The sequence below is a fragment of the Massilia pinisoli genome (genome assembly GCF_024753285.1).
Classification (GTDB): Bacteria; Pseudomonadota; Gammaproteobacteria; order Burkholderiales; family Burkholderiaceae_D; genus Telluria; species Telluria pinisoli.
This window is the reverse complement of sequence record NZ_JANUGW010000026.1, coordinates 1-57,671: the sequence shown is the minus strand read 5'-3', so window position 1 is coordinate 57,671 and position 57,671 is coordinate 1. Positions and strand designations below refer to the sequence as shown.

Below are 57,671 nucleotides of genomic sequence, written 5' to 3'. Positions count from 1 at the left end.
GCTCGGCGCCATTGATCCGCAACGTGAGCGGTTGCGGCGGCGCATAGGACGGCGGCGCGTCCTGCGCACGCTGTTCCAATAGGCTCTGATCGTCGTCTGGCATTGCTGTCTCGCTTCCGAAGTGGCAGGCAACCGTCAGACCGGTCCCGGTTCGCACGGGTTCCTGCGCAGGCTGATAAGGGATGACGTCGCGGTTCGATCCTTGATCCAGGCCAGCGGTGCGCGCGGCGCAACGCAACCGCCGCGATCGTGGGCGAATGCGGATGCATCATCTCCGAAATCAAAAAATCAGGGAGCGCGCCAGAATAAATTTCTAAAAGAAATCAGTTACTTAGGAAACTTTCTCGGCGACAAGGCCGGCACGCGCGTTGCGGCCGGCGTTTGAAGGGCTCTATACTCGGCAGTGATGCATGAAAGCATCGCCAAACCGGAAACGACCATGCGCTCCACCTTGCTCCTGTTGACGCCGCTATTGCTGCTGGCCGGCTGCGTCAACGAATCGGCCAGCTATACGATCGACGGCAACGACCACGCCCTGACGGTGGTCGTCACGCAGGACTATTTCTGGAGCAAGCAAGTGGGCTTGAGGGTGATCGCGTCGCGTCTGCCGGACTGCCAGCGCCAGTTCAACCTCGGCAAGACGCCGCTGGCCGACCTCAACGTGGAGCTGTTCTCGACAGGTGACGAAACGTTCCTGCTGCGCTCTGGCGACGAGATGTGGCAAGTGGAGACGCGCGATTGCAGGCAGTTGCCGGAGCCGTCGGACAATGTCCAGGCCCAGCCGATCGGCGTGTTCCACATGGACGCGAAAAAGAGACTCGTGTTCGAGCCGGCCGAAGGGTCGGTCGCGAACGGCCGCTGATCCGTCCCGCCACGCCTCGGTTCAGCCCTGCCCCGTCAGCTGGCGCAGACGCGCGATTTCGGCCGTGCGCCCGAGCCGCTCGAGCGCCTGCTCGAGCAGCGTGCGGTCGCCCTCGCGCAGCATCGTCCATTGCGTGAAGTATTCGTGCACGGTACGCCAGGGCGGGAATTCCGGCGGCATGCTGCGCCAGGCGCTGCCTGTATGGAGGAAGTAGAGGACGGCGCAAAAGACATCGTACAGATCGTGCTTGCGGGGCCGGGTCTTGCGGCGCGCCGCCTCCAGCATTTCACGCACGGTCTCGAATTCTTCACGCGGTACATCGCTTGGAAAGGTAGGCCTGGCCATGTCGATCGCCTCAAATTTGCTTGGAGACACGTGATCCGGAACAGGTTCCCGATCATCGACGGGCGTAGCGCATTGTCGCGACAGAATCGAACACGAGCGCCCAGTAAATACAGTCTAGCAGCGTGTTCGGAATCCTGGCACTTTTTTTTGAAGCGGGATGCGCGCCGCATCGCGCCACTTGCACAGCGTGGTGGAGAAGAAACATGGGGCGGTGCGCCGCCCCGGGGTCAGTCGCGCGCCAGCGACAGGAATTCGGTACGCAGCGCCAGGTTGGGCTGCAGTTCGCCCAGCAACGTCGACGTGATCGTTTCCTCGCCGGGCGTGCGGATGCCGCGGCTTTCCATGCACATGTGGCGGCACTTGATGACGACACCGACCGCTTTCGGTTCCAGCACTTCCATCAAGGTATTGGCGATCTGCACCGTCAGGCGTTCCTGCACCTGCAGGCGCTTGGAAAACACGTCGACGAGACGGGTCAGCTTCGACAGTCCGACGATCTTCCCGTTCGGCAGATAGCCCACCGTCGCCTTGCCGAAGAACGGCGCCAGATGGTGCTCGCAATGGCTGTAGACGGGGATGCCGCGCACCACGATCAATTCGTTGTATTCCTCGGCACCGTCCTCGAACGCCTTGAGGATCTCGACCGGATCCTGGTCGTAGCCGGAAGTCCAGTGTTTCCAGGCCTTGGCGACACGCGCGGGCGTCTCGTGCAAGCCGGAGCGGTTGGGATCTTCGCCAAGGCTGGACAACAGGCGCCGCCAGTCGTTCTCGGTGAAGACTTCTTTGTCAGACATGGTTAACCCTAAAATTTTCGATTGCCGAGAGTATATAGAAAATGGAGCGGATCCACAGACGGCAACGGCGTTTGCGCAAATCGGACTGGACGCGTTCACGGATGCGCTAGCGTAGTCGACGTCCTTGTCACTGCGCGGGAGAACACCATGCTCGGAAGCACTGTCCTGGAAGTCGCGATCGGCCTGACATTTTGTTACGGCACGGTCGCCCTGATCGTCAGCACCCTGCAGGAAGCGCTGGCCGCGGCATTCCGGCTGCGCGCCAACACGCTGCTCGCGGGCGTCAAGAGCATGCTCAACGACCCCTCGTTCGACGGCCTGGCGCGTGCCGTCTACCTGCATCCGCTCGTCAATCCGCACGCGGACGGCACCGGACCGCACGAACGGGCCATGCGTACCAGGCCATCGTACATCGATCCGGCGCATTTTGCGATTGCGCTGGTCGACAGCCTGTCGCGCGTACCGGGCGACTTCGTCCAGCTGGCCGGCGCCATCGAGACGATCCCCGATCCACAAGTCAAACAGGTCATGTGTGGGCTGTACGGGCGCGCGCGCGACCTGCAGCATTTCCAGGACATGCTGGCCAGCTGGTTCGATAACGCGATGGCGCGCATGTCGGGCGCCTACAAGCGGCGGCAGTTGCTCGTCTCGCTGTTGCTGGCGCTGCTGCTGGCAATCCTGTTCAACATCGACAGCATTCACCTGTTCCGCACGCTGTGGCAACAACCCACCCTGGCCGCGCACTTGCAAGACATGCCGGACGTTGCGACACAAGGAACCCCGATGCCGGGCGCTTTGAACCCCGCCCTGTTCGACGCCATGATGGCGCTGCCGATCGGCTGGACCCGCTTTCCGCCGGTGGCCGGGGCCGACTTCGCGCTGCAGGTCGCGGGATGGCTCGTCACGGCGTCGACCGCGCTGTTCGGCGCCCCGTTCTGGTTCGACCTGATGCAGCGCGTCGTGCGCATGCGCAGCACGGGCGTGCGGCCGGGAGACCTGCCGCCGGCACTGCGCGTGGAAAGCAAGGTCGCGGCCGCGCCGCTGCCGTGAAAGGCCCGTCGCCGCCGTGCCGCCTTAGTGCCCGGGCGGACGGTGGCTATCGACCAGCATGCTCGAGATCGACACGTGCGGCACGCGCTCCGGCCACGTGTCGCCCGGTCCGAACCAGCGTGCCTCCGCGATCTCGTTCGGGTCGGTACGGATGTCGCCATCGAGGTAATCGGCCGTGAACGCGATCATCAGCGAATGGGGAAACGGCCACGACTGGCTGCCGAAATAACGCAGGTTGTGCACGCGCAGGCCGACTTCCTCGAACACTTCGCGGTGCACCGCTTCCTCGACCGATTCGCCCGCTTCCAGGAAACCGGCCAGCGGTACGAAGCGCTTCACGGCGGATTGCGTGTGCAGTGCCAGCAGCACCTTGTCGCCGTTGCGGATCAGGACCATCATCGCCGGAGAAATGCGCGGATACGCCATGTGACCGCAGTTCGCGCATTTGAAGCAGCGTTCGCCCGTCGCCAGCACGGTGCCGCTGCCGCACGCGCCGCAGAACCGGTGCGTGCGCGCCCATTCGGCGATCTGGCAGGCGCGCGCCGCCACGCCGAGCCGGGCGTCGTCGAACTCGCCGAACAGCGAACGCAGTCCACGCAGGGCATAGCCGGGCGGGACAAGCGCTTCGTCGTCGACCCACGCGGCCTGGCAGTACTGACCATCCAGCACGCCGACGGCCTGCAGGCGCTGCGGGTCGAGCGCGAGACTGCGCACCGCGGCCTCGTCGGGCAGGCCGAGATCGGCTTCGCGAACGAGCAGCCGCGTACCGTGGAAGACGAAGGACAGCGGTGCGGCATCCTGCTGCGGAGCCATCAGGGGCGTGAACGAAGCGGGCGTCTGGAGCATGGGGTATCCGGTCATCGATGGGACTGTCTTCGATGATACCGTCTTTCGCCGCACCGTTCAGGACACCACCCGCCGCGACAGGCAACAGGCGACACGCATATGGATGGCTGAACTAATCCGGCGCAATGCGCTCCAAGGTTGTGGTGGCCCGTTGCGGCGCAACCCGACGTCGCCCCGGACGATGACCGCGGGTCCCGCCATGCCCGACCCGGGCCGCACCGCGCCGCGCCGCGCCGACGAATCCTGCCGTACGACGGTCCTCGCTACAACGTTGCGTGCGGATGCCGGCACGTCCCCATCGGGGATGCGCCAAAGGAGGAAACGTGTACCGCCGACCATTGCTGCAGCGCCTCGACCTGCCTTCGGTCGCCGTGTTCCGCGCGCGCCAACTGGGCGACATGCTATGCGCCGTCCCTGCGCTACGCGCCCTGCGCGCCGCCATGCCCCGCGCGCGCATCGCACTGGTGGGCCTGCCCTGGGCGCGGCAATTCGCGGACCGGTTCCATGCGTACGTGGATGAATTCATCGCCTTCCCCGGCCATCCTTTGCTGTCCGAACAGCCGGCGCCACAGGACGCGCTCACGCATTTCTACACGAGCGTCTGCCTCCGCCAGTTCGCGTTGGCGTTGCAGCTGCACGGAAGCGGTGATGTGAGCAACGACATCGTCGGCGGCTTCGGCGCGCAAGCGATGGCCGGGTTCTGTCGCGGCGCACCGGTCGTCCGCAACGGGACCGTCCTGTTTCCCTATCCGGACGTCGGCGCAGAGCCGGAACGCCTGCTCTCCCTGATGGCACAGCTGGGCGCGCCATCGACAGGGGCGCACCTGGAATTCCCGCTGTCGCGAGACGACGAAGACGAGTGGCGTGACACCGGCCTTGGCGAATCGCTCGTGCCGGGTGAATACCTCTGCATTCATCCGGGCGCGCGCAAGCGGGACACGTGCTGGCCGGCGCATCTGTTTGCGCAAGTCGGCGATTGCCTCGCGAGCGAATTCGGGCTCCAGGTTGTCTTGACAGGCGACGCCGACGATGCGGGCCTGACTGCCGACGTGGCGAACCGCATGCGGCACACGCCGCTCGACGCGAGCGCCGCGCTCTCCACCGGCGCGCTGGCCGTGCTGTTGCGCGATGCCAGGCTCCTGGTCTGCAACGACACCGAGGTGTCCCATATCGCGGCCGGCCTCGGGCTCAAGAGCATCGTCGTATTCGGCACGGCGGACATCGCCCGCTGGGCGCCGCTCGACCGCCACACGCATCGCTGCATCTGGGATCCGGCTGCGGAGCGTGTCCACGTCGTGCTGCAACACGCGCGTGCCTTATTGTCCGGTACAGCGCCGAGCCGCCAGCGCAGTGTCGGCATGTGGCCCTACTGGTAGCGGCGGCGCGCATCATCCGGGCAGCGTGCGCGCGTCGGATGGCCGGCGCATCGATGGTCGCGCTCACGGCACTGCCCTCCCCCTCTCTCTTACCTGGCCGTCGAGACAAGTGTCGGGCGCGGGATCGCTTTCCATCCTGGCTTGGCGACCGGGCGTGAAATACGCAAGTCCGGCGCGCGCCTCCGCGAGCAGGCGGTCGAGGCAGGACATCAGGTCGTGGCGCTGCGCGAGAAGACGTTCGAGCTTGGCAGCGCAGGCCCCGACGTGCGCCTCGTCCGCGCCGGCGTCCGCGCCCGCGCGTAGCGCTTGTGCGCGCATGTGGTGGATGTGCAGCGCCAGGCCCGACAGGCGGTCGATCATGACGCCCGCGGTGTCGCTCGACAGCCGCGCACCGGGCCGGCGGACGACGTGGTGCGGGCCGGCCAACAATACCTTGTCGATGGACTCGACCGCGTCGTTGCGCTTTCGGTCGTAGCGGTCGATCAGGCGTTGACCGGCCGCGATCTCGGCAGGCGGCACGTCGAGCCGCCGCGCCCGATCGGCCTCGCGCCACAGCAGGCCGTTGTAACGGTGGTTGGCATCGATCGCCTCCCACGCGCCGGACGCGCCGCCGCCGCGGGACATCACCGGCCAGTCGCGCTCACGCAACTGGCGGTCGTGGAACCAGACGACGGACACGGCATCGATTTCGGTTTGCATGGAGACTCCGATCCTGGGCAGCCGACAGATGTTGCTTGGAGCACGCGGACGGACTGGAGTTCTGTGCAATGGATGAGGGTTTGGCTCAGCGCAAACGACAACAAGACGGCGCGAACCCTTCGTCCCCGCCGCACACTAAGGATCAGGAAGCCCGGCGGCGGGTGGACGAAAAAAAGGGCGGCGCCATCGGCAACCGCCCCAACAAGGAAGAACAATGCAACCGAAAACCGGATTACTTCAGCAGGCGCGAACGGCTGGCCACGAATGCGATCAGGGACGCGAGGCCACCGACGTAGGCGATGGCCACCTGAATGCCCATGCCTTGCGCGATGGCGCCGATGACCGGCGGGCCAATCAGGCTGCCGCTATAAGCCATGCTGGCGACGCCGGCCAATGCCGCCGGACCTTGTGCGCCCGCGGCGCTGAACACGAACGGGAACACGAGCGCCATGCCCATGCCCGCGATGGCAAAGCCGAACAGAGCGAGATAGGCGTTCGGCGACAGCACGGCGAAGAACAGGCCGGCCGCACCCACCATCGAACCGCTGCTGACAAGGGGGCGGGCGCCGTAACGGGCCTTGAGCTTGTCGCCGACGAGGCGGGCCAGCAGCATCATCACGGAGAACGCCGACAGGGCCAACGGCGCCAGGGCGTCCGAGGCACCGAAATGCTCCTTCAGGAACACGCCGCTCCAGTCGGCGATGCTGCCTTCCGCCATCGAGCCCAGGAAACCGAGCGCGCCCAGGAACAGCAGCGGGCCGCGCGGCAGCGAGAACGATTTTTTCTCGACGGCTTCGCCTGCGCGGTCCGCGTCCAGCAGCGAACAGCCGAAGTAGAGTGCCATGGCCAGCGGGCTGGCCAGCATCACGAAATGGGTGACAGGCGCAATGTGCAGGCCAGCCATCACGCTGCCCAAGGTCGCGCCCGCCAGGCCGCCGGCGCAACCGAGGCCGTGCAGCTTCGACAGTTCCGACTTGCCCGTTTGCTTTTCACGGCGGGTGGCGGCCGAGTTGACGGCAACGTCGAACGTGCTGGCCGTGATACCGAGGCTCAGCACAGCCATCATCAGCGACGGCACGGTCGGTGCGGCCCCGATTGCCACCAACACGACCAGCAGCGCCATGCCCGACATGAGCATGGTCGTGCGCGCGCCGAACGAACGCATCATGTGCGACGAAACAGGATACGACAGAACGGCCCCGAGGCCGCCGCAAAGCAGGACCATCGACAACGCCGCATGCGATGCGTGGATGCGTTCGGCCATGGCCGGGATCCGGCCTGCCCAGGAGCCCATAATCACGCCAAACACCGTGAACAGCAGGGGCAACGCAAACGACTGGGATTGCGCGAATGCCGGGTTACGGGAACGGGCGGTGCTGAGGGAGCGACTATTTTGCATTGAGTAGATGACTGTTTTTGAAAGCCTGCCCGACAGCGTCGACGCTTCGTACGCGATGTCGGATGCGTATGACTCACTGCTAACAGGGGTCTAAAAAAGCAAACGCCAACCCACGGGTTGGCGCATAGAAAGCTGACGAGGGGCAATTTTACGAGATTATGGCGCGCTTCTCTTTGCCATTCGGAAAAAATTTCGAAGACATGTGCAGGGTGATATTGAACCGTTGCGCGCCGTCGACACAGTGAAGCCGATATCCATCGAACTGCGGGCAACCGCCGCCGATCAGTCACGATTTGTAACTAAACGTGAAAACCGACCGTGGCGGTGGGCTGTTTATGGTCGAGCAACGAAACAGGACTTGCCACGACCGCGATGCCAACAACGTGCATGATCCAAGCCCTGCTTGCAAAAAAGGTATTAGAAATGAAACCGTTTTCAAACTAGAATGGCCGGGCTCCCACCGACCGGAACTCCCATGACGCCATCTCCCATGAATGCCGCGCCCATGACGACCACGTCCCGCCTCGATCTCGTCGACGCCCTGCGCGGCTTCGCGATCGTCTCGATCATGCTGCTGCATAACCTCGAGCATTTCGACCTGTACTACTCGCCGCCGGGCGACCCCGCCTGGTTGAAAACACTGGGCCAGGGCATCTGGGACACGATGTTCGCCCTGTTCGGTGGCAAGTCGTACGCCATCTTCGCGCTGCTGTTCGGTCTGACGTTCCACCTGCAATTCGATGCGCGCGCGCGGCGCGGCGACGATTTCCGGCCGCGCTTCGCCTGGCGCATGCTGCTGCTGCTCGGGTTCGGGCTGGTGAACGGCGCGTTCTACGAAGGTGACATCCTGGCGATATACGCCGTGCTCGGCCTGGTCCTGATCCCCGTCGCGCGCCTGCGCACGCGGACCGTCTTCCTGCTGGCCTGCTTCCTCAGCCTGCAGCCTGCGGCCTGGGTCCAGGCGCTGGCGGCGCTGGACAGTGCGCCCGGCAAGCTGCCCAACCCGGAATCGTGGGGGCTCTTCGGGCGCGCCAGTGCCTACCAGATGCACGGCTCGCTCGTCGACGTCTGGATCGGCAACCTCACGAACGGCAAGCACGCCGTGCTGCTGTGGAGCTGGGAAATGGGCCGCATCTTCCAGATTCCCGCGCTGTTCATGTTCGGCATGCTGGCCGGGCGCGTCGGGCTGTTTGCCGTCCACGACGCGAACCGCACGATCTGGCGCCGCATCTTCCTCGTGGCGGCGTTGCTGCTCGGACCGCTGCTGTTCGTCCACTTCCATCTGGAGACGTGGATCGAGGCAGAAGCGTTGCGCCGGCCGCTGGACGGCATCTGCGCGCCGCTGCTCAACCTGGACATCATGCTCCTGCTCGTGACCGGCTTCGCGCTGCTGTTCCGCCGCCCTGCCGGTGCGCGCGTGCTCGGCGCGTTCCGCTGGCTCGGTCGGATGAGCCTGACGAGCTATATGATGCAGTCGGTGGTCGGCACCACCTTGTACTATGGCTTCGGCTTCGGCCTGTACGCGGTGACAGGCCCCGTGGCGGCGCTGCTGATCGGCATCACACTGGCCGTGGCGCAAGGCCTCTTCAGCGCGTGGTGGCTCAAGCGCCACAAGCAGGGGACGCTGGAAGCGCTGTGGCATCGCCTGACGTGGATCGGCACGGCCCGTCTGCCGGCCGCGCATCAGGCCGGCTGAGGCTGGCCGGACAGGGCAAGCCGCTCAGCCCGCGACGCGCGTGAACATGTCCTCATAGCGCAGCACGAGGCCTTCGCCGTCGACCTCGAGCTCCGCGGAGAACGGGCGAGACAGGCTTTCGAACAGCACGTGGTCCGGCGCCGCGCCCGTGTAAGGCCGCGCCGTGTACGCCTGCGACACGGGCTGGACGTCGAGCTCGGGCAAGTCGACGTACGCGACGCGGATTTCCTGGCGCTGGCGCAGGCTGTCGCCCAGGCGGCGGATCGGCAGCGTGTTCGTGAACGGGCTGCACGACACGTCGACGTCGATGCAGCCCTGCAGGGCCGGCAGCGGCGTGCCGTCGGCGTCGGTCCAGTTGCCGGCACCATCGGCGCGCAGGCGTACCGTGCCGCGGCCGGCGACGTGCACGTCGAGGCTGCGCACTCGCCAATGCTCGTCGCATTGCAATGCATAACTGCAGGCGAACAAGCTGCCGCCCGCGGGGCCGATGAGGACACTTTCCGCCGTCACGCCGGTGTCGCCGATCGCCAGCTCGACATGCTCGAGGCCGCCGCTCTTTTCCGTTGCCCAACGATAGCTGCGATTCACGTCGCCTCCTTTCGTTTCCCATGCACGCCCACTGTAGCACCATGCCCCTGCGCGGACCGGCACGGGACAACCGTGCTGCCGAGCTGCGCGCCAGCGATGCGGCCGTCGCCGTATCATGCCGACAACGGCCGCGACGACGGCCCATGGTCAGGGAGGCCCCGTGTTCGGTATCGATGCGCGTACGGCCCGCGTGGTGTGGACGGCCGCGCTGGTCGTGGCAGGCTTGTATGGCGTCTTCCTCGTGCGGACGACCCTGCTGGTGATGCTGATCGCCGTCCTGTTCAGCTACCTCATCTACCCGCTGTTCGTGCTGGCCCAGCGCGTCGTGGGTGGCCGCGTTCCGCGCATGCCCCTGCTGGGCCTCGTGTACCTCGTCGTCGTGGCGCTCGTCGCGCTGGCCGTCGCGCTGTTCGGCAACCAGGTGGCCGAGCAGGCGACGACGCTGGCACAGCAGCTGCCGACGCTGCTCGACCCCGCGACCCTGGAACGGCGGCTGCCGCTGCCCGGCGTGCTCGAACCTTTGCGCGCGCGCCTCGCCGGGTTCCTGCGCGACCTGCTCCAGGGCGGCTCGTCGCAGGCGATGCCGTTCATGCGCAATATCGGCGCCGGGCTCATGCACCTGGCCGGCAACCTGATCTACGTCGTCGTCGTGCCGATCCTGAGCTTCCTGATGATCCTGCAGGCACCCGTCTTCGACGAATTGCTCGTGACGGTGAGCCACCGCCGCAACGGCCCCTTTTGGACCGGCGTGCTGCACGGCCTGAACACGGTGCTGTCGAGCTATGTGCGGGCGCTGGCCCTGCTGTCGCTGGCGACATTGATCGTCTATGGGCTCGTGCTGTCGCTGATGGGCGTGCCGTTCGCGCTGCTGCTGGCCGCCATCGCAGCCTTGCTCGAAGTGATCCCCGTGCTGGGTCCGCTCGTTGCGGCGGCCGCCATCGTGGGCGTGGCCCTGTTCAGCGGCTACGAGCACGTCGGCTGGGTCGTCGCCTTCATCGCCGCGTACCGGATCTTCCAGGACTACATGCTGAACCCTTACCTGATGAGCGAAGGTGTGGACGTGCCGCCGATCCTCGTCGTGTTCGGCCTGCTCGCCGGCGAGGAGCTGGCAGGGGTCTCGGGCATCTTCCTGTCCGTACCTTTCCTGGCTGCCCTGAGGATGGTCGCCATGCAGATACGGCTGCACCGGGCCAAGATCACGAGCGCGGCCACGCCCACGTCCCCGCCCGGCTGAGCGCGCTTTACAGCCCACAGGTCGCGCGTCATGAAGTCGGTTAGTTGCAACTGATGAGTCCTGCATCCGGCGTGCGATGCGAGAGCGGGAGTCGTCCAACTATCTGACGCGTCCACGCAATGGTGTCGTAAACGCCACACCTTACCTATTCATGCCGCCATGCATCAATGATAGCGCTATCAAGGCACGCCGGTCGTTTCCCTCTGAAACGGCAAGCATCCACACCTCATCCCAGGCGCGTAACCGGACCGGCACATGCTCCCGTTTCGCTATGCAGCACGAATAACCCTTTACAAATCCACCGCCATATTGAAGACTTAGCGCAAATGATAGCGCTAACGGTCGCTTCGAATTGACGGAAAGAGAGACAGCATGGCACCACCAAGCGATATAGCCGACCAGCCGGGCAATGGGCGCCGCTGGGTCATCATGGGCGTCTGCGGATGCGGCAAGAGCACCGTCGGCGCAGCCCTCGCGCAGGCGTTCGGCGTTGCCTTCATCGAGGGTGACGCCTACCACCCTGCACCGAACGTGATCAAGATGTCGGCCGGCGAGCCGCTGACGGACGACGACCGCGCCGGCTGGCTGCAGGCGCTGGCGCGCGAGATCGGCGCGGCGCGCGCACGGGGCGAAGGCATCGTCGTGTCATGCTCGGCGCTCAAGCGGCGCTACCGCGACCTGCTGCGCCAGGCCGATCCGGACCTGCGCTTCGCCCACTTGCAAGGTCCGCGCGGCATGATCGCCGCGCGCATGCAAACCCGGATCGGCCATTACATGCCGATCTCGCTGCTGGACAGCCAGTTGCGCGACCTCGAGCCCCTGCAGCCCGGCGAGGCAGGCCTCACCTTGGACACGACCCAGCCACCGGATGCGCTGGTGGCCAGCATCATCGCATCGACTCACAGGAAGGACTGAACACACGGCATCACCGCAGCAAAGCGTCGTCGCATCCCGGCCCAGCCGCCCACCACCGAGGCGGCACGCCACCTACACCAACAATGGAGACACCATGCCTACACAACGACAACGGCCCCTGACCAACCTCGCCAGCGCCAGCGCATGCGGCATGCCGGCCGCCCCGCAAGGCAGTCCGCGCCACGACGTCTGACGGAGGCCGCCATGTGGAATCTCCTGTCCGTATTGCTGGCCGTGGGCCTGCTGACGGTGATGATCGCGTGGGGCAAGATTCAGCCGCTGATCGCATTCGTCGTCGCGGCCATCGTCGCCGCCTTGATGCTCGGGATGCCCGCCGCGAAGATCCCGGGCGCCATCGAAAAGGGGATCGGTGACCTGCTCGGGTCCCTCGTCGTCGTGATCTGCCTGGGCGCCATCTTCGGCAAGCTGATCGCCGACACCGGCGCAGCCCGGCGCATCGCCACGAGCCTCGTCGATAAACTCGGCATGCACCGTCTCCCGATCGCGATGACCGTCACCGGCTTCGTCGTCGGCCTCCCCCTTTACTACAACGTCGGCTTCGTGCTGATGATCCCGCTGATCTTCTCGCTCGTGGTCCAGTCGGGCCGGCCGGCCGTGGCGCTCGGCATGCCGCTGCTGGCGGGCCTGTCGATCGCGCACGGCTTCCTGCCGCCGCACCCGTCCGCGACGGCGCTCGTCGTCGCCGTCCACGCGGACATGGGCAAGACGTTGTTGTATGGCCTCGTCGTCGCGATCCCGACCCTCATCATCGCGGGGCCGATCTTCGCGATGTCGCTGAAGCACATCCGCGGCGAGCCCGCGCCAATGTTCCGCAGCGCGCAGCAGGACGTGCCGGACAGCGAACTGCCCGGCACCTTCAATAGCTTCGCGACGGCGCTGCTGCCCGTCGTGCTGCTGGGCGCCCTCACGCTCGTCACCCTCGTCCGCCCGGACCTGTCGAAACCGCTCGGCTTTCTTGCGAGCCCGCTCGTCGTGATGCTGCTGTCGTACGGCGTCGCGGCCGTCACGCTGGGCATCGGCCGCGGCCTGCCGTTCGCCCGGGTGACGGACAGCGCCGCGGGCGCGCTGCGCGAGATCTCGCCGATCCTGATGATCATCGCGGGCGCCGGCGGCCTGAAGGAAGTGCTGACGCAGTCCGGCGTCAGTGCGGAACTGGGTACGCAGCTGGCACACCTGCCGGTGCCGCCGCTGCTGCTCGGCTGGGCCGTCGCTACACTCATCCGCGTCTGCCTGGGCTCCGCCACGGTGGCCGGCATCACGGCGGCCGGCGTCGTCGGGCCGCTCGTGCAAAGCTCCGGCGTCAATCCGAACCTGATGGTACTGGCCGTCGGTGCCGGGAGCCTGATGTTCAGTCACGTGAACGATTCGGGCTTCTGGATGTTCAAGGAATACTTCGGCCTGTCGCTCCGGGATACGTTCCGCTCGTGGACGATGATGGAGACCCTCGTCGGCGTGTTCGGACTGCTGTTCGTGATGCTGCTGTCGCTGTTCGTCGCCTGAGAATAAGGATAACAACCATGAAGACTACGCTATTCCCGCTGCCGCGCGCACTCGCGGCGGCGGCCCTCCTCGCATGCGCCGCGCCCGGCCAGGCGGCGTCCGTGTCAGCGTTCCAGACCATGCCCGACGATCCGCATGCCGTCGTCGTGCATGCGCAAGGTGACGGCAAGACGGACGACAGCGCCGCCATCCAGCAAGCCATCGACGCCGCCGCCAACAAGGGCGAAGGCGGCGTCGTGTTCCTGCCGTCCGGCCGCTACCGCATCACGAAGAGCATCCTGATCCCGCTCGCCGTGCGCGTGTACGGCGTGGGCGCGACGCGGCCCGTGTTCGTGCTGGCGCCGAAGACGCCGGGCTTCCAGCAGGGCGTCGCGAACATGGTGATCTTCACCGGGGGCGACCAGTACACGGTCGGCAAGGTGCCGATGCCCGTCGTGGGCGCCGTCGGCGCGCAGCACGACGTGCGCGACGCGAACTCCGCCACCTTCTATTCCGTGCTGTCGAACGTGGACTTCGAGATCGGCGACGGCAACCCGGCCGCCACCGGCGTGCGCATGCACACGGCGCAGCACTCGAACCTGTCGCACATCGACTTCCACATCGGCAGCGGCCTCGCAGGCGTGTACCACGTGGGGAATATCGCGTACGACCTCAAATTCCACGGCGGCCGCTACGGCATCCTCGCGGAGAAGACGTCGCCCGCGTGGCAGTTCACGCTCGTCGACGCCGCGTTCGACGGCCAGCGCGACGCCGCCATCCGCGAGCACGAGGCCGGGCTCACGCTGGACAACGTCGACATCCGCGACACACCGATCGGCATCGACATCGACCGCGGCTACGGCGACTGGTTGTACGCGAAGAACGTCCGCTTCGAGAACGTGCCGAAGGCCGCCGTCGTCATCAGCAACGAGGACAACGTCTACACGCAAATCGCCTTCGAGCATGCGTCCGCGCAGAACGTGCCCACGTTCGCGCGCTTTCGCGACAGCGGCAAGACCCTCGCCGGCGCGGGCCGCGCGTACGAAGTCACGGAACTCGAGTACGGCATGAAGCTGGAGCAGCTGGGCGTACCGGGCCATTTCACGACCGTGTACAAGACGGCGCCTGTGAACACGAAGGCCACGCCTCGGCGCGTGTTGAAGCCGCTGCCGCCGACGAAGGAATGGGCCAACGTGCGCAAATTCGGCGCGCAGGGCGACGGCCGCGCGGACGACACGGCCGCCATCCAGAAAGCCATCGACAGCCACCACGTCGTCTACCTGCCGCAGGGCTTCTACATGGTCAACGACACGATCCGCATGAAGCCGGACACCGTGATCGTCGGCCTGCATCCGGGCCTGACGCAGCTCGTGCTGCCGAACGGCTCCCCGCTGTTCCAGGGTGTCGACACGCCGAAGGCGCTGCTCGAAAGCGCGCGTGGCGGCGCGGGCATCGTGTCCGGCATCGGCCTCGCGACGGGTGAAGTGAACAACCGCGCCGTCGCCCTGCTGTGGCGCGCGGGCGAGCAATCCCTCGTGGACGACGTGCGCATCCAGGGCGGCCACGGCACGCGTCTGTACGACGGCACGCGCGCCGATCCGTACAAGAAGACCGACCGCTGGGACACGACCCTGTGGTGGGACCGCCAGTACCCGAGCGTCTGGGTGACGGACGGCGGCGGCGGCACGTTCACCGGCATCTGGTCGCCCAGCGGCTATGCGCAGGCCGGGTTCTACGTGACGAACACGAAGACCCCTGGCCGCGTGTACGAACTCTCGGCCGAGCACCACATTCGCAACGAGATCGTGCTGGACGGCGTGGAGAACTGGTCGTTCTACGCACCGCAGACGGAAGAGGAAGTCCGCGACGGCATGGATTCCACGTCGCTCGACATCCGCAACTCGAAGAACATCCTGTTCGCGAACTACCACGGCTACCGCGTCACGCGCTCCATCAAGCCCGCGCTGACGGCCGTGCGCATCGCGAACTCCAGCGACATCCACTTCCGCAACGTGCATGTGAACGGCGAGAGCGGTTTCGCCACCTGCGACGAAAACGGCTGCACGACGTATGCGCGCGCGTCGAAATACCCGTACGAGAACGCCATCGTCGACGTCACGCACAACATCCAGGTGCGCGAGCGCGAGTTCGCCATCCTCGACTACACGGGCACGCAGGCGAGCGCGCCCGCGCCGATGGGCAAGGTCGAGAAGGTCGCGGACGGCTTTTATTCGATCGCCGGCGGCGCCGTCGACGCGAAGGGCAAGCTGTTCTTCATCGACCGCCACTTCAAGCGCATCCACGCGTGGAGCCGCGAACGCGGCCTGGAGATCGTGCGCGACGCGCCGCTCGACCCCATCAACCTCGCCATCGACCGCAGCGGCAACGTGATGGTGCTGTCGCACTACGGCCAAGGCGCCACCGTGTACGCATTCAAGCCGGACGCGCCGCCGACGCCGGAAGGTGTCACGATCATTAAGCCGACGGCCGTCGCAGCGCATGCGGATGCGCGCGTGGCCATCCCCGTCAACTTCTGGCAGAACGGCGAGTTCCAGGACCAGATCGATCCGAAGACCTACGAGTTCACCACGCTGGCCGAGATGTTCGCGCGCGACGTGGCGAAGCCGAAGGCGCAGGAATACGTGTCGCCGGACGGCAGTCTCGTGCTGCCCGCCTACCGCGTCACGCGCCAGGGCCCGACCGATCACCTGGGTTACCGCTGGTCCGACACGCTCGACACGCACGGCTTCACCAGCGCGCGCGTGGGCGAGCGCGTCGTGTTCACGAACGGTTCCGAGAACCGCACGTTCAGCGGCTTGATGGGTCAAGGTGGTGCCGTCACGGACTTGAAACCCGTCGCCGATCGTGGCGGCGAGAGCGCGGTGCTCGGCCCGGACGGCAACGTCTACGTGGCGAACGGCCAGGTGTTCGTGGTCGGCCCGGATGGCAAGGCACGCGGCCGCATCGACGTGCCGGAACGCCCGCTGCAACTCGTCTTCGGCGGTGCCGACGGACGCACCCTCTTCATCCTCACCCACCACAGCCTGTACACGAGCCATGTCGACTAAGCGTCTTTGCGCAACTCTCCTGCTGGCGCTGGGTTGCGCCGGCGGCGCCCTGGCGCAGCAGGCCGTGCCGCCCGTATTTCAACTGTGGCCGGACGGCGCGCCCGGTTCCGAAAAACGCCACGGCGAACCCGAAAAGCTCAAGGACGGCGCCTACGTCAGCAACGTGCACGACCCTTCGCTGACGGTGCTGCGCGCCGATGCACGCCATGCGAACGGCGCGGCGATCGTCGTCGTGCCGGGCGGCGACCACCGCATGCTCGTGTTCCAGAACGAAGGCGTCGTCGCGGGCAAGCTGCTGAACCGCATGGGCGTCACGGCCTTCGTGCTGAAATACCGGCTCGCGCGCGATCCGGACTCGCCCGGCTACAGCATCGACGGCGACGGCGCGGCCGACCTGCGCCGCGCCGTGCGCTGGGTGCGCGCGCATGCGGGCGAATACGGTGTCGACCCGCAGCGCGTGGGCGTCATGGGCTTCTCGGCCGGCGGTGAGCTCGTGTCGCTCGTCGCGGACAATCCGGAGCCCGCGCAACGCGGCAAACCGGATGCGCTGGACCGCCAGAGCGCGCGCCCGGACTTCCAGGTGCTCGTGTATCCCGGACCGCTGGGCTCACCCGCCAGGGCCGTCGACGGTGCGCCGCCCGCGTTCCTCGTCGCGGGTTCGCGCGACACGTGCTGCATGCCGCCGACGCTCACCTTGTATCAGCAGCTCGTGAAGGCCGGCGTGTCGGCCGAGCTGCACCTGTACGCCGACACGGACCACGCCTTCAATGTGGGTCAGCGCGGCGAGCGCATCTCGCTGCAGCACTGGCCCGATCGCCTGTCCGACTGGCTGTCCGACGGGGGCTGGCTCGTGCCACGCAATGGCCGCAAGCCGGAAGGCGTGCCCGCGCCATGAAAAGAAAACTCATGCCGGCGCTGGCCGCCGCAGCCGTACTGGCCACGCCCACCGCGCGGGCCGACAGCCAGTACAAGCTGCTCGTGCTGGCCATCCCCAACAAGTACCACTACGAATACATCCCCGTCGCGCGCGACAGCCTGGAAAAGCTGGCCAAGCTGCACGCGTTCGAGTTCACGTACACGAACAAGACCGAGGCCTTCGACGGCGACTTGACGCAGTACGCGGCCGTCGTCTTCCTCAACACGCCCGGCGAGGAGCTGAACCCGGCGCAGCGCGCGCACTTCGAGGCGTATATGCGCGGCGGCGGCAATGCCGTCATCGTACACCGCGCCGCGATCACGCCGCCAAACGGGTGGGTGTGGTACGAGAAGCTCGTCGGCCGCTCCGTCAAGATCCATCCGTTCCTGCAGACGGCCGCCGTCGACGTCGTCGACAACGGTTTCCCCGCGACGTTCGGCATCCCGCCGCGCTGGATCTGGAGCGACGAGTGGTACGAGACGACGAACCCGTACAACGTCGCCATCCACCCCGTGCTGAACGTGGACGAATCGAGCTACGACCCCACGCGCATCTGGCCGGGCCAGGTCGCGACGGGCATGGGCCGCGACCACCCCGTCTCGTGGTATCACCGTTATGAACAGGGCCGCGTGTTCGTCACGCTGCTCGGCCACAACGTCGAGATGTACCGCGACCCGCAATACCTGGCCCACCTGATGGGCGGCATCTGGTGGGCGGCGACGGGCAAGGGCCAGCGCTGACTAGCGCCGCGCCCTGCGCGCCCTGTGGTGCACGAGCGCCAGCAGGCCGATCGCGACGAGGCCCGCCGACAGGGGTTCGGGGATCGGTACGGTCTCGCCGGTCAACGTGAACGCCTGGTTGAACGTGGGTGCCGGGACGCCGCCCACGATGTCGGTGCCGACGCGCAGCCAGTCGGGTTCGATGTTCCCGTTCCTGATCCACGATTGCAGGTCGGGTGAGAATGGCGTGCCCGGCGGGACGATCGGGTGCGCGGTGGACAGCCAGAGAAAATTACCGCCCGTGACCGCGACCTGCGGCACGAAGAAATAATGGTCGGCCGCGAGATCGAACGGCGTGGCGAAATCGACGGTGAACTGGACCTCGGTTCCGGTGACGGCGCCCTCGCCGCCCGTCGTCTGGTTCGGCACCGCGTTGATGCCGTTCACGACGGAGTTCAGGGCGGTGAAACCCGTCGCCAGCACATCGGTCGTGAAGGTGAGCCCGGACGCACTGAGCGCACGCGAATCGAACGCGACGTCCGACGGCGAGTTGTTACGGGTCGGGGCCCTGCCCGATGGCGGCGAGCTGGAATCCTTCGGAAACACGCGATAGATTTCGACCTGGATGTCGGTGATGGACGACAGCGGCACGTCGTTGGTGAGCAGGCCGGTGAACGTGGCGCGCGTGACGTTCGTGTGCTGCGCGATGATGAAGTCGTCGGCTGTCTCCGTTTCCGACGCCCCCGGCCGGGACAACGCGGCCATGCGGCCGTCCACGACGCCGGTGGAAAAGACGTACGGGTCGGCATGCGCGACGGCGCAGTGAAGCATCAGGCCGGCACCGATGAGTTTCAGAGCGTTCGTTCCGAGATTCATCATCGACTCCTTTCGTTCGGGCTGAAAAAGGTATGCCTCTTTTTCAAGCATCGATCGTGCCATCGGCACCCGTAGCCCCTATGCGTGCTGACTGGGCGCGCGCCGGCTCGCTGTTCCGTAAATTTGGTCGACAGCGAGCCGGACCATGCTGACCGGCATGTCCATGAAACGGCTCAGCGTGGCAGGTCGCGGGCCTGCGTGCCCCAGCCCGCCACGTCAGGCTGCGGCGCGAGCGTATAGCCGAGCGTGCCGCCCGCCTGCAGCTGTTCCCAGTCGAGCCACACGCGCGACACCGGCTTGCCCGCCCAGTTCACCGCGTGCACGAAGCGGCGCTCGCCGGGCTTGGCGTCGGGCGCATCGATGCGCAGCACGCGGCCCTGCGGCAGGTCGATTTCCGCGTGCGCGAACCGGGGCGCGTGCAGCAGGAAGCGGCCGCTGCCCGGCGTGTCCGGGTACATGCCCAATGCGCTGAACAGATACCAGGCCGACATCGTCCCCAGGTCGTCGTTGCCCGTCACGCCGCCGGGGCCATTGCCGAACAGCGTTTCCGCCGCGCGCAGCACGGTTGTCGTCTTCCACGGCTGGCCCAGCAAGGTGTAGACCCATGGCGCGTGCAGGTCCGGTTCGTTGTTCGGGTTGTAGCGGAACTGGCTGTAATAGCTGTACGGCCCGACGACCCACGACTTGCGCACGGCCTGCGGATCGGCCACGAGCGCGTCGTAGTCGAAGAACAGGTCGAGGCGGTGCAGCGCCTGCGCCGGCCCGCCCATCGCGGCGGCGAGGCCAGGGATGTCCTGGCGTACGAGCCACTGGTATTGCCAGGCCGTGCCTTCGTGGAAGCCACGCTCGCTGCGCGGATCGTAACCGCCGCCGACGTCGGCGAACCAGCTGCCGTCCTGCACGCGCGGGCGCGGGAAGCCGCGCAGGCCGGTCTGCTTGTCGATGACGTCCGCGTCCCACACGCGACGCCAGTTGAGGGCACGCTGGTCCAGCACGCGGGCATCGTCGGCATGGCCCAGCGCCTTCGCCATCACGGCCAGCGCGCTGTCGGACAGCGAATACTCCAGCGTGGCGGACGCGCCGTGGTGCGGATCGATGTCCATGCCCTTCGCGACGAACGCGCGGTCGTACTGCACGAAACCCTGGCGCAGATAGCTCGGATTGCCCGCGCGGCCTTGTGCACGGATGCGCTGCGGCGGCACGCCGGACGCGTTCTCGCGCAGCGCGGTGTACGCCTCGCGCTCGCGGCCTTTCAGCGCGCCGTAGCGCCACAGGTCGACGAGGAAGGGCGTGACGGGGTCGCCCGTCATCACGTTCGTCTCGAAGTTGGCATAGCCCCAGCGCGGCAGCCAGCCGCCCTGTTCACGGATCTTCAGCACGGAGTTCGCGATGTCGCGCGCGCGCTGCGGGCGCAGAAGCGCGAGCAGCTGATTCTGCGCGCGGTACGTGTCCCACAGCGAGAAGAATTCGTAATACGTCCAGTCCTTCGCCGTGTGGATCGCGTCGTCGTAGCCGCGGTAGCGACCGTCGGCGTCGTTGCCCGTCAGCGGCTGCAGCAGCGCGTGGTACAGCGCCGTGTAGAACACCGTGCGGTCGTCCTGGCTGCCGCCGTCGATGCGGACACTCGACAGCTCATGCTGCCAGGCCGCCTGCGCCTTCTCGCGCATCGCGTCGAACGCGAGCGGCCGGTTGCCGGCCATGCCTTCCGCCTGCAGGTTGGCGCGCGCGCCGTCGGCATCCACGTGCGAGATCGCGCTGACCGCCGTGACGGCGCGACCGCGTTTCAGGTCGAACGTCAGCCACGCGCCGTGCGGACGGCTGTCGCCTTGCTGGCTGGTGCCTTGCGCGTTCGGCCAGCCGCCGCGGTCGTCCCAGATGCCGTGGGCGACGAACGGCTGGTCGAACACGATGCGGAACCACGTCGTGTATTGCGCGCCGCCGCAGAAGCTCTTCGTCGTGATGCGGCCTTCCACGCTGCGGTCGTCCACGATCCGCAGCGCGCTGCCGACGACGGAATGGCGCTCGTTCGCCTGCCCGACGTTGAGCAGCACGTGGCCCGTGTCGGCGCCGGCCGCGAACATATAGCGCTCCGCGGCGGCGCGGGTCAGCGCCGTCGTCTCGGCCGTGATGCCGCCGTAACTCGTCAACTGCACCTTGTAATAGCCGGCCTGCCCGACTTCGCCGTCGTGCGTGTAGCCGGCCGCATAGCGCTTGTAGTCGAAGCTGTCCGCCTTCGCGGTGTCGAAGTCGCCGCCGGGGCCGATGCGGCCCGTGACCGGCAGCACCTGCAGCTGCCCGCCCTGCTCCCAGCAGCCCGCGCCGGACAGGTACGAGTGGCCGAAGCCGCGGATGCGCGCGTCGCTGTAGCGCCAGCCCGCGTAATGCTCGCCCGTGGGGCCGACCTGGATCATGCCGAACGGCGCCGACGCACCGGGGAACGTGTTGCCTTCGTCCTGCGTGCCGATGAACGTGTTGACGGGCGTGGCATCGAGCTGCGACGCGGACTGCGCCGCCAGCGGCAGCATGATCGCCGCGAGCAGCGCTGCCAGGCGCGGGGTTGGGAAACCGGTCATGCGCGCGCCCCTTTCAATGCGCCGCCGGCAGGCGCAGCGGATGCGCCTCCGTGTTGAACGTGACGGCATCGAAGTCCAGCGCTTCCTTAGTCGCGAACAGCAGGTAGAAATACTTGAACGTCTCGGCGAAGACGAAGCTCTCCATCGAATCTTCCTGGACCTTGGTGCGCACGTCCTTCAGCGCCGCATAACCGGAATCGGTGCGGCACCAGCGTACGAACGCCTCGAAGAATTCGCGGCCCATGGCGCGGTAGCGCGCGTCGCCCGTAGTGTGGTTCAGGTAGTACGCCGATTCGATGATCTCCGGACGCAGCGCATAACCCGGCGACGTGATCTTCATGCGCGCATAGTCCAGCGCTTCCGGTTCGACGCCGGCCAGGCGCCACATGCGCAGGCCCGACTCCTGCAGCGCCTTCGCGCGCGGCACGTCGCCGCCCAGCGCCAGCAGCGCAGGCATGAACGCGTCCAGCGCGCCGTATTGCGTGGCGGTGCGGCGGCCCGTGTTCATGTCGGCGTGGCCGTACCACAGGGCGCCGTCGCGCTTGTCGGCCAGCGACTTGTTCATGCCCGCGATGCTGTGATCCCACATCGCCTTGCATTCGCCGTCGCCGAACAGGCGGTAGCACTTGTACAGGTATTCGTAATAGGAGTCGATGCCGCCGCCGATGTGGGCATCCGTGTTGACCCACTTGCCGGTTTCCACGTCGATCGCCGAACCCACGAGACCATCCGCCGACGCACGTTGATACGTTTCGACGAGCGCGCGCTTGGCCTTCTCGAAGTACACGGGCTTGCCCGTCAGCTTGCTCAACATGCCGAATTCGAGGACCAGCGTGCCCGTCTCCGCCGGGTTGCTCACGTTGCCGCTGACCTTCCCCGTACGCAGGTTGACGTGTGTGTACGGCAGGCCCGTCGGCGACTCGAACACGGGCAGCAGGCGCCGGCCCAGGTCGTCCGCCTTCGCGAGCAGGCGGTCGTCGCCCGTCAGCTGGTAAGCCGAGATCAGGCCGCCCAGCAGGCGGATCGTGATCTCGAAGTTTTGCACTTCCATGTCCTGGTCGAACGACAGCTGCGTCGCGATCAGCTCGCGCGCCTCGTCCGCCTCCGTCTTCAGGCCCATGATGACGAGCGTGTCCAAGGCATCGACGGGCGTCATCAACAGGGAGTGCGCGTACCAGTCGCGCGGCTTCTTGCTCAAGGGGCTCAGCGCATCGTGGCCCCAGGCATACTGTTTATACCCTTGCCAGGCATGGCGCATCTCGTCCTTCACGCGCTGCGCGAGCGCGGCGGATTCGGTCGCGCTGACGGGACGCAGTGCGGGCGCGGGCGCGGCTGCTTGAGACAGCGCCGGCAGCAACGCGAACAGGGCAACGCACAGGCCACGCATCACTGGTTTGGATGAAAAAAAACGGGTCACGATATGTCTCCTTGAAATCTTGTCGTCGTCATTTTGATAGCACCGTCCGCAGCGTCAATCGATGCCAACGAAACTGCGCGGTTTTTAGCGCGATTTAGTAAACGCGGTCCAGTGCCGCGCAATCCATTCTTCGTGCGTGGGCATCGTGCCGACTGCCTGCGCCAGCACGGCGCGCATGCCCTCGACGTGGTCGACCAGCTTCCCTTCGGGCATCTCGTCGACGATGGGGTGGTAGCCGCGCGGGACGATGCGCTGGCCCAGCATCACCTGCACCCAGCTGGGCAGAGCAAAAAAGTCCTCGCCGTTGCGGAAGTAGCGGCCGTCCGTGCGGAACAGGTCCATCGCCTCGCGCAACGTGTCCGGGACGGCCATCGTGCGGCAGTGGTTCCAGAACGGCGTGTCGTCGCGCTGCGTGGCGTGGTAGTGCAGGATGAGGAAATCGCGCACGCGCTCGTATTCGAACACGGATTCGCTGTTGTAGCGTTCCGCCAGCAGCGGGTTCGGGTCGCGCGTGGGGAAGAGGCTCAGCAAGCGCGTGATGCCCGACTGGGCGAGGTAGATGCTGGTGGATTCGAGCGGTTCGAGGAAGCCGGCGGCGAGCCCCAGCGCGACGACGTTCTTGTTCCAGAATTTCCTGCGCATGCCCGTCGTGAAGCGCAGCAGGCGCGGCTCGGCCAGCGCCTCGCCGTCCAGGTTGGCCAGCAAGGTGGCGGCGGCTTCATCGTCGCTGATATGCCGGCTCGAATACACGTGGCCGTTGCCGACGCGTTGCTGCAGCGGGATGCGCCACTGCCACCCCGCGGCCTGCGCCTTGGCGCGCGTGTACGGTGTGAGCGGCGCGGTACTGGCGCTGGGCACCGCGAGCGCGCGGTCGCATGGCAGCCAGTGCGACCAGTCCACGTAGCCGGTCTGCAAAGTCTGCTCGATCAGCAGGCCGCGGAAGCCGGAGCAATCGATGAAGAGTTCACCGCCGATGGATTCGCCGCTTTCCAGCGTCACCGATTCGATGTAGCCGTCGCCCGCGCGCTGGTTCACCTGGACGATCTTGCCTTCGATACGGCGCACGCCACGCCGCTCCGCCAGGTCGCGCAGATAGCGCGCGTACAGGCCGGCGTCGAAGTGGTAGGCGTAGGCGATGTCGGCCAGCGGCGACTGCGGCGACGCGTTCCGGTCGCCGGGCGCGAACCGGTTGCGCGGCGCCATCACGGTCTGCGGCGAATAATCGCCGATCGGTCCCGCGCGCCCGGCCAGGTGCAGCTTCAGCCAGAACTGGTGGAACGGCAGCGGTCCGATCGAGCGGCCGATGGCGCCGAAGCCGTGGAAATAACGGTCGCCGATGCGCGCCCAGTCGTTGAATTGGATGCCCAGCTTCGCGGTGGCCTGCGTGCGCTTGACGAATTCCGCTTCGTCGATGCCCAGCCACTGCCCATTGAACAGCTTCATGTGCGGGACGCTGGCCTCGCCCACGCCGACGATGCCGATTTCTTCGGACTCGACGAGGCGGATCGTCGCGCCCTTGCCGAGGTAGGTCGCAAGGGCCGCCGCGGCCATCCAGCCCGCGCAGCCGCCGCCGACGATGGTGATGCTGGTGATCCGCTCGTTGCTGATCCGATTATGCGTACTCATGAAGGTCTCCACAAAAGAAGACGCCTCCCGGGGCCCGGATGGGGCGCGGGGAGGCAGGTTGCTGCGGGCTTAGAACTTGTAGTTCAGGCCCACGTACGCGATGCGGCCGGCGTAACCGTTCGAATAGAAGCGGTCTTGCGTGTCGTTGCCCAGGTGCGAACGCGACTCCTGGCGGGTCAGGTTCAGCACGGACGCCGTCAGGCTCAGCTCCTTGGTGAGGTTGTACGCGACGTTCACGTCGACCTGGCTGTACGGATCCTCGTACACGTTCAAGCCGTTCTCGAGGCCATCCACCACTTCGCCGCGGCGGTTGTACGACACGCGCGCCAGCAGCTTGTCGGTCTCGTAGAACAGGGTGACGTTGGCCTGGTTCTTCGCGCTGCCGACGAGCGGCGACGTGCCGATGTTGGTGCCGTCTTCGAGCGTGATCGCGGCCTCGTTCGTCTTGTTGTACGTGTAGTTGACCTGGAAGCCGAAGCCCGACGCGAACGTGTGCTGCGCGTACAGTTCGACGCCTTTCGACACGCCGTCGCGGCCGCCGGCGCTCGTCGAGTAGTTCTGCACCGTCACGTTCTGGCCGCCGACGGACATCGTCACGTTCTGCACGACGGGCACCGAGAAGTTGCTGACATTCTTGCGGAAGACGTCGACGCCGAGCACCGAACCACGATGGAAGTACCACTCCAGGCCCAGGTCGTACTGGGTCGCCTTGTACGGCTCGAGGTTCTTGTTGCTGCCGCTGCCGAACCAGCCCTGCTTGTCGCCACCGCCGATCAGGCGGCGGTCGTTGACGTATTCCTGGCTGTAGTACTGCAGGCCGCCGGGCGATGCGATGTCCGAATAACTCGGGCGCGAGATCGCCTTCGATGCGGCGGCGCGCAGCAGCAGGGTGTCCGTCAGGTCGTACGCGAGGTTCAGGCTTGGCAGCACGTCGTTGTACGTGCGGTCGAGGGCACTGACGACGAACGACTGCGTGTGCGCCGTGCTGTCGGGCAGCGTCGTGAAGCCGCTGACGCAACCGGAGCCCGCGGGTGCGCCGGCGGCCGGCGCGCCGCCCGCCTGGCAAGGTGCCGGACTGCCGTTGGCGCCATTGAAGAAATAGTCGCTGTAGTTGTCGACGCGGTCCGTCGAATCGGCATGCTGCTTCGTGCGCACGAAGCGGAGGCCGACGTTGCCGCGCAGGCGGTCCGTCTTGATGTTGGCCTGCACGTAGGCCGACGAGATCTTCTCGCTGACGTTGTAGACGAAGTTGTCTTCGTTCCGCGTCTGCATCTGGCCGTACGTCTGGTTCAGGTGCGAGATATAGGCCGGGTAGTCGATCGCCGGGAAAGCGCTGGCCTTGATGCCGCCGGCGATGTTCGGCAGCGACTGGCCGTACAGGTACGACGGCTGGAACTTGTTCGCGGTCGGATCGCAACCGGCCTGGTAACGCTTGTCGTAGTTGGTCGGGTCCGCGCCCTGGCACACCCAGTAGTTGTTGCCCGTGTTGCGGTGGATGCCGCCGTCGCGGTACTTCGCGCCGAACTGCAGCGAGTCGATCCAGTTCATGTCCGTGTGCCACGTGAAGTCGCCCTGCGCGTACTTCTGCTGGTTGCTGTTGCGCGTCCAGGACGACGACGTCGAACCGAGGTCGATCTCGCCGATGCCCTTCATCAGGTTGTCCATCAGCTGCGGCGAGAACGTCATCGTCGGCGTGCCGGCCAGGCTCCACGCGCTGGCGTAGTTACCGAGGGTCCAGCTGCCGTCCGCATTCTGCAGGCGCGGCTTGATCGGCATGCCGAACTGCAGCGACGGACCGCCACCGGCCCACGTGCGGCCGGCCTTGAAGCTGGCGTCCAGCGACTGGCCGTGCCAATCCGCTTCGAGGTCGAACGTCTGCGACAGCGCCTTCTCGCGATTAAAGCTGCCCGTGATCTGCGGGGTCGGGACCGTGCAATCGTCCGGACCGAAGCCGCCGGTGTTCGTCAGTCCGCCGGCCGCGGCCGCGTCGCCGCTGCAGTAATACGTCTTGCCCGGGTGGGCGCTGTACTGCGCGCCGGTGACGAGCGTGTGGCTCGGGTCGAACGTGAGGCCGTCGAGCATGCGGCCACCCGGCCAGTTGCCGTCGCCGGAATAGCGCGCCAGGTTCCACTCGGGGATCTTCAGCGTGTTCGTCTGCGAGTTCTGCGACAGGTCGAAGCGGAAGTAGTTGGCGACGAGGTTCAGGTTGCGCACCGGCTTGAACTGCAGCGTGAGCTGGCCGCCCTTGCGCTCGCGCTCCTCGGTCTTCACGTTGAAGTTGACCGACGTCGGCATCATGAAGTTCGTGTAGTAGTGGCCGCCCTGGTCGTAGAAGCCGGACTCGCCCCACCAGTAGCTGTCCATCTTGGAGGGCCTGCCGTTGACGTCCGTCGCCGGATGCGCCTCGTAGTCGTCGCCGTACCACTGCCAGTTTTCCGTGCTCGTGCCCATGGTGCGCGTCGTGCGTTTCTGCTGGGTGTAGCCCACCAGGACGCCGAAACGGTTCGATGCATCGTGCCACGCGTACTGGCCCGAGAACTGGCCGTCCGTCTTCTTGGTCGTGTCGGCCCAGGTGCCCTCCGCATTGACGAAGCCGGAGCCCGACTTCACGTCCAGCGGACGGCGCGTGTGCAGGATCACGGTGCCGCCGATGCCGCCCTCGTCGATGCGCGCTTCCGGCGTCTTGAACAGCTCCGCGCTGGACAGCATGTTCGACGGCATCAACGTGTAGTTGAACGAACGGGTCGGATCGCCGTTCGATTCGGCCGTCGCGATGTAGTTGCCGTTCAGTTCCGTCAGGGTCAGCTCGGACGAGAGGCCGCGGACGCTGACGTTCTTGCCCTCGCCGCCGCTGCGGTCGATGATCACGCCCGGCACGCGCTGCAGCGCATCGGCCACGTTCTTGTCGGGGAACTTGCCGATGTCCTCGGCCGTGATCACTTCGACGATGGAATTCGCTTCACGCTTCTGGTCGAGGCTTTTTTCGATCGAGTAGCGGTAGCCGGTGACGACGACTTGTTCCGGCGCGGCCGCGTCCTGCGCGTGCGCGTGCGCGACGGCCAGCAATGCGGTGGCCACCGCCATGGCGATGGGCGTCGCGCGGCAGATGCGCTGCCGGGCGGCGAGAGGGGTTCTTAACGTCATGTAGGTCTCCTGGTTATGTCCTGCCAAGGGCTTTTGTGGTGGTGGTGGCAGGTCTCTCATTACGTGTGGAATTGCGGGGTGCCATCCGCACCGCCTCGTGACGATTTACTAAACGAGGGAGATGCCGCCTGGATCCGATGGGCACTGCGTTCCACCCAGGAAAATTTATACAAAGGAAGGAGGGTCGTTTCAACAAGCTTTCAAAAATCACACGATGTTTAGTCGGTTTACTAAACTAGCGCGGCGGATTTACGACATGAAATCGCTTTCACAATTTGGGCCAGGTGATTTTTCATTTTGAGGTCGCCGACCAGGTAAGCCGACGGGCGCATGCCGTGTGCATGCTATAGTTGGCGGCCTGGACGCCGCGCCAGGCCGCACATCACACCATGAACACGTCTCCACCCGACCGCCTGCGCACGCGGCTCTCGCAACTGCTGCGCGCCAACGCCATCCTGCTGTGGGCGGCGCTGGTCGGCTTTGCCGGCGCGCTGGCAACGCTCGTCTTCCGCGACGGCCTCACGCTGCTGCAGGCGCTGCTATTCGGCCGCAGCGGCTCGTTCGTCGAGATCGCGACGTCGCTGTCGTGGCAGGCGCGCCTCCTGACGCCGTGCGCCGGCGGCCTGTGCGCGGGCTGCGTGCTCGTGCTGGCGCGCCGCCACGCTGCCGGCGCGCGGGCCGACTACATGGAAGTGGTGGCCGTCGGCGACGGCAAGGTGCCGGTGCAGCTCACGCTCGTCAACAGCGTGTCGTCGCTGCTGTCGATCGCGTCCGGCGGCTCGATCGGCCGCGAGGGCTCGATGATCCAGTTGGCCGCGATGACGGCGTCCGTTGTCGGCCGCATCGCCCGTTTCAACACGGTGCGCCTGCGCCTGCTCGTGGCCTGCGGCGCGGCGGCCGGCATCGCAGCCGCCTACAACGCGCCGATCGCGAGCGCGTTCTTCGTCACCGAGATCATCCTCGGCGCCATCACGATGAACAGCCTGGGCCCGATCATGGTGGCGGCCGTCGTCGCCAACATCACGATGCGCCGCCTGCCCGGCTACCACCCCACGTACGAGATGCCGGCCTTCGCGCCGATCGCCAACCTGGAAGTCGTGTGGTTCGTCGCCCTCGGCGTGCTCGCAGGCCTGATCGCGCCGGCCTTCCTGTACGCGCTGCAGCGCATGCGCCGCCTGTTCGCGGGGAGCCCCCTGCCGTTGCCGCTGCGGCTCGCGCTCGGGGGACTCGGCGTGGGCGCGATCTCGATCTGGGTGCCCCAGGTGTGGGGCAACGGCTACAGTGTCGTGAACGCGCTGCTGCACCAGTCGTGGCTGTGGCAGGCCGTGCTCGTGGTCCTCGTCTGCAAGATCGCGGCGACCTTGCTCACGAGCGGCTCCGGCGCCATCGGCGGCATCTTCACGCCCACGCTGTTCGTCGGCGCGGCGGTGGGCCACTTGTTCGCGCTCGTGCCGCAGGCCCTGTCGCCGGAAACGGCCGCGGCGCCGGCCGCCTTTGTCGCCGTCGGCATGGGCGCCGTGCTGGCCGCCGCGACGAGCGCGCCGCTGATGGCCATCCTGATGATCTTCGAAATGACGCTCAGCTACTCGCTGATGCTGCCGCTGATGCTCGCATGCGTCGTCGCGTTCGGCGTCGCGCGGGCCGTGAACGGGCCGTCGATGTACGAGATCACCGCGCGCCGCGCGGCCGACGAGCAGGAGCGCGAGCGCCTGCGCGCGATCCGCATGCAGGAGCTGATCCGCCCCGCCGACACTTTCCTGCCCCAGCACGCGCCCGTCGCGCAAGCCGCCGCGCTGTTCCGCGAACATCCCGTGAAATACGTGTACCTCGTCGATGCCGCCATGCGCTACCGCGGCGCGGTGGCCCTGCACGACGTCGCCGCGCTGTACCAACACGACAAGGCCGCGGCCCGCACCTGCGCCGAGATCGCGCGGCCCGACGCGCTGCCTGTCGTCACGGCCGACATGGGGCTGGACGAGGCGCTGCGCCAGTTCATGCGCCATTTCGGCGAGCGGCTGCCGGCCGTGCGCAGCGCCGATGACCCCGAGTTGCTCGGGGCCGTGCACAAGACGGACGTGCTGGATGCGTATGTGCGGTTGAACCGCGTGCCGCTGGGGGGGCAGGTGGAGGCGTGAGTCAGTAGGTCAACGACCCCGCCAACGCCGTCTGCACCAGTTCGTCGATCTCGCCGGTGACGTTCGTCATCGTGCTCGCCACGACGGCAAACTCCTTGCCCACCGGCCCCGCGCGCGCGGCGACGACCTGTGCATTGAAGGCGACCATGCGCGCCTGCCGTGCGATGGTCTTGATGTCGCCCATCAAGTCCTGCATCTGCCTGCGCTGCAGCAGGGCATGGCGCTTGGACTGTTCCTCGTACACCAAGGTCAGTGCGTTGAGCACGCTGAGCAGCGGCGTCGCGCTACGCACCAGCTCGTCGAGCAACGCCGGCGCGCGGGGCGACGATCCGGCGATGGCGTCCAGCGTGTTCTCGGACAGCGCGATGAAGTCGCGCACGACCTTGTCTCCCTGCAGGTTACCGAAGTAAGCGTCCTGCAATTGCGGGCAGAAGATGCCCGGCAAACCCTGCTTGCCCTGCACGAGCGTGACGTGCGCATCCTTGAACGACGCCAGCGTGTCGCGCGCGGTCTTGTCGGCGCCTTCGTGGCCGAGCGATGCCAGCACGGAATACAGCACGACCCGCTGGGACGTGAAGCGCCGCCGGCCGGACAGGTTGATCAGCGCGCCGAACACGTCGCCGGACAGCTTCGGTTCGGACGGGGCGGTGGCTTTGACGGGTAGAACTTCTGCGTACGACATCCTGGACTCCGATCGGTGTGACCGCCGACGGCGGCTGACACTGCATCCAATGCAGGTTCTGTGCCAGCCCAGTCCATGGTTGCCAAGCCGATGCGCACTAACTTGAGTCATACCGTTGCGGCGTCGTGCACCCAAGCCGTGAGCCCAGCCCAAACAGGGGCACTCACGCCCGCGACAGCACCGCCGTCCGTTCGTAATGCCGCATCTCCTCGAGGTTGCCGACGAACGGCCTGACGCTCGCGAAGAACGTGCGGAATTCGGGACTCTTGCGGAACCCTTCCATGTGCCCTTCGATGGAATCCCATTCGATCCGCAGGATGAACGACGTCGGCTCTTCCGTGCAGCGGCTCAGCTCGAAGCCCAGGCAGTGGCTGGATGTGTGCAGCGCGTCGGCCGCCGTCGCGTAGGCGGATACGAACTGGTCGGCCTGGTCGGCCGGAATCTTGTAGCGGACATACTCGATCACCATCATGTGCTCCGATCCTGTTCAGGCAAACGTAAATCGATCCCGTTGCGGCGGGCATGGCCGACACCCCATTCGTGCAGCGACTGCAGAACGGGAAGCAACGTGCGCGACGCTTCCGTCAGACTGTATTCGACACCTTTCGGCACTTCGTCATCCAGCGCTTCCCGGTGAACGAGGCCGTCCGCTTCCAGTTCCCGTAACTGGGCGGTGAGCACTTTGCGCGATGCGCGTGGAATCAACCGCACCACATCGGTAAAACGCAGCGGCCCATTCTTCAGGTAGTAGATGATCGTCGGCTTCCACTTCCCGCTGATGCAGTCCACGGCAACCTCGATGCTGCAGAAATAATCGTGTGTCGTCCGGCGTGTGCTCATCGTGTGTTCAAGAGTAACCGGGTGGTCATGGCGGTGCAATAAGGCACAAATTTGTAACCCATCGATGCGTGCAAAGAAAAAGCCCGCTGTTCTTGCGAAGAGCGGGCTTTCATCAGTGGACGGCGGATTCCGGTTTAGAACGGAATGTCGTCATCCATGTCCGAGAAGTTCGGAGCCGGTTTCGGCTGCGGACGTGCGGCCGGTGCCGGCGGGGCCTGGCGCGGGGCCGGGCGGCTCGGGGCTGCGTCGTAGCCGCCCATGTCGTCGCCGCCACCGTAGCTGTCGCCCCCGCCCATGCCCTGGCGGCCGCCCAGCATCTGCATGTTTTCAGCGATGATGTCGGTGGCGTAGCGCTCGATGCCGTCCTTGTCCGTATATTTGCGGGTCTGCAGGCGGCCTTCCACGTAGACCGACGAACCCTTCTTCAGGTATTGGCCGACGATCTCGGCCAGGCGGCCGAAGAACGAGATGCGGTGCCACTCGGTCAGCTCTTTCTGCTCACCGGTGTTGCGGTCCTTCGATTTGTAGGACGTCGCCACGGCGATGTTGGCGATGGCGTCGCCGCTCGGCATGTAGCGGATTTCCGGATCGCGGCCAAGATTGCCGACGATGATGACCTTGTTGACTGATGCCATTTTGTAAAGCTCCTTTGGATAGTCCCTGACTCTGCGTGATGTCTAAGCGTCGGGGAAACTGGTTAAGATGCGTCCACTATTATGCCTGTTTCGTTGCTTTAAGATGCAACTTTTTGCGCATGTTGCGGTGCTGGCGGACGACCGTTTTGCAGCATCCGCTCAGACAGCCTAAATGGGGGCGAAGTGCCCGGATTCGAAGAGATACGCATCAATACGCCCGCCAAAAAAATTTCGGCTTTCTGGTACGTCTGCCATTGAATTGCCCCATCCGCGGACCACATACGGAACGCACCCGGCGCCGTCGCGCGGCACGTCTTGACAAGTCGTCATATCATGCTGCCAAGCCCCGCAGACTTTTTCGAGCACCGGCATACCACTGTAAATAAAAACAGGTAAACTAGTGCGCTTTCCCGTTCGGCCCGCTCATGAGCATCCCGTGCGCCGGCCCCGCAACCATTCGAAAGCCTTCAAACAACAATGGAAGAAATCCGTATCCGCGGCGCCCGCACGCACAATCTCAAGAACATCAATCTCGACCTGCCGCGCAACAAGCTGATCGTGATCACCGGCCTGTCGGGCTCCGGTAAATCGTCGCTTGCCTTCGACACGCTGTACGCCGAGGGCCAGCGCCGCTACGTCGAATCGCTGTCCGCGTACGCGCGCCAGTTCCTGCAGTTGATGGAAAAGCCGGACGTCGACATGATCGAAGGCCTGTCGCCCGCCATCTCCATCGAGCAGAAGGCCACGTCGCACAACCCCCGCTCGACCGTCGGCACCGTCACCGAGATCCACGACTACCTGCGCCTGCTGTACGCGCGCGTCGGCACGCCGTACTGCCCGGACCACCCGGAAGAGCCGCTGGCCGCGCAAACCGTGTCGCAGATGGTCGATGCCGTGCTCGCGATGCCGGAAGGGACCAAGCTGATGATCCTGGCGCCCGTCGTGGCGAACCGCAAGGGCGAGCACAGCGACCTGTTCGAAGCGATGCAGGCGCAGGGCTTCGTGCGCTTCCGCATCCAGAGCGGCACGCACGCGGCCAAGATCTACGACGTGGACGACCTGCCGAAGCTGAAGAAAACGGAAAAGCACACGATCGACGTCGTCATCGACCGCGTGAAGGTGACTGCCGAGATCAAGCAGCGCCTGGCCGAGAGCTTCGAGACGGCGCTGCGCATCGCGGACGGCCGCGCCGTCGCGTACGAGATGGACACCGAGAAGGAGCACATCTACTCGAACAAGTTCGCGTGCAACGTCTGCGGCTATTCGCTGCAGGAGCTGGAGCCGCGCCTGTTCTCCTTCAATAACCCGATGGGCGCCTGCCAGGAATGCGATGGCCTGGGCCATATCGAGTTCTTCGATCCGAAGCGCATCGTCGCGTTCCCGAACCTGTCGCTGGCGTCCGGCGCCGTGAAAGGGTGGGACCGCCGCAACCAGTTCTACTACCAGATGCTGACGAGTCTCGCGGCCCACTACGGCTTCGACCTCGACAAACCGTTCGAGCAGCTGCCGAAGTCCGCACAGGACGTCGTCATGTTCGGCTCCGGCAAGACGTCGGTGCCGTTCGCGTACGTGAACGAGCGTGGCCGCACGGTGATCCGCGAGCACACGTTCGAAGGCGTCGTGAACAACCTGCAGCGCCGCTACCGCGAGACGGATTCGATGGCCGTGAAGGAAGAGCTGGCGAAGTTCATCAACGAGAAGGAATGCCCGTCGTGCGGCGGCGCGCGCCTGCGCACGGAAGCCCGCTACGTCAAGATCGGCAACGGCAAACAGCAGCGCGCCATCTATGAAGTGGCGAAGACGCCGCTGCGCGATTGCCTCGGCTACTTCAAGGACCTCGAACTGACGGGCGCCAAGCGCGACATCGCGGAACGCGTCATCAAGGAGATCGTCGCACGCCTGTCGTTCCTGAACGACGTGGGCCTCGACTACCTGTCGCTGGACCGCAGCGCCGACACCTTGTCGGGCGGCGAAGCACAGCGCATCCGCCTCGCGTCGCAGATCGGCTCTGGCCTGACGGGCGTGATGTACGTGCTGGACGAGCCGTCGATCGGCCTGCACCAGCGCGACAACGACCGCCTGATCGGCACGCTGAAGCACCTGCGCGACATCGGCAACAGCGTGCTCGTGGTCGAACACGACGAGGACGCGATCCGCACGGCCGACTACATCGTCGACATGGGGCCGGGCGCGGGCGTGCACGGCGGCGCCGTGATCGCCGAGGGCTCGCTGAAGGACATCATGAAGAGCAAGGAGTCGCTGACGGCGGCCTACCTCTCGGGCAAGAAGAAGATCCACGTGCCGAAGAAGCGCACGCAGGCCGACCCGGACCGCCAGCTCGTCATCACGGGCGCGACCGGCAACAACCTGAAAAACGTGTCGCTGGAGCTTCCGGTGGGCCTGCTCACGTGCGTGACGGGCGTGTCGGGTTCCGGTAAATCGACCCTCGTGAACGACACGCTGTATCCCGCGCTGTCGCGCCACCTGTACGGCTCGCAGACGGAACCGGCGCCGCACGACGCCATCCACGGCCTGGAACACTTCGACAAGGTGATCTCCGTCGACCAGGCCCCGATCGGCCGTACGCCGCGTTCGAACCCGGCCACGTACACGGGCGTGTTCACGCCGATCCGCGACCTGTTCGCGACGGTGCCGACGGCGAAGGAACGCGGTTATTCCGCCGGCCGCTTCTCGTTCAACGTGAAGGGCGGCCGCTGCGAAGCGTGCCAGGGCGATGGCGTCATCAAGGTCGAGATGCACTTCCTGCCGGACGTGTACGTGCCCTGCGACGTCTGCCACGGCAAGCGCTACAACCGCGAGACATTGGAAGTCCAGTACAAGGGCAAGAACATCACCGAAGTGCTGGAGATGACGGTCGAGGATGCGCACGAGTTCTTCAAGCCCGTGCCGGTCATCGCGAGAAAACTGCACACGCTGCTGGACGTGGGCCTCGGCTACATCAAGCTGGGCCAGAGCGCGACCACACTGTCAGGCGGCGAGGCACAGCGCGTGAAACTGTCGCTGGAACTGTCCAAGCGCGACACGGGACGCACGTTGTACATCCTCGACGAGCCGACGACGGGCCTGCACTTCGCCGACATCGACCTGCTGCTGAAAGTGATCCACCGCCTGCGCGACCAGGGCAATACGCTCGTCATCATCGAGCACAACCTGGACGTCGTCAAGACGGCGGACTGGATCGTCGACTTAGGGCCGGAAGGCGGCGCGGGCGGCGGCACGATCGTCGCGCACGGTACGCCGGAAGACGTGGCCAACAATCCGGCGAGCGTCACCGGCAAGTACCTGAAGCCCTTGCTGAAGCAGTAGGTTGGGCACGTGTTGGATGCCCCGGCATCCAACACCCTTCCTCACTCCGCCGTGTAGAACGGCTGGTGCACCCGCACCGGCCGTACGTCCATCCGGATCCGGTAGACCGAATACGCATCCTCGCGGTTCGTCACATACGTCGCGCTGTCGGGCACGCGCGTGAACGTGAACTCGAAGCCGCGATCCGGTGCCACGCTGTCCGGCCCTTCGAACGCGACGCCGACGGCGCGCTGCAAATCGCTGTCCGCCAGTTTTTCCAGCAGGTCCGCCACCGCCGTGTTGCCGAGAATGTCCGTGTAAAAAATCGGCGCGCGGTGCTCCACGTAGCGCCTGTCGACGGGCTCCTTGCCGGGGCCCGGCACGTAGGTGCGGCTCGCGAGGTTGAACCGGTCGCCGCTGTCCACGTAGCTGATGCGCGCATTCGACACGTTGAAGCGCGGCTGCGCCTTGTCCGTCGTGGCATCCGCAAGGTCGAGCACGAGCGCGCCCCGGTAGCCGATCACGGTGACGTCGCGTGCCGGGCCCACGATGGCAGCCGTGTTCTCATCGATCCCCAGTCCCAGCGTATAACCCTTCACCAGCATCGCGGGCAGCATGCGCGCGAAGCGCCCGCGCGCGAGCAGGTGCTGGTCGACGAAGACGTCGTTGCCGATGAAGCCGAGGCCCGGCGCGATGTCCTTGCCGTCGACCACGCCGTTCTTCAGCAGGGGCATGACCTCCAGCGGCGGATCGTTGAACATGGTGCTGCTCATGACGGCGGCGCCGGCGCTCGTCCCGGCGATGACGCCGCCGCGCCGGTACAGCGTCCACACGGCATCCAGCAAGGCTGAGTTGCTGCCGTCCGCGCGCCGTAGCGACGCCGTGATGCGGGCTTGATCTCCGCCCGTGAAGAACACGCCGCCGGCCTTGCGCACGGCATCGGCCAGCGTCGGATCGTCCGCGCTCTTGCGCGCCGACGCCACGTCGTCCTTGCCGGCCAGCCGCGGCGCGACGGGGACGACAAACGCGCGCGCGCCGTAGCGCTTCAACGCGGCGACGGTGAGCTCCGCTTCCTTCGCGGGATTCTCGGCAGCCGTCGGCAGCACGGCGATGCGGGCGCCCTTGCCGCCCGCGAGCGCGACGATTCTTTCCCACACCTCCGCGTTGTTGGCGCGCAGGCCGCCGCCGATGATGACCAGCGAACCTTTGGGCTCGACCGGTGCGGCGCCGACCCACGCGCTGGCGCCCGCAAGCGCCAGCACGACGCACAAGCGCTTCAGCATGTCAGCGGAACGAGTAGTTCACGCTCACGAACGCGCTGCGGCCGCGCGGGTCCGTGTAGCTCGGGTCGTACCCGGCCAGGAAGAACCAGGCCTGGTTCGAGAACGGCGGATCGGCATTGAACAGGTTCAGGACACCAGCGCGTACCTTCAACTGCTTGCTGACCGTCCAGCTGCCCGTCAGGTCCCACAGCGAGTAGTACTTCACGTGGTTCGGCGGCAGCAGTTGGTCCGTGTACGGGTCGTAGGTCGTGTTCTGGTCCGTGTAACCCATCGAGTACTGGTTCGCCAGCGTCAGGGCGACGGGGCCGTTGTCCCATTCGAAGTTCACGCGGTGGCGCCATTTCTGGATCGCCTGGTCGTTCAGGAACACGCCCAGGTTCGTGCGGAACGGTTCCTGCGGACCGAACTGACGGTCGTAGTGCAGGATCAGCGTGCCGGACAGGTTGACGCCGAAGCGGCCCCAGGGCCCACGCTCGCTGCGCCAGTCGCCGGCGATGTCGAAGCCCGACGTCCTGAGCTTCCCCTGGTTTTCCTTCATCAGGAGGATGTTCGAGATGAAGCCGTCTTCGTCACGCTGGATGTACTTGCCGTTGTACGCGGCCGGGTTTTCGATGATGACCTGTTCGCCCAGGGTGCTGATCACGTCGCGCTTCTCGATGTTCCAGTAGTCGATCGAGAGGCTCGTGCGCTTGACGGGTTCGAACACGGCGCCCAGCGAGAACTCGCGCGATTTCTCGGGCTTCAGGTTCGGGTTCGAGCGGCGTTCGACGTTCCACTGGTCGGTACACGTGTCGATGCTGCCTTCCTGCGCCACGCATTGCGGGTCGGTGAGGATGCCGGCCGTCGTGCCGAAGATTGTCGGGCGCTTCAGGTCCGACAGCGACGGTGCGCGGAAACCCGTGCCGGCCGACGCGCGCAGCAGCAGCGATTGCATCGGCTGCCAGCGCAGGCCGATCTTCGGATTCGTCGTGTTTCCGACTTCGCTGTAGTGGTCGTAGCGCACCGCGAACTGCATCTCCAGTTCCTTGGTGAACGGCGCGACCACCTCGGTGAACACGGAGGCCACCTTGCGCGTATTGTCCGCGGTCTCCACGTCGGCCAGTTCGCCGGCCGGGATCGTGCTGTCGCGGTCACCCTGGATGTTATTCGAGCGCAGCAGCTCCGACGGCCTGAACGTCTGGTGCTCGTGACGCAATTCGCCACCGACGGCCAGCGCGAGATCGCCGCCGGCCAGCGCCATCAGCGAGCGCGCCATCTTGCCGTCGAGGGATGTCGACACGCCCTTCGCGTTGCGTGCGTCGTCGTTGATTCGGATCTTGTTGATGAGGTCCCGGCCGGCCTGCGACGACGCCCCGAACGGATTGATCAACCCCGAGCGCACGCCCGCCTCGAACTGGTCGTACAGGAAGTAGCCGTCGACGTACGTGTCGATGGCCTTGTTCTCGGCGCGACCCAGCGCCACGTCGTAGTCCCAGCCTTTGAAAGTGCCTGTGGCACCCAGCAGCAGGCGCTGGCCGGTACTCGTCACGTCGTTGGAGCGGTTGCCCGCTTCCGCCATCCGGTAGCGGAGCCGGCTGACCGTGTCAGGCAACCCGGCCGCAGACAGCGCGTTGCGGTACGCGTCCGGCAGGATGCTGACAGGCAGGTTGCGCAAGGACGACACCGGGTTCGGCGACAACACGTATTTGGTCTTGGCCTGCGTCTGCACCCACTCCGCGAACAGCTGGTTGTCCGGATCGAGCTGGAACGTCGCGCGGCCGATGAAGCCGATCTTGCGCGAGTCCGGGTATATCTCCGTATCTTCCATGTAGTCGTAGCTGCAGCCGGCCACGCCGCCCGGGCCTTTCGGGGCATACACGGTGGCGGGTGGATTGCAGTTCGGCGCGCTCGGGTTGACGCGCCGCGCGGTGGTACCCGCCGGCAGCAGGCCCGCGCCGATCAGGGCGTCGCGCTGTGCGGCCGAGATGTCGATATTCGCGGGGAACGTGTTGCTGGACATCTGCGCCGGCAGGGTCGTCGCGAGCGGATGGTCGCGAATGAAGCGGCGCTGGCCGGAACGCAGGCGGTCGAGCTGCTGGATGTCCAGCACGCCGAACACGTTGAAGCGGTCGGTGTTCAAATCGCCCGTGCCGCCGCTGAGGCTCAGCGTCTTCTTGCCCGCCCCGCCCTGCTGCGTGCCCGCGGCCGACGCGGCCAGGTCGATGCCCGTGTAATCCTTGCGCGTGATGAAGTTGATCACGCCGCCGATGGCATCGGTACCGTAGATCGCGGACGCACCGTCCTTCAGCACCTCGACGCGCTGGATCGCGCCGGCCGGGATGTTGTTCAGGTCGACGCCCGAGTTGTCGCCGGGCGACGCGAAGTTCGCGAGGCGGCGGCCGTTCAGCAGGATCAGCGTGGACGACACGCCGAGGCCGCGCAGGTTGGCGCCATTGAGGCCGCGCTGGCCGGACGTGCCGTCCGAGATGCTGGGGCCGTCCGTCAGCGGCGCCGTGTTCGCGCTGATGTTCTTCACGAGCTCCGCCGCCGTCGTCGCGCCCATCTTTTCGATGTCCTCGCGCGAGATCAGCTGCACCGGGAGCGCCGTCTCCGTGTCGATGCGCTTGATCGACGAGCCGGTGATCTCCACGCGGTGCATCTTGGGCTCGTCGGCTTGCGCCTGCGCGTGCGCGTGCTGCGCCATCAAGGTCAGCGCCGCCGCGACGCTGGATGCCAGGACGGCGGGCCGCAACGTATTCGATATGTGCTTCGTCATGCAGTGCTCTCCCTTGGGTATCTTGGTGGGTGACTCAGGATGTCTTCGCGACGGAGCGCTTGCGTGCACCCTCTTTTTTCTGCGTGCTGCGGACTTGGTGTTCGCCGTACAGGTAGGCGGCGATGGCCTCGGTGTGGCGCGCCGCCTTGGCGACGTTGGCCTTGTTGGACGTCATCAGCGACACCGCGAGCGCTTCGATGACGGCCAGCGCCGCGCTCGAACTGCTGGGCAGCACGGGGTGCGCGCTGTGCGCGTAGAGCACGTGGTGCCCCAGTTCGGCGAGCGGCGACGCGGGCGAATCGGTGATCGAGACGATGACGGCGCCGGCATCGCGCGCGAACCGCGTGAGCGGGACGACGTCGAGCGTGTAGCGCGGCAGCGAGATCACGACCAGCACATCCTTCGCGCCGACGGTCGCGAGGTGCCCCGCCGCGACCTCGGTGCCGCCGCTCGCCGCGACCTCGACGACGTGGCGGCAGAACGGCTGCAAATGCATCGCGAGGGCGCCCGCAAGGAACGACGACAGGCCGAACCCAAGCACGTACACGGTACGCGCCTTCGTGAGCACCGTGCCCACGCGGTCGATCTGCGTGCCGGCCAGGGCGCCGCGCGTGGCCGTCAGCGCGGCTTCCGCATACCCGAGGCTTTCCAATGCGGGCGACGCCTTCGCGGTGCGGCGCGCGATCGTGCTGCGCAGCTTTTCGACGGGCTGCAGCAGCGATTGCAGCGTCTCCGCCACCGCGCCGCGCATCGCCGCGTAGTTTTTAAAACCGAGATCGCGCGCGAAACGGCTGATGGTCGCCGTCGACACGGCGCAGGCTTCCGCCAGTTCCTCGATGCCCAGCGCCGTCACGCGCACCTGGTTGCGCAGCAGGTGGTCGGCGATCGCGCGGTTCGACGCCGAGCCCTCGGCCAGCACGCGCAGCAACGATTGGCCGAGCGACGACTCGGCGAAACCGACGTCGGGCGAAGTGCTGGGCGGAGGACGAAGAGGCATCGCGTATGCATGTCATTAGATTAATATTTTTAAATGTAAAACAGGTCGGCGGCACAACTCAACAAGATTTTGAAAATTTTCTTTCATCGATTTACGTTGTGTAAAAATTCATACATAATCGGCGGCAGCCAGACGCCTGGAGACACGGCATATGCATACGACGACCCATCCGATCGCCACCGACACCGGCAGCGCCAACTACCAGCTCACGGCTCACCATTACGGCACCGCCGGCAGCGGCAAGAAGGTCTACATCCAGGCCTCGCTGCACGCGGACGAAGTGCCTGCGATGCTCGTGGCGCACGTGCTGCGGAGCGAACTCGAACGGCTCGATGCCAAGGGCCGCATCCACGGCGAAGTGATCCTCGTGCCGGCCGCGAATCCCATCGGGCTGTCGCAGGTTGTGCACGGCACGCCGCTGGGCCGCTTCGACCTGGGGACCGGCATCAATTTCAACCGGGGCTTCCGCCACGTCGCCGACGAATTGAAGGACGCGCTGGCGGGCAGGCTCGGGCCGGACGCGGACACGAACGTCGCGGCGATCCGTGCGGCGGCGCGCGCGGCCGTCGAAAAATGGGAACCGTCCGGCCACACGGACACGCTCAAAAAGACGCTGCTGGCGCTCGCGATCGACGCCGACATCGTGCTCGATCTGCATTCCGATAACGAAGCGCTGCTGCACGTGTACACGGGCCCCGCGCTGGCGGAACGCGTGGCACCGCTGGCGGCGCTGCTCGGCGCGCACGCGTATCTGCTCTCTGCCGGCTCCGGCGGCGAGCCGTTCGACGAGGCATGCAGCCGGCTGTGGTGGGACCTGGCCGAACACGCGGATGCGGCGACACCGATCCCGCCCGCGTGCGTCGCCGTCACGGTGGAACTGCGCGGCGAAATGGACGTGCGCTACGACTACGCCGAACAGGACGCGCACGCGCTGCTGCAATGGCTCGCGCGCGAAGGCATCGTCGACGTCCCGCAAACCGCGGTGCCTGCGCCGCTGTGCGCGGCGTCGCCGCTGGAAGGCGTCGAACCGCTGCATGCGCCGCAGTCCGGCGTGCTCGTGTTCCTGAAGGCGCTGGGCGATGCGGTGCAGGCGGGCGACGGGGTCGCCGACGTCGTCAACCCGGTGACGGGAGAAACCGCCACCGTGCGCGCGAGCCGCGACGGCCTGCTGTTCGCCAGCACCGCGCACCGGTACCTGCAGCGCGGGATGCACATCTGTAAAATCGCGGGCACGACACCCTTCCGTTCCGGTTCCCTGCTGAGTCAATGAGGTCGATGCCCATGCGCCTGCGTATGCCCAACACCTTCGTGCTGCTGTTCGCGATCCTCGCGCTGATCGCGCTCGCCACGTGGCTCGTCCCCGGCGGGAAGTACGACACCCATCTCGTGAACGGCAAGCAGCTCGTCGACCCGGCCTCGTTCCACTACATCGCAAGCAGCCCGCAAGGCCTCGTGGCGCTGATGAAGGCGCCCATCAAGGGCTTCGTGGAGGCGGCGCAGACCATCGGCTTCGTGCTCGTCGTCGGCGGCGCGTTCGCCGTCGTGCAAAGGACGGAGGCGATCGACACGGCGATCCGCTCCATCGCCCGCGCGCACGAGACCTCGAGCGTCGTGCGCGCCGCCCTGATCCCCTTGTTCGTCACCCTGTTCTCGCTGGGCGGCGCCACGTTCGGCATGAACGAGGAGGTGATCCCGTTCATCCTGATCTTCGTGCCGCTCGCGCTGGCACTGGGCTACGACACCATCGTGGGCGTGTCGATCCCGTTCCTCGGTTCGCAGGTGGGCTTCGGCGCCGCGTTCCTGAATCCGTTCAACGTCGGCATCGCGCAGGGCATCGCGGGCGTGGACGTGTTTTCTGGGATGGGCTACCGGCTGATCGTGTGGGCGACGGCGACCGTCGTCACGATCCTGTTCCTCATGTGGTACGCGGCGCGCGTCAAGCACAATCCGGCGCTGAGCCCGACCTATGTGCTGGACCAGGCGCGGCGCAAGGAACACCCGCCCGTCATGCACGGCGACCGCATGACGGGACGGCACATGGCGGTGCTGGCGATCTTCGCGCTGGCGCTCGGCTCGATGGTGATCGGCGTCGTGAAATTCGAGTGGTACATCGAAGAGATCGCGGCGCTGTTCCTGTCGATGGCGATCGTCGTGGGCATCGCCGGCCGGCTCGCGCCCGACGACTGGGTGGGCGCTTTCATGCAGGGCGCGAAAGACCTCGCGCCGACGGCGCTCGTGATCGCGGTCGCGCGCGGCACGATGATCCTCGCACGCGACGCCCACATCATCGACACGATGCTGCACGGCCTGATGCCGTTCGTGCAGTCGAGCCACCCCGTGTTCTCCGCGCAGAAGATGTATCTGATCCAGTCGGTGATCAACTTCTTCATCCACTCGGGCACGGGCCAGGCCGCGCTGACGATGCCGATCATGGCACCGCTCGCGGACCTCGTGGGCGTGACGCGCCAGACGGCGATCCTCGCGTTCCAGCTCGGCGAGCTGTCCACGCCGATGATCCCCACGTCCGGCATCACGGTGGGCGTGCTCGCGCTCGCGCGCGTGCCGTGGATCACGTGGGCCAGGTGGATGATCCCGCTGCAGCTGATCTATCTCGCGCTGGCCCTCGCGCTGCTGGTGCCGCCTTGCCTGACGCAGTGGAGTTGACGGCGCCCCACCGCGTCAGGTCAGTCAGGTCAGGTCATTGCGCGATCTTGACCAGCACGACGTCGTTGGCACGCATCGGCACCTGCACGCTCGCCGCGCCGTTCGCGCCGACCTTCACGGACTTCGTTTCCGGCTTGTCGGCGGCCAGCGCCTGCAGCTGCGCGAGCTGGTCGCCCGTGAGCGTCTTCGGCTTGCCCATCTCGATGTAGGCCGTGTATGCGTCGTTGGCCTTGAAGCCCGTGCGGTAGATCTGCACCGCGTACGTGCCCGGCTTCATGCCCTTCAGCTGGATCTTCAGCGGCGTCGCTTTCTTCGTCGGCTGGACGGCGCCGAAGAACGGACGGTTCGTCTTCTTGCCCATGTCCGGCGTCTGGAAGTCCCAGGCGAGCACCTGCACGCCGTTCGCGTCTTTCGTCACCCAGCTTTGCTTGTCGGCCGTCTGCACCTGCTGGTCGCCCAGTTCGTGCATGTACTTGTACGCGAACCACGCGGCCTTGCGGATGCCCTGCGGGTTCATCAGGCCGAAGCCGCCTTCGAACGGCGCCGTCGGCGGACCCGGTTCCTCGAACAGGTCCGTGTACGTCCAGTAGCTCATGCCTTGCGCGACGCCTTCCGTCGCCTTCAGCTTCGACAGGATGTACGCGGCGCTGATGTACGAATCGTGTACGAGGTCGCGCGGGTTGTAGCTCGTGCTCCACTCCGTGAAATACAGCGGCAGCTTGGGCAGGTACGACGCCTCGATCTCCTTGCGGACCTTGACCACGTCGCCGACGATGCCGTCCGGCTTCGGTGACAGCTTCTGGTCGCCCTGGCCGTTCTCGTCCAGGAAGCCGCCGTCCACGCCGTACGTGTGCGTCGTGATGAAGTCGACCGCCGCGCCGCTCTGCTTCGTGTGTGCGAGGAATTCCGGCACCCACGCCGCGCCCGCCGTCGACGGACCGCCCACGCGCAGGTCCGGGTCGATCGCCTTCAGGGTCTTCGACGTCAGGTCGAACAACTCGAAATACGCTTTCTGGTCAGCCTTTTCCCAGAAGCCGTCCAGGTTCGGCTCGTTCCACACTTCGAAGAACCAGCTGCGCACTTCTTCCTTGCCGTAGCGCTGCTGCACGTGACGCACGAACGCGTCGACGAGGCCGGCCCACTGGTCCGGTTTCGGATGCGACGTGTTGCCCTTCCAGTAGAAGATGCTGGCGTCCGACGACTTCATCGCCTCCGGCGTGAAGCCCAGCTCGACGAACGGCTTGATGCCCATGCCCAGCAGCTTGTCGTACAGGTAGTCGATCTTCGTCCAGTCGTACACGGGCTTGCCGTTGACGACTTTATAGGTGCCGAGGATGTCGTGGAAGATCGCGTGGAAGCGGATATAGCGGAAGCCCAGCTCGTCTTTCGCGATCTTCAGCTGGGCCAGGCTGTCGTCGCGGATCAAGGTGCCCGGGTAGTCGGAGCCCACCGACAGGTCGGCGAAATGGTCGCGTGCGACGGTCGGCGCGTTCGCGTCGACGACGATCTGGCGCGTGGTGCCCGCGGCCGATGCGGTCGCGGGCAGGGCGAATGGGGAAGCGAATGCCAGCGCCAGGGCGGCGCGCAGCACAGTGCGGCGGTGTCTCATGCTTGTTGTCCTTATGACGTCGGGACTCGCATATCAAAATGTTTGCGCTAACAGTGCGAGTTGACGACAGGATAAATGATTACCTTCGTTTAGTAAAATCAAAAAACCAAATGATTTCGCGCAACTCCATGCGAGAAATCATCAACTGTCGATGTGCACGGAAACGCCCGGATTGGTAGAGAGGACCGTCGACTTGTCGCCGTCCGTGGCGATGCGCCATGAAAAAAGGGACAGGCGCAGCCTGTCCCTTCTCTCGTCTCGCGGCGGCCTCTTGGGACCGCCGTCGTCTCCTCGCTTGTCCTTCTCCAGCCGTGCTTACTCGGCCAGGCGTTTCTCCAGCTGTGCCTTGGTGGCCACCAGTTCCTGCGGCAGGCGGTAGGCCAGCTTGTCGAACAGCTCGCTGTGCAGCTTCAGTTCCTCGCGCCACGCGTCCTTGTCGATCGACGTGATCCGGTCGAATTGCTCGGTCGTGAACTCGATGCCGGTCCAGTTCAGGTCGCCGTACGTCGGCGTGGTGCCGAACATGTTCTCGACGCCGCCGGCCTGGCCCTGCGTGCGGTCGAGGATCCACTTCAGCACGCGCATGTTGTCACCGTAGCCCGGCCACACGAACTTGCCGTTGTCATCGGTGCGGAACCAGTTGACGCAGAAGATCTTCGGCAGCGCTTGCGGGTTCTTGTCCGCCACTTTGCGGCCCAGATCGAGCCAGTGCTGGAAGTAATCGCTCATGTTGTAGCCGATGAACGGCAGCATGGCGTACGGGTCGCGGCGCACGATGCCCATCTGGCCGGCTGCGGCGGCCGTCGTTTCCGAGCCCATCGTGGCGGCCATGTAGACGCCTTCCGTCCAGTTGCGGGCTTCCGTCACCAGCGGGACCGTCGTCGAGCGGCGGCCGCCGAAGATGAAGGCCGAGATCGGCACGCCGGCCGGATCGTTCCAGGCCGGGTCGATGACGGGATTCTGCGTGGCGGCCACGGTGAAGCGCGCGTTCGGGTGCGCGGCCTTCGTGCCGGATGCCGGGGTCCAGTCCTTGCCTTGCCAGTCGATCAGGTGTGCCGGCGCTTCTTTCGTCATGCCTTCCCACCACACGTCGCCGTCGTCCGTCAGCGCCACGTTCGTGAAGATGACGTTTTCGCGCAGCGACGCCATGCAGTTCGGATTCGTCTTGTCGTTCGTGCCCGGGGCGACGCCGAAATAGCCCGCTTCCGGGTTGATGGCGTACAGCTTGCCGTCCGTGCCCGGCTTGATCCAGGCGATGTCGTCGCCGATGGTCGTCACCTTCCAGCCTTCGAAGCCGGCGGGCGGGATCAGCATCGCGAAGTTCGTCTTGCCGCAGGCCGACGGGAACGCGGCCGCGACGTATTTCTTGTCGCCCTGCGGCGATTCCACGCCGAGGATCAGCATGTGCTCGGCCAGCCAGCCCGGACCGCCCTGCTGCGCGTCCTGGTACCCCATATTGGAGGCGATGCGCAACGCGAAGCATTTCTTGCCCAGCAGCGCGTTGCCGCCGTAGCCCGAACCGAACGACCAGATCTCGCGCGTTTCCGGATAGTGGACGATGTACTTGGTGGCGTTGCACGGCCAGCGCACGTCCTGCTGGCCCGGCTGCAGCGGCATGCCGACCGTGTGCACGCACGGCACGAAATCGCCATCGGTACCGAGCACGTCGTACACGGCCTTGCCCATGCGGGTCATGATGCGCATGTTGACTGCGACATACGGCGAATCGGACAGTTCCACGCCGATATGCGCGATCGGCGAACCCAGCGGGCCCATCGAGAACGGCACGACGTACATCGTGCGGCCGGCCATGCAGCCGTCGAACAGGCCGTTCAGCGTCTGGCGCATTTCGTTCGGGTCGGTCCAGTTATTGGTCGGACCCGCCTGCTCCTTCGTGGCCGAGCAGATGAACGTGCGGTCTTCGACGCGGGCCACGTCGCTCGGGTCGGAGCAGGCGAGGTAGGAATTCGGGCGCTTGGCCGGGTTCAGGCGCTTCATCGTGCCGGCCTCGACCATCTGTGCGCACAGGCGGTCGTACTCTTCTTCGGAGCCGTCGCACCAGTAGATGGCGTCGGGCTTCGTGAGGGCCGCGATCTCGGCCACCCAATTGATGAGTTTGTTGTGCTTGATGTAAGCTGGGACGTTCAGTGCGGCGACGCCGCCCATCACGGGCTGGTTCATACATACCTCCAATGCCAATTAAGAATTCCTGGCGATTCCAACGGCCTGTTCTGCGGCAGAGGCGGCGGCCTGCAATGCGCGCGGCGGTCGGAATCCCGTTTATCTTGTCCCGGCAGGATCGTCGTGAAGGAAGGCCTCGTGGGCCCGCACCGGAAACTCCGTGCGGTTCACGGCTCGGCACTACGGCGGTCATGTCGCCAGCCCGGTGATCGCGTATGCGCGCTGCCGGGGGCTGGTTGGAACGTGTGCTACTGGCCGCAAGTAATGTCAATCTGACATCCTGGGCTCTTATTTCTGGTCGATTCTACACCTGCACAAACGCGTTTTAAATGCTTCAATAACAAAAATGTAGGAATTTTGGTTGAGTAATGTAGTAGGTTATTTTCTCCCATTCATATCCTGTTATTTCATTACTTTCTTGCTGACAAAATCTGCCAACTCCATGAAAATTGCGATTCTTGACGACTATCAGGATGCCGTCCGCGGCCTCGACTGCTTCCGTTTGCTGGATGGGCACGAGGTCAAGGTATTCAATAACTCGACCCGCGGCCTGGGCCAGCTGGCGATCCGCCTCGCGCCGTTCGACGCCCTCGTGCTGATCCGCGAACGCACCGCGTTCCCGCGCGCGCTGCTGGCCAAGCTGCCCAACCTCAAGTTGCTGTCGCAGACGGGCAAGGTGGCCGGCCACATCGACGTGGCGGCCGCGACGGAGCACGGCGTCGCGATCGCGGAAGGCATCGGCTCCCCCGTCGCGCCGGCCGAGCTGACGTGGGCACTGATCATGGCGGCCAGCCGCAAGATCGTGCCTTATGCCAATAACCTGAAGGATGGGTTGTGGCAGACGGCCTCGATCAATCCCGAGCTCAACGGCTTGGGCCGCGTGCTGAAGGGCCGTACCCTGGGCATCTGGGGCTACGGCAAGATCGGGCAGATGATCGCCGGTTATGCGCAGGCGTTCGGCATGCAGGTGATGGTGTGGGGCAGCGACAAGAGCCGCGCCGCCGCCACGGCCGACGGCTTATCCGCCGCGCCCACGCGCGAGGCGTTCTTCGAGCAGGCGGACGTGATCAGCCTGCACCTGCGGTTGAACGATGCGACGCGCGGCATCGTCACGGCCGAGGACCTGGCCCGGATGAAACGCGACGCCTTGTTCGTGAACACGAGCCGGGCGGAACTGGTCGAGGAAGGCGCGCTGGAGGCAGCGCTGCGCAAGGGGCGGCCGGGTTATGCGGCGCTGGATGTGTTCACGAGCGAGCCGCTTGCTGCCGATGCGGCTATCTTGAAGATTCCGACGGTGCTGGCGACGCCGCACCTGGGGTATGTCGAGCAGGACAGTTATGAGCTGTATTTCCGGGCGGCGTTCGAGAATGTCGTGCAGTTTGCGAACGGGACGCCGACCAATATCTTGAACCCGGAGGCGTTGGGACGGTAACGCTACGGTCGTTGAACGCGTGGTCGGGGGACCCGACCACCCTACGGTTCATCGGCACGTTGGCTACCGCAACTTCGGCTCGCCCGTGAGTTGAACGCTGGGCCGGTGACGCACACGAACGTCCACGCGGCATCAACACATCAACGTAATTCGGGCTCGCCCGTGAAGTTGGGCTTGCGCACCGGCATCTCATGCCGCCGCGTCCACAAGCCGGCCCAACCGGGCGGCCACTCGATCGCGGGCCCGGAATATGCCGGCAAGCCCGCGCGCACGGGCACGACGGGCACGGGCGGCATCTCGATCAGGCTGCCGTCCGCGTTCTTTTGCATCGGTGCCATATCGAAGGAATACATAAAGCCCGGCAGCAACGCATCGCACACGTTCGCGAACCACGTCGTGTGGTCCTCGTCGCGCCCGAGCGCGCGCGCGAGGCCTTCCGGGTCGAACATCGCCAGCGCGTGGACGAGCTCGTCCGTGCTGGCGCCGGGCGCATCGCCCCAGCCCATCACGGGATTGTTGTTGTAGTCGGCGCCGGAACCGTACCAGCCTTCGCGCCATGGCCGCTGCATCCAGTCGCGCTGGCCAGTGAACAGATGCCAGCGCCAGTGCAAGCCGGACGGCTTGGGCCAGGAATACAGGTACAGCTTTTCGTAGCCGGCCTTGTGCAGCTCGCGCACCATCGCCATCAGGCGCGCATGCGGCATGCGGTCGGGCGGAGAGCGGCGGAACAGGATCGGCTCGCCGTCGGCATGCTGCACTTCGTCGGTCGACAGGTTCAGGTCGAGCGTGCGCGTCTCGCTGCCGAAGCGCGCGGAAATCCAGCCCGTCAGCAGGTTGACGTGCGTGATGACGCCATAGCCGCGATGGCGGTGGAAGATGACGGTGCCGGGTGCGACGGGTTTCATGGGATGGCGGGCTCGGCCCAAAAAGGAGAAAGGATACTCATCCGATCCAAACGATTCTAGCGCAGACACATACGGATACACTACCGTTTGCGGCTATCATTACCCACCTTTTTTTACAGAGTTTTCAAATCATCATGACTTTGCGGATCCTCGCCACGGGCGGCACCTTCGACAAACACTACAACGAACTCAACGGCGTTTTGGGCTTTGCCGACAGCCACTTGCCGGAAGTCATCGCACGCTCGCGCATGACGATTCCCGTCGAGCTGCAGGTCGTCTCCATGCTTGACTCGCTGGACATGCAGGACGCCGACCGCAAGAACGTGCTGGCCGCTTGCCAGGCTGCGAGCGAAAAACAGATCGTGATCGTGCACGGCACCGACACGATGCGCGAAACGGCCGAGGTATTGGGCGCCGCGCTGTCGGACAAGACGATCGTGTTCACGGGCGCCATGATCCCCTACGAAATCGCGAACTCCGATGCGCTGTTCAACTTCGGCTTCGCATGCGCCGCGGCACAGACCTTGCCGCCCGGCGTGTACGTCGCGATGAACGGCAAGGTGTTCACGTGGGATAACGTCACGAAGAACCGCGCGGCGGGCGTGTTCCAGGCGCTGTAAGACGCCTGTCGGGCGCTGCGCATCGGCGTCGCTTCCTATAATGAACCTCCCACGAGCCAGGAGGATCCAGCGATGAGCGAGCAGCGCCCCACCCTGACCACGCGCCAGGGCCACCCCGTCCGCGACAACCAGGCCATGCGTTCCGTCGGCGAACGCGGCCCGGCCACCCTCGAGAACTACCAGTTCATCGAAAAGATCACCCACTTCGACCGCGAGCGCATCCCCGAGCGCGTGGTGCATGCGCGCGGCACGGGCGCGCACGGCTATTTCGAAGCCTACGGCAAGATCGGTGACGAGCCCGCGAGCAAGTACACGCGGGCCCGCGTGCTCAACGAAACCGGTGTGCAGACGCCCGTGTTCGTGCGCTTCTCGACCGTCATCGGCGGCAAGGAATCGCCGGAGACGGCGCGCGATCCGCGCGGCTTCGCCGTCAAGCTGAAAACCGTCGACGGCAACTGGGACCTCGTGGGCAATAACCTGAAGGTCTTCTTCATCCGCGACGCGATCAAGTTCCCGGACATGATCCACGCGTTCAAACCCGACCCCGTCACAAACCAGCAGGAACCGTGGCGCTTCTACGATTTCATCTGCAGCCATCCGGAAGCGCTGCACATGGTTACGTGGGTCAAGAGCCCGTGGGGCATTCCCGCCAATTACCGCGAAATGGAAGGTTCCGGCGTCAACACGTACAAGCTGGTGAACGACCAGGGCATCGCCCACCTCGTCAAATTCCACTGGCAGCCGAAACAGGGCGTGCGCAACCTGACGAGCCAGCAAGCCGCCGAGATCCAGGCGCACGACACGAGCCACGCCACGCGCGACCTGTACGACGCCATCGAGCGCGGCGAGTTTCCGGAGTGGGAATTCTGCGTGCAGGTCATGCACGACGGCGAGCATCCGGAACTCGAGTTCGATCCGCTGGACGACACGAAGCGCTGGCCGGAAGACCGCTTCCCGCTGCTGCCCGTCGGGCGCATGGTGCTCAACAAGAATCCGGACAATGTGTTTGCCGAAACCGAGCAGTCCGCGTTCGGCACAGGCGTGCTCGTCGATGGCGTCGATTTCTCGGACGACAAGATGCTGCAAGGCCGCACGCTGTCGTACTCCGACACGCAGCGCTACCGCGTCGGCCCGAACTACCTGCAACTGCCGATCAATGCGCCGCAGGAAAAAGCGGTCGCGCGCACGAACCAGCGCGACGGGCAGATGACGTTCTACGTCGACGGTGGCGGCGAAGACAAACACATCAACTATGAACCGAGCGTGCTGGGCGGCCTGAACGAAGCGCCGCAGCCCGACAAGGATTACCACCAGCACGTCGAAGGCCATCTGGGGCGCTACCAGACGAGCCGCACGGCCGACGACTATCGCCAAGCCGGCGACCGCTACCGCACGTTCGCCGATTGGGAACGCGACGACCTCGTCAACAACGTCGGCGGCGACCTCAAGAAGTGCCCGGAATTGATCCAGCTGCGCATGGTGTGGCACCTGTGGCATTGCGACGAGGACTACGGCCGCCGCGTGGCCGAGATCGCCGGCATCGACCTGGAAAAGGCGAAGGCCCTGCAACCGCTGCCGGGCAAGCCGGCGCCGGGCGAAAACCGCCAGGGGCCCACGTACACGGGCGGGCAGCCGGAAATGGGTGGGGGCAAGAAGGAGCCGGCGACCACCGAGGAAGTGGCGTCGGTGAAGTGAGAAACAAAACGGCCCGGTGTAGGGTGGACGGGTCTCCCGTCCACGCGTTCAACCGGCTTATGAATGACTATATCGTCCATTCACTCGCTGGTTGAACGCGTGGACGGCATTCACGCCGCCGTCATGCGCCCACCGCGGTGCAGCCGTCCACCCTACGCTTTTGCCTCGCCGCCCAAGGCTTCCACCAGGTCGGTCAGCATCTTGGCCAGCTCGCCCGTCATCAGCATGACGTCGTTATCGAAACGCTCGTCGTCGCTGTAGGTGATGGTCTCGTTTTCCTTGATGACGTCCAGCGGCTTGATGCCCTTGACGGCCAGCTGCTCGGTCAGCACCAGCGAAATACGGCTGTTCCACGTCATCGCCAGGCGCGTGCACTGCTTGCCGTTGGCGATGTGGCGGCGGATGTCTTCCGGGTCCAGCGAGTGCTTCACGTAGCGCACGGCGGCCTTGCTTTCGCCCGTGGCGCGCAGTTCCGTGTCCTGGTCGATCGTGAAGTTGTACGGCGCTTCGTCCGATTCCAGCCAGCCCGTCATGACGGCGACCGGCGAACGCTGCACGCGCAGCGATTCCAGCGGCAGCTTGTCGACGGCCTTCAGCAGCAGCTTGATGACGTCGTCGGCCTTGCTCGGGCTGGCGGCGTCGACGACGAGCCAGCCGTTGACGGGGTCGATCCACGTCCACACATTGCCGCGGATGGAGAACGCGCGCGGCAGCAGCTCGTCGGCCACGCGTTCCTTGAGTTCCTTCATCGCCTTCTTACCCGGCGGGAAGCCCTGCTGCTCTTCCAGCTCGGCGGCCTTGGCCTTGGCGACCTGGTTGATGACCGAGCTCGGCAGCAACTTCTTTTCGGTGCCGAGCATCATCAGCATCTGCTTGTTGACGACGTGGACGAGCTTGCCATTGCCACGTGGCGAATCCCAGCCCTGGCGCAGCAATTCGTTGCTGCTGGCGGGCGTGAACGCCTGCGATTGCAGGGCCTCTTCCATCTGTTCAGGGGAGAAATTCCACGGTGCGGGCAGGCGGTAGATATGAAGATTCTTGAACCACATAACGTTGCTTTCGGTTATCTCTTTATTGCAAAGGAACGACATTCTACACGTTGATCACGCGCAAAATCATGTCGTCCGGATCGGTTTTTCAATGTGTTGCGCGTTCGTCAAACAAGCTTAGTTGCTCGACGGATTCCGTATCGCTGAGGCGCACGCCGACGCCCAGCAGCCGCACGGGGCGGCTCGCGCGCAGCCAGCCCGTCTCCATCAGGTGGCGGTACGTCTCCATGTTCGGCGCGTAGCCGACGCACTCGACGGTCGTGCGCTGGAAATCGGCGAACTTGATTTTTACGAACAATTTGTTGATGAATTTTTCGGCATTGTTGCGCTTGATCCGGCCCAGCAGATGCTCGTACAGGTCGGGCAGCAGCGCGAGGCAGCCGGCCAGGTCCGGCACGTCCGGCGTGTACGTCTCTTCCGTGCTGATCGACTTGCGCTCGCGCACCGGGTTCACGTCGCGGTAGTCGATGCCGCGGCACAAATCGTACAGGCGCGCGCCGAACGAGCCGAAATGCTGCTGCAACTTGTCCATATTCCAGTCGCGCAAGTCGCCGCACGTCTGCGCGCCGAGGCGATGCAGTTTCGCGGCCGTCACCTTCCCCACGCCGAACAATTTCTTCACAGGCAGGGCAGCGACGAACGCGTCGATTTCATCGGGCCGCACGAGGAACAACCCGTCCGGCTTGTTCCAGTCGCTGGCGATTTTCGCGACGAACTTGTTCGGCGCCACGCCGGCCGACGCCGTGATGCCGACGGTCTCGAAGATGCGGCGCCGGATTTCCTGCGCGATCAACGTGGCGCTGCCCTTGCAGTGCGGCGAGTTTGTCACGTCGAGATAGGCTTCGTCCAGCGACAGCGGTTCCACGAGCTCCGTGTAGTCGCGGTAGATGTCCATGATCTGGCGCGACGCGACCCGGTACTTTTCCATATTCGGCGGAATGAGGATCAGGTCGGGGCACAACTTGACCGCCTGCGCCGTCGCCATCGCGGAATGGATGCCGTAGCGGCGCGCCTCGTAGTTGCAGGTGGCTACCACGCCGCGCTGCTCGGCCCGCCCGCCGACGGCCAGCGGCCGGCCGCGCAGGGACGGGTCGTCGCGCATCTCGACGGATGCATAGAAACAATCGCAATCGCAGTGGATGATCTTGCGGACGGGGTCGTTCACGGTGACGGTCGCCCGCGCCGAGCGACTACTGTAATTGCATACAGTATCGCTGGGAATGAGGAATCGTGCAAGAGGGAACGCCGCCGCAGGACGCGGCGGCGGGTGAGGCAGGTATTACTTCGTGATGCTGGAATAACGGCACGACTTGGCGTGGCCCGGTGCCGGGTCGCCGAACACGGCACTCGTGCAGGCGACGGAACCGGTGAACGTTTTCGTCACATAGACCGTCGACGTGCCGTAGCGCACGTCACGCGTGCCGCTGAACGTGCAGGTACCGTTTTGCGAGGCGCAGAAGGTCCAGGTCTCGGTCGGCGTCGTCGTGGTGGTGGTGGTCGACGATGCCAGCGCCGCGTTCACGGCGGCGGCCGCGTTGACGATGCCCGCACCGCAACCCGAGCACGCGGCCGGGAACGGACGTGCCGTCGACTTCAGCTTGGCCGCGACGTCGTCCGGCGTCAGGTTCGGGTTCGCCGACAGCATCAGCGCGACGACGCCGGCCACGTGCGGGGTCGCCATCGACGTGCCCATATACCAGGCGTAATTGTCCGCGACGGGGGTCGTCGTGCCCGAGTTCAACGTGGACAGGATGCCCGCGCCGCTGTCGCCGCCCGGTGCCGCGATGGTGACGTTGGTACCGTAGTTCGAATACGACGCCTTGCCGCCCGAGCGGTTCGTCGCGGCGACGGTGATCACGCCCGCGCAGTTGGCCGGGTTCGTGTTGATCGCGTTCGTGTTCGCATTGCCGGCCGCGACGATGACGACGGCGCCGCGCGAACGGGCGCTGTTGATCGCGTTCTGCGTCGTGGCGTCGCAGGCGCCGGTGCCGCCCAGCGACAGGTTCAGCACGCGCGCCTTGTTGGCGTTGGCCGGCACGCCGGTGACGGTGCCGCCCGAGGCCCAGACCATGGCGTCGGCGATGTCCGACGTGTAGCCGCCGCAGCGGCCAAGCACGCGGGCCGGGACGATCTTCGCGTTGTAGGCGATGCCCGTGATGCCGAGGCCGTTGTTCGCCTTCGCGGCGATCGTGCCGGACACGTGGGTGCCGTGCCAGCTCGAGTTCTGGTCTGCGGCCGGGATGCCCGTGCCGCAGCTGCCGGCCGGGGTCCAGTCACCCGGATCGCTGGCGTCCGTGTCGCGGCCGCTGCCGTCGTTCGCCATGGTGGCCATGGACATGAAATCGAAGCCCTGCACGATCTGGCCGGACAGGTCGGCATGCGGACGGTAGCCCGTGTCGATCACGGCGACGTTGACGCCGGCACCGGTCGACTTGTCCCAGGCGGCGGGCGCGTTGATGCCGCCGGTCGCTTCGAACAGGTCCCACTGCTGCGTGTAGCTGGGGTCGGTCGGCGTGGCCAGCGGGACCATGATGCGGTCCGGCTCGGCGTACTCGACGTTGGTGTCGCGCGACTTCAGTTCGGCCGCGAGCTGGCGTGCCTCGTCGAGCGACATGGTGCGGTTCAGCTGGAACACGTTGGCGCCGTTCGCCGTCGCGCGCAGCGCGCGCAGGGTGGCGCCGTACGTCTGGCCGGCGCGGTCGGCGAGGGCCTGGCGGGTGCGGTCGATGGCGCGGGCCGCGACACCGGTCCGCGACGTGTCGCCGTTGTCCTTGTACTTGACGATCAGGCGGTCCGTCTGTGTGGCGACGTCCTGGCCGGCGGCGCTGGCAACCAGCGGGCCGGCGGCGATCAGGGCCGCTGCACAGATTTTCAACAGGGGAGAGAGCTTGTGGCGCTGCGTCATGCTGCATCCTTTCCGTTAACTGAACTGGGCAGCATAACGAAAAACGGCCCGCATGGGGCCGTTTTCGGGGTTTTTACGACAGGAAAATTTCAGTTAAGTATTTGAATTTTAACGAGAATTATCCGATATGAAACGGTTGGATTACCAGGTCAGCTTCAGCGTGTACTTGCCGCTCGTCGAGCCCGTGCCGCCCGCGTAGTAGACGACACGCACATAGCGGGCCGCCATGGCCGATCCGGTGTTCGACGACGTCGCCGTATCCGCGCTGCCCGTGCCGTTCTCGCTGTACGACAACAACGTGCCCGCGCTGTTGTAGATGTACACGTCGTAGTCGGACGTCGAATTCGGCGTCATCGTGGCCGTCAGAGTCTTGCCTGCCGGCAGTTGGACGACGAAGTAATCCGTATCCGATGAGCTGCTCATCGTGCCGTTGACCGTCGTGCCCGACGTCGTCACGCTGTTGGCCGTGCCCATCGTGTTGTTCGACTCCGTTTCCGACATCGTGGTGCCGCCGCTCGTGCCGGCGGCGGCGTCCACCGCGGCCGACGCGTCGACGATGCCGGTGCCGCAGCCCGAGCAGCTGGCCGGGAACGGCCGCGTGCTCGACTTCAGGCGCGATTCGACGTCGTCCGGCGTCAGGCTCGGGTTCTTGGCCAGCATCAGCGCGACGACGCCCGCCACGTGCGGCGTCGCCATCGACGTGCCCATGTAGGAGGCGTAGCTGTCGGCGCCCGGCGACGTGGTGCCGGCGTTCAAGGTGGACAGGATGGCCGCGCCCGAGTCGCCGCCCGGTGCCGCGACGTCGACGATGGCGCCGTAGTTCGAGTACGACGCGCGGCCGCCGGAGCGGTTCGTCGCCGCCACCGCGATCACGCCCGAGCAATTGGCCGGGTTGCTGTTGCTGGCATCCTGGGACTCGTTGCCGGCGGCGACCACAACGACGGTGCCGCGCGAACGGGCGCTGTTGATGGCGTTCTGCGTCGTGGTGTCGCACGCGCCGCTGCCGCCCAGCGACATGTTGATCACGTGCGCGCGCGCCGCGATGTTCGGCACGCCGGACACGGTGCCGCCCGATGCCCAGATGATGCCGTCCGCGATATCGGACGTGTAGCCGCCGCACTTGCCGAGCACGCGCACGGGCACGATCTTGGCGCCGTACGCGACGCCGGCGACGCCGGTGCCGTTGTTCGTCAGCGCGGCGATGGTGCCGGCCACGTGCGTGCCGTGCCAGCTCGAGTTCTCGGCCGGCTGGCCGGTGCCGCACTCGCCCGCCGCGACCCAGTCGCCCGGGTCGCTGGCGTCGCTGTCGCGGCCGTTGCCGTCATTCGAGACGGCCGTGTCGGAAATGAAGTCATAGCCGGCCAGGATCTGGCCCGACAGGTCGGCGTGCGGGCGGTAACCCGTGTCGATCACGGCCACGCGGATGCCGGAGCCCGTCGACTTGTCCCAGGCGGCCGGCAGGTTCAGGCCGCCCGTCGCTTCGAAGTAATCCCACTGCTGGTTGTACATGGAGTCGTTCGGCGTGAACAGCGGGTGCATCATGCGGTCCGGCTCGGCGTACTCGACCGAAGCATCGCGCGACTTCAGCTCGGCCGCCAGTTTCGCGGCGTCGGCCACGGGCACCTTGCGGTCCAGCTTGAAGATGCGGGCGCCGGTGGCGATCGCATGCGATTCCTTCAGCAGCATGCCGAACTGCTGGCCGGCGCGATCGACCACGGCCTTGCGCGAGGCCGACAGCGGCGCGGCAGTGCGGGCGACTGCGGCCTGCATCCCCTTGGCGCCCTTGACGACGACGGGCGCGCTCTCGTCCTTGTACTTGACGATGATGCGGTCAGTCAGGTCCGAGACGGCCATGCGCTGCGTGGCGTGCGCGGCCGCCATATCCGCGTTCGTGCCCGCGCTTGCAACGCCGGCGCCGAGACCGAGGATGGCCACGGCGCACAATTTCAACACTGCCGGATACTTCGATTGCTGAGACTTCATGTTTATTCCTTTTTAGAAAAACACAAAAGTTGGATTTCCGCAGGCACGTAGGCCTGAGATCTAGTTTTGTCGAACGCCATTGTGTGGCTTCGATTTCCCATCTGAAAGCGGGGATGCCAGATTATCCGGAAAGGAATAAACGTGTAGAAATTTCACAATTGAATTCGATGTCTATACAACACTTTTGCAGACTGATAGCGCTAAAGCCTAGATTCTTTGGAAAACTGTGAACTCAACAGAACAAGATATTGGATTTTTCAGACCCTAGAATTAACAATGTTTCGTGACTATCAGGCGTTGCGCACAGGTCGGATTTATCGCTATTGATATCGCTCAATCGTCTCGGAGATTT

The 57,671-nt window shown here is 65.7% G+C and carries 42 protein-coding genes and 1 pseudogene (1 of these 43 running past the window's edge); 17 read left to right on the top strand and 26 right to left on the bottom strand.

The features are described from left to right. Positions 1–184 carry the start of a (2Fe-2S)-binding protein gene (locus NX784_RS25235; protein ID WP_370662973.1) on the bottom strand. 476 nt of this gene lie to the left of the window's left edge, so 184 of the gene's 660 nt are visible here — the first part of the coding sequence; it begins with the start codon at positions 182–184; its stop codon lies beyond the left edge, outside the window. A 255-nt stretch (positions 185–439) separates the two neighbouring features. Here NX784_RS25235 and NX784_RS25230 point away from each other — a divergent pair, with 255 nt between their 5' ends. After that, positions 440–862 carry a hypothetical protein gene (locus NX784_RS25230; RefSeq protein WP_258819441.1) on the top strand — a complete coding sequence of 141 codons (423 nt, stop codon included), beginning with the start codon at positions 440–442 and terminating at the stop codon, positions 860–862. A 69-nt stretch (positions 863–931) separates the two neighbouring features. On the opposite strand, the pseudogene NX784_RS25225 reads toward NX784_RS25230, so the two are convergent. Beyond that, a pseudogene (locus NX784_RS25225) lies at positions 932–1,207 on the bottom strand (transposase); the annotation flags it as partial. A 227-nt stretch (positions 1,208–1,434) separates the two neighbouring features. Continuing rightward, a complete protein-coding gene (folE, locus tag NX784_RS25220) occupies positions 1,435–2,001 on the bottom strand; it encodes a GTP cyclohydrolase I FolE (RefSeq protein ID WP_056437946.1) in 567 nt (188 codons plus the stop codon). Positions 2,002–2,148: 147 nt separating this feature from the next. On the opposite strand from folE, the gene NX784_RS25215 reads away from it, so the two are divergent. Then, positions 2,149–3,051 (top strand): hypothetical protein, encoded by a 903-nt coding sequence (locus NX784_RS25215; RefSeq protein WP_258819440.1) that lies wholly within the window; start codon positions 2,149–2,151, stop codon positions 3,049–3,051. 24 nt (positions 3,052–3,075) lie between these two features. Here NX784_RS25215 and nudC read toward each other — a convergent pair whose 3' ends face one another. Then, on the bottom strand, positions 3,076–3,897 hold the full coding sequence (gene nudC, locus NX784_RS25210) for an NAD(+) diphosphatase (RefSeq protein WP_258819439.1): 822 nt from the start codon (positions 3,895–3,897) through the stop codon (positions 3,076–3,078). Positions 3,898–4,220: 323 nt separating this feature from the next. Between nudC and NX784_RS25205 the strand changes: the two genes are divergently transcribed. Beyond that, positions 4,221–5,273 carry a glycosyltransferase family 9 protein gene (locus NX784_RS25205; protein ID WP_258819438.1) on the top strand — a complete coding sequence of 351 codons (1,053 nt, stop codon included), beginning with the start codon at positions 4,221–4,223 and terminating at the stop codon, positions 5,271–5,273. A 63-nt stretch (positions 5,274–5,336) separates the two neighbouring features. Here the strand turns inward: NX784_RS25205 and NX784_RS25200 are convergent, their stop codons facing one another. Both NX784_RS25200 and NX784_RS25195 read right to left on the bottom strand, forming a co-directional pair. Continuing rightward, on the bottom strand, positions 5,337–5,972 hold the full coding sequence (locus tag NX784_RS25200; protein ID WP_258819437.1) for a DUF4254 domain-containing protein: 636 nt from the start codon (positions 5,970–5,972) through the stop codon (positions 5,337–5,339). Between the two features lie 232 nt (positions 5,973–6,204). Beyond that, complete coding sequence (locus NX784_RS25195; RefSeq protein ID WP_258819436.1) at positions 6,205–7,371, bottom strand: MFS transporter; 1,167 nt, start codon at positions 7,369–7,371, stop codon at positions 6,205–6,207. A gap of 475 nt (positions 7,372–7,846) precedes the next feature. Between NX784_RS25195 and NX784_RS25190 the strand changes: the two genes are divergently transcribed. After that, positions 7,847–9,067: a DUF418 domain-containing protein gene (locus tag NX784_RS25190; RefSeq protein ID WP_258819435.1), complete on the top strand. Its 1,221-nt coding sequence runs from the start codon at positions 7,847–7,849 to the stop codon at positions 9,065–9,067. Between the two features lie 24 nt (positions 9,068–9,091). Here the strand turns inward: NX784_RS25190 and NX784_RS25185 are convergent, their stop codons facing one another. Continuing rightward, positions 9,092–9,655 (bottom strand): putative glycolipid-binding domain-containing protein, encoded by a 564-nt coding sequence (locus NX784_RS25185; protein WP_258819434.1) that lies wholly within the window; start codon positions 9,653–9,655, stop codon positions 9,092–9,094. Positions 9,656–9,815: 160 nt separating this feature from the next. Here NX784_RS25185 and NX784_RS25180 point away from each other — a divergent pair, with 160 nt between their 5' ends. The 6 genes from NX784_RS25180 (at position 9,816) to NX784_RS25155 (ending at position 18,028) form a co-directional block, all read left to right on the top strand. Further along, positions 9,816–10,889, top strand: coding sequence for an AI-2E family transporter (locus tag NX784_RS25180; protein WP_258819433.1), 1,074 nt, complete (start codon positions 9,816–9,818; stop codon positions 10,887–10,889). A 372-nt stretch (positions 10,890–11,261) separates the two neighbouring features. Next, positions 11,262–11,804: a gluconokinase gene (locus tag NX784_RS25175; protein ID WP_258819432.1), complete on the top strand. Its 543-nt coding sequence runs from the start codon at positions 11,262–11,264 to the stop codon at positions 11,802–11,804. Between the two features lie 204 nt (positions 11,805–12,008). Continuing rightward, a complete protein-coding gene (locus NX784_RS25170; protein WP_258819431.1) occupies positions 12,009–13,325 on the top strand; it encodes a GntP family permease in 1,317 nt (438 codons plus the stop codon). A gap of 17 nt (positions 13,326–13,342) precedes the next feature. Continuing rightward, on the top strand, positions 13,343–16,372 hold the full coding sequence (locus tag NX784_RS25165; RefSeq protein ID WP_258819430.1) for a glycosyl hydrolase family 28-related protein: 3,030 nt from the start codon (positions 13,343–13,345) through the stop codon (positions 16,370–16,372). Continuing rightward, positions 16,362–17,267 carry an alpha/beta hydrolase gene (locus NX784_RS25160; RefSeq protein WP_258819429.1) on the top strand — a complete coding sequence of 302 codons (906 nt, stop codon included), beginning with the start codon at positions 16,362–16,364 and terminating at the stop codon, positions 17,265–17,267. Before NX784_RS25165 ends, NX784_RS25160 begins: the two co-directional genes overlap by 11 nt. Beyond that, positions 17,264–18,028 carry a ThuA domain-containing protein gene (locus NX784_RS25155; RefSeq protein ID WP_258819428.1) on the top strand — a complete coding sequence of 255 codons (765 nt, stop codon included), beginning with the start codon at positions 17,264–17,266 and terminating at the stop codon, positions 18,026–18,028. The genes NX784_RS25160 and NX784_RS25155 overlap by 4 nt, the downstream gene beginning before the upstream one ends. Here NX784_RS25155 and NX784_RS25150 read toward each other — a convergent pair whose 3' ends face one another. The 5 genes from NX784_RS25150 to NX784_RS25130 all read right to left on the bottom strand — a co-directional run bounded on the left by NX784_RS25150 (position 18,029) and on the right by NX784_RS25130 (position 27,643). Beyond that, complete coding sequence (locus tag NX784_RS25150; RefSeq protein WP_258819427.1) at positions 18,029–18,886, bottom strand: PEP-CTERM sorting domain-containing protein; 858 nt, start codon at positions 18,884–18,886, stop codon at positions 18,029–18,031. A 170-nt stretch (positions 18,887–19,056) separates the two neighbouring features. After that, positions 19,057–21,456 (bottom strand): GH92 family glycosyl hydrolase, encoded by a 2,400-nt coding sequence (locus tag NX784_RS25145; protein WP_258819426.1) that lies wholly within the window; start codon positions 21,454–21,456, stop codon positions 19,057–19,059. Positions 21,457–21,469: 13 nt separating this feature from the next. After that, the gene (locus NX784_RS25140) at positions 21,470–22,873 is read right to left on the bottom strand and encodes a glycoside hydrolase family 47 protein (protein ID WP_258819425.1); all 1,404 of its coding nucleotides are present in this window, start codon (positions 22,871–22,873) and stop codon (positions 21,470–21,472) included. An 84-nt stretch (positions 22,874–22,957) separates the two neighbouring features. Then, positions 22,958–24,499: a tryptophan halogenase family protein gene (locus tag NX784_RS25135; RefSeq protein ID WP_258819424.1), complete on the bottom strand. Its 1,542-nt coding sequence runs from the start codon at positions 24,497–24,499 to the stop codon at positions 22,958–22,960. 69 nt (positions 24,500–24,568) lie between these two features. Next, positions 24,569–27,643 carry a TonB-dependent receptor gene (locus NX784_RS25130; RefSeq protein ID WP_258819423.1) on the bottom strand — a complete coding sequence of 1,025 codons (3,075 nt, stop codon included), beginning with the start codon at positions 27,641–27,643 and terminating at the stop codon, positions 24,569–24,571. A gap of 389 nt (positions 27,644–28,032) precedes the next feature. Between NX784_RS25130 and NX784_RS25125 the strand changes: the two genes are divergently transcribed. Next, positions 28,033–29,778 carry a ClcB-like voltage-gated chloride channel protein gene (locus tag NX784_RS25125; RefSeq protein ID WP_258819422.1) on the top strand — a complete coding sequence of 582 codons (1,746 nt, stop codon included), beginning with the start codon at positions 28,033–28,035 and terminating at the stop codon, positions 29,776–29,778. 1 nt (position 29,779) lies between these two features. Here NX784_RS25125 and NX784_RS25120 read toward each other — a convergent pair whose 3' ends face one another. The 4 genes from NX784_RS25120 to ssb all read right to left on the bottom strand — a co-directional run bounded on the left by NX784_RS25120 (position 29,780) and on the right by ssb (position 31,935). Continuing rightward, positions 29,780–30,460: a methyl-accepting chemotaxis protein gene (locus NX784_RS25120; RefSeq protein ID WP_258819421.1), complete on the bottom strand. Its 681-nt coding sequence runs from the start codon at positions 30,458–30,460 to the stop codon at positions 29,780–29,782. A gap of 163 nt (positions 30,461–30,623) precedes the next feature. Next, a complete protein-coding gene (locus NX784_RS25115) occupies positions 30,624–30,932 on the bottom strand; it encodes a putative quinol monooxygenase (RefSeq protein WP_258819420.1) in 309 nt (102 codons plus the stop codon). Then, a complete protein-coding gene (locus tag NX784_RS25110) occupies positions 30,929–31,300 on the bottom strand; it encodes a winged helix-turn-helix transcriptional regulator (RefSeq protein ID WP_258819419.1) in 372 nt (123 codons plus the stop codon). Before NX784_RS25110 ends, NX784_RS25115 begins: the two co-directional genes overlap by 4 nt. Positions 31,301–31,434: 134 nt before the next feature. Further along, positions 31,435–31,935, bottom strand: coding sequence for a single-stranded DNA-binding protein (ssb, locus tag NX784_RS25105; RefSeq protein WP_056437874.1), 501 nt, complete (start codon positions 31,933–31,935; stop codon positions 31,435–31,437). Positions 31,936–32,412: 477 nt separating this feature from the next. Here ssb and uvrA point away from each other — a divergent pair, with 477 nt between their 5' ends. Next, positions 32,413–35,262 (top strand): excinuclease ABC subunit UvrA, encoded by a 2,850-nt coding sequence (uvrA, locus tag NX784_RS25100; protein ID WP_258819418.1) that lies wholly within the window; start codon positions 32,413–32,415, stop codon positions 35,260–35,262. A gap of 41 nt (positions 35,263–35,303) precedes the next feature. On the opposite strand, the gene NX784_RS25095 is transcribed toward uvrA, so the two are convergent. From NX784_RS25095 to NX784_RS25085, 3 genes are read right to left on the bottom strand one after another with little or no spacing between them, the layout of a single operon-like run. Next, positions 35,304–36,524 (bottom strand): cyanophycinase, encoded by a 1,221-nt coding sequence (locus NX784_RS25095; RefSeq protein WP_258819417.1) that lies wholly within the window; start codon positions 36,522–36,524, stop codon positions 35,304–35,306. 1 nt (position 36,525) lies between these two features. After that, positions 36,526–39,279 carry a TonB-dependent receptor gene (locus tag NX784_RS25090; protein ID WP_258819416.1) on the bottom strand — a complete coding sequence of 918 codons (2,754 nt, stop codon included), beginning with the start codon at positions 39,277–39,279 and terminating at the stop codon, positions 36,526–36,528. A gap of 34 nt (positions 39,280–39,313) precedes the next feature. Then, on the bottom strand, positions 39,314–40,276 hold the full coding sequence (locus NX784_RS25085) for a MurR/RpiR family transcriptional regulator (protein ID WP_258819415.1): 963 nt from the start codon (positions 40,274–40,276) through the stop codon (positions 39,314–39,316). A gap of 151 nt (positions 40,277–40,427) precedes the next feature. On the opposite strand from NX784_RS25085, the gene NX784_RS25080 reads away from it, so the two are divergent. Together NX784_RS25080 and NX784_RS25075 are read left to right on the top strand one after the other, a co-directional pair. Continuing rightward, on the top strand, positions 40,428–41,546 hold the full coding sequence (locus tag NX784_RS25080) for a succinylglutamate desuccinylase/aspartoacylase family protein (RefSeq protein WP_258819414.1): 1,119 nt from the start codon (positions 40,428–40,430) through the stop codon (positions 41,544–41,546). 23 nt (positions 41,547–41,569) lie between these two features. After that, on the top strand, positions 41,570–42,940 hold the full coding sequence (locus NX784_RS25075) for a YfcC family protein (RefSeq protein WP_258819413.1): 1,371 nt from the start codon (positions 41,570–41,572) through the stop codon (positions 42,938–42,940). A 34-nt stretch (positions 42,941–42,974) separates the two neighbouring features. On the opposite strand, the gene NX784_RS25070 is transcribed toward NX784_RS25075, so the two are convergent. Beyond that, positions 42,975–44,549, bottom strand: coding sequence for a GH39 family glycosyl hydrolase (locus NX784_RS25070; protein ID WP_258819412.1), 1,575 nt, complete (start codon positions 44,547–44,549; stop codon positions 42,975–42,977). Positions 44,550–44,864: 315 nt separating this feature from the next. Further along, positions 44,865–46,730, bottom strand: coding sequence for a phosphoenolpyruvate carboxykinase (GTP) (locus tag NX784_RS25065; protein WP_258819411.1), 1,866 nt, complete (start codon positions 46,728–46,730; stop codon positions 44,865–44,867). Between the two features lie 442 nt (positions 46,731–47,172). On the opposite strand from NX784_RS25065, the gene NX784_RS25060 reads away from it, so the two are divergent. Beyond that, positions 47,173–48,162 carry a D-2-hydroxyacid dehydrogenase family protein gene (locus NX784_RS25060; RefSeq protein WP_258819410.1) on the top strand — a complete coding sequence of 330 codons (990 nt, stop codon included), beginning with the start codon at positions 47,173–47,175 and terminating at the stop codon, positions 48,160–48,162. Between the two features lie 140 nt (positions 48,163–48,302). Here NX784_RS25060 and NX784_RS25055 read toward each other — a convergent pair whose 3' ends face one another. After that, the gene (locus tag NX784_RS25055; RefSeq protein WP_258819409.1) at positions 48,303–49,067 is read right to left on the bottom strand and encodes an L-asparaginase; all 765 of its coding nucleotides are present in this window, start codon (positions 49,065–49,067) and stop codon (positions 48,303–48,305) included. A 134-nt stretch (positions 49,068–49,201) separates the two neighbouring features. Here NX784_RS25055 and NX784_RS25050 point away from each other — a divergent pair, with 134 nt between their 5' ends. Continuing rightward, a complete protein-coding gene (locus NX784_RS25050) occupies positions 49,202–49,687 on the top strand; it encodes an asparaginase domain-containing protein (RefSeq protein ID WP_258819408.1) in 486 nt (161 codons plus the stop codon). 72 nt (positions 49,688–49,759) lie between these two features. After that, positions 49,760–51,382, top strand: coding sequence for a catalase (locus tag NX784_RS25045; protein WP_258819407.1), 1,623 nt, complete (start codon positions 49,760–49,762; stop codon positions 51,380–51,382). Positions 51,383–51,534: 152 nt separating this feature from the next. Here NX784_RS25045 and NX784_RS25040 read toward each other — a convergent pair whose 3' ends face one another. The 4 genes from NX784_RS25040 to NX784_RS25025 all read right to left on the bottom strand — a co-directional run bounded on the left by NX784_RS25040 (position 51,535) and on the right by NX784_RS25025 (position 57,319). Next, entirely contained in the window at positions 51,535–52,431 is an 897-nt protein-coding gene (locus NX784_RS25040) for a recombination-associated protein RdgC (RefSeq protein ID WP_258819406.1), read from the bottom strand. A gap of 88 nt (positions 52,432–52,519) precedes the next feature. Further along, positions 52,520–53,596 carry a DNA polymerase IV gene (gene dinB, locus NX784_RS25035; RefSeq protein ID WP_258819405.1) on the bottom strand — a complete coding sequence of 359 codons (1,077 nt, stop codon included), beginning with the start codon at positions 53,594–53,596 and terminating at the stop codon, positions 52,520–52,522. A 114-nt stretch (positions 53,597–53,710) separates the two neighbouring features. Beyond that, entirely contained in the window at positions 53,711–55,336 is a 1,626-nt protein-coding gene (locus NX784_RS25030; protein WP_258819404.1) for a S8 family peptidase, read from the bottom strand. A 141-nt stretch (positions 55,337–55,477) separates the two neighbouring features. Next, positions 55,478–57,319, bottom strand: coding sequence for a S8 family peptidase (locus tag NX784_RS25025; protein ID WP_258819403.1), 1,842 nt, complete (start codon positions 57,317–57,319; stop codon positions 55,478–55,480). Between the last annotated feature and the right edge of the window lie 352 nt (positions 57,320–57,671).

What these genes read in the sequence shown, in the direction of transcription:
- NX784_RS25230 (WP_258819441.1), top strand. Translation starts at nt 440, where the DNA reads ATGCGCTCCACCTTGCTCCTGTTGACGCCGCTATTGCTGCTGGCCGGC.
- folE (WP_056437946.1), bottom strand. Translation starts at nt 2,001, where the DNA reads ATGTCTGACAAAGAAGTCTTCACCGAGAACGACTGGCGGCGCCTGTTG.
- NX784_RS25215 (WP_258819440.1), top strand. Translation starts at nt 2,149, where the DNA reads ATGCTCGGAAGCACTGTCCTGGAAGTCGCGATCGGCCTGACATTTTGT.
- nudC (WP_258819439.1), bottom strand. Translation starts at nt 3,897, where the DNA reads ATGCTCCAGACGCCCGCTTCGTTCACGCCCCTGATGGCTCCGCAGCAG.
- NX784_RS25200 (WP_258819437.1), bottom strand. Translation starts at nt 5,972, where the DNA reads ATGCAAACCGAAATCGATGCCGTGTCCGTCGTCTGGTTCCACGACCGC.
- NX784_RS25195 (WP_258819436.1), bottom strand. Translation starts at nt 7,371, where the DNA reads ATGCAAAATAGTCGCTCCCTCAGCACCGCCCGTTCCCGTAACCCGGCA.
- NX784_RS25190 (WP_258819435.1), top strand. Translation starts at nt 7,847, where the DNA reads ATGACGCCATCTCCCATGAATGCCGCGCCCATGACGACCACGTCCCGC.
- NX784_RS25175 (WP_258819432.1), top strand. Translation starts at nt 11,262, where the DNA reads ATGGCACCACCAAGCGATATAGCCGACCAGCCGGGCAATGGGCGCCGC.
- NX784_RS25170 (WP_258819431.1), top strand. Translation starts at nt 12,009, where the DNA reads ATGTGGAATCTCCTGTCCGTATTGCTGGCCGTGGGCCTGCTGACGGTG.
- NX784_RS25165 (WP_258819430.1), top strand. Translation starts at nt 13,343, where the DNA reads ATGAAGACTACGCTATTCCCGCTGCCGCGCGCACTCGCGGCGGCGGCC.
- NX784_RS25160 (WP_258819429.1), top strand. Translation starts at nt 16,362, where the DNA reads ATGTCGACTAAGCGTCTTTGCGCAACTCTCCTGCTGGCGCTGGGTTGC.
- NX784_RS25155 (WP_258819428.1), top strand. Translation starts at nt 17,264, where the DNA reads ATGAAAAGAAAACTCATGCCGGCGCTGGCCGCCGCAGCCGTACTGGCC.
- NX784_RS25150 (WP_258819427.1), bottom strand. Translation starts at nt 18,886, where the DNA reads ATGATGAATCTCGGAACGAACGCTCTGAAACTCATCGGTGCCGGCCTG.
- NX784_RS25145 (WP_258819426.1), bottom strand. Translation starts at nt 21,456, where the DNA reads ATGACCGGTTTCCCAACCCCGCGCCTGGCAGCGCTGCTCGCGGCGATC.
- NX784_RS25135 (WP_258819424.1), bottom strand. Translation starts at nt 24,499, where the DNA reads ATGAGTACGCATAATCGGATCAGCAACGAGCGGATCACCAGCATCACC.
- NX784_RS25130 (WP_258819423.1), bottom strand. Translation starts at nt 27,643, where the DNA reads ATGACGTTAAGAACCCCTCTCGCCGCCCGGCAGCGCATCTGCCGCGCG.
- NX784_RS25125 (WP_258819422.1), top strand. Translation starts at nt 28,033, where the DNA reads ATGAACACGTCTCCACCCGACCGCCTGCGCACGCGGCTCTCGCAACTG.
- NX784_RS25120 (WP_258819421.1), bottom strand. Translation starts at nt 30,460, where the DNA reads ATGTCGTACGCAGAAGTTCTACCCGTCAAAGCCACCGCCCCGTCCGAA.
- NX784_RS25115 (WP_258819420.1), bottom strand. Translation starts at nt 30,932, where the DNA reads ATGATGGTGATCGAGTATGTCCGCTACAAGATTCCGGCCGACCAGGCC.
- NX784_RS25110 (WP_258819419.1), bottom strand. Translation starts at nt 31,300, where the DNA reads ATGAGCACACGCCGGACGACACACGATTATTTCTGCAGCATCGAGGTT.
- ssb (WP_056437874.1), bottom strand. Translation starts at nt 31,935, where the DNA reads ATGGCATCAGTCAACAAGGTCATCATCGTCGGCAATCTTGGCCGCGAT.
- uvrA (WP_258819418.1), top strand. Translation starts at nt 32,413, where the DNA reads ATGGAAGAAATCCGTATCCGCGGCGCCCGCACGCACAATCTCAAGAAC.
- NX784_RS25095 (WP_258819417.1), bottom strand. Translation starts at nt 36,524, where the DNA reads ATGCTGAAGCGCTTGTGCGTCGTGCTGGCGCTTGCGGGCGCCAGCGCG.
- NX784_RS25090 (WP_258819416.1), bottom strand. Translation starts at nt 39,279, where the DNA reads ATGACGAAGCACATATCGAATACGTTGCGGCCCGCCGTCCTGGCATCC.
- NX784_RS25085 (WP_258819415.1), bottom strand. Translation starts at nt 40,276, where the DNA reads ATGCCTCTTCGTCCTCCGCCCAGCACTTCGCCCGACGTCGGTTTCGCC.
- NX784_RS25080 (WP_258819414.1), top strand. Translation starts at nt 40,428, where the DNA reads ATGCATACGACGACCCATCCGATCGCCACCGACACCGGCAGCGCCAAC.
- NX784_RS25075 (WP_258819413.1), top strand. Translation starts at nt 41,570, where the DNA reads ATGCCCAACACCTTCGTGCTGCTGTTCGCGATCCTCGCGCTGATCGCG.
- NX784_RS25070 (WP_258819412.1), bottom strand. Translation starts at nt 44,549, where the DNA reads ATGAGACACCGCCGCACTGTGCTGCGCGCCGCCCTGGCGCTGGCATTC.
- NX784_RS25065 (WP_258819411.1), bottom strand. Translation starts at nt 46,730, where the DNA reads ATGAACCAGCCCGTGATGGGCGGCGTCGCCGCACTGAACGTCCCAGCT.
- NX784_RS25060 (WP_258819410.1), top strand. Translation starts at nt 47,173, where the DNA reads ATGAAAATTGCGATTCTTGACGACTATCAGGATGCCGTCCGCGGCCTC.
- NX784_RS25055 (WP_258819409.1), bottom strand. Translation starts at nt 49,067, where the DNA reads ATGAAACCCGTCGCACCCGGCACCGTCATCTTCCACCGCCATCGCGGC.
- NX784_RS25050 (WP_258819408.1), top strand. Translation starts at nt 49,202, where the DNA reads ATGACTTTGCGGATCCTCGCCACGGGCGGCACCTTCGACAAACACTAC.
- NX784_RS25045 (WP_258819407.1), top strand. Translation starts at nt 49,760, where the DNA reads ATGAGCGAGCAGCGCCCCACCCTGACCACGCGCCAGGGCCACCCCGTC.
- NX784_RS25040 (WP_258819406.1), bottom strand. Translation starts at nt 52,431, where the DNA reads ATGTGGTTCAAGAATCTTCATATCTACCGCCTGCCCGCACCGTGGAAT.
- NX784_RS25030 (WP_258819404.1), bottom strand. Translation starts at nt 55,336, where the DNA reads ATGACGCAGCGCCACAAGCTCTCTCCCCTGTTGAAAATCTGTGCAGCG.
- NX784_RS25025 (WP_258819403.1), bottom strand. Translation starts at nt 57,319, where the DNA reads ATGAAGTCTCAGCAATCGAAGTATCCGGCAGTGTTGAAATTGTGCGCC.